A 42,822-nucleotide genomic window follows, 5' to 3' on the forward strand; every position below is an offset into this window, starting at 1 on the left:
TGCCACCCACTATCTGCCGCAAGCCGAGCTCTGGATTGCTGCCGATGCAGACGATGTCGCGCTCGGCTTCATGGGCATGACCGGGGCGCAGATCGATTCCTTGTTTGTGCATGCCGATGCCCATGGCCGTGGCGTCGGCCGCGCGCTGGTTGCGCATGCGGCGGCGCTGCATCCGGTTCTGACCGTCGATGTCAACGAGCAGAATGCTTCGGGTGCAGGGTTCTATGCGCGCCTGGGGTTTGCCACCGTCGGCCGCTCGCCTGTCGATGACGACGGCAGGCCCTATCCTCTGCTGCACCTGCGCCGAACCTGACCCGGACGCAGACTGCCGGCTATTCCGGCGTCAGACGTTCTCTGCGGCATCGATCTCGATGAGGAACAGCGCGCAGTTTTCCGGGGTCTTCAAGGCTGCGGCAAGCGGCCCTGATACCAGCACGGCATCGCCGGCCGAGAGCGCAACGGTCTGGCCCTTGAGATCCAGCGACACGGCGCCGCGATGGCAAAAGATGAGGCTGGTTGCTGCTTCGCTCGCAAGCGAGCTTTCGCCCTCGACGTCCAGTCGGCGCACGCGATGAGCGAGCCTGCCCCGGCGGGTCATGACATTGAGGTCGACGATCGTGCCGTCGATCAGGGTGGCGGAGGTTGCGACGTCGGCGGGGAATGCGAGCGGTGCAGTTGCCTGCGTCAATGGCGCCCGATCTCGGCCTTCTATCGAAAGCGTCATGCCGTTGCCTTCGAGGATCGACAGGGTGCGGTCGATGCCGGGAAAGGCTGAGAACGGGCCGTCGCTGGCAACGGTTGCCATGCTCACCCGCCAGTCGAACTCCGAGAGCGACGCGCCCTCAGGGAAGACTGCAATCTCGATGGTTTCGCCGCCGCCGTTTTTCCAGGGCATGCGCTTGTGGCCGGAGGCGGGCAGGAGCTTCATGGCGTTCCTTCCTGAATGACGTGGCGCATGTGCTCGAAGTCCTCGTTCATCGGCCTGTCGTCGGCATAGTGGGGAACGGCGGTTCGGATGCGTCGGTAGAGCGTCTCGGTGCGCTTTGCCTTGGCCGTTGAGCGCGGCTGCAGGTCGTACGCCTGGGCGGCGGCGAGCAGCTCGATGGCAAGGATGCGCTCGAGATTGTCGACGATCGCCAGCGCCTTGAAGGCTGCGGGGGTCGCGTGCGTCAGGATATCCTCTTGCAGCGCCGAGGTGATGCCGCCGTCGAGGCTTGCGGGGGCCGCCAGCCGGCGGTTTTCCGCGGAAAGGGCGGCGGCCGTATACTGGGCGATCATGTAGCCGGAAGACACGCCGCCGTCGCCGGCGAGAAAGGCGGGCAGGCCGCTGACCAGCGGGTTGACCAGCCGGTCGATGCGACGCTCGGAGATCGCCGCGACTTCGGCGACGGCAACCGCGAGGCTGTCCATGGCAAGGCCGAGCGCGGCGCCGACCGCATGGGCTTGCGAATGCACTTCCGGCGCTTCCGGCGTGCCGGAGACGGCGGGGTTGTCGGTGACGCTTGCGAGCTCCCGGTTCACCACCTCGGCCACATGCTCGAAGGCGTCGCGGGCGGCACCATGCACATGCGGAACGGCGCGCAGGCTCAAGGGATCCTGCGTGCGCGTGCCGGCGCTTGCCTTGAGCATCGGGCTGTCTGCCAGGAAGTCGCGCAAGGTTTTGCCGACCGCCTGCAACCCCGGCGAATGGCGCAACGCTAAGGGCCCGGCGGCAAAGGTATTGGCCTGGCTGCCGAGGTTTTCATAAGTGAGCGCCGCTGCCGCATCCGCCCAGGCGAAGAGGCTTTGCGTGCGCGACAGCGCCAGCGCTGCGAGACCGGTGGCGCAGGGCGTGCCATTGACGAGGCTCAGGCCCTCCTTGGCCTGCAGGGCCAAGGGCTGAAGCCCAAGCCGGCGCAGCGCTTCTGCACCAGGGACGATTTCCCTGCCGTCGTTTACCGTGCCACGGCCGATCAGGACGAGGCCGATGGACGCGGCATGGGTGAGGTAGCCCACGGAGCCGCGCGACGGGATATTGGGGATGAGGCCGGCATTGAGCAGTGCAAGCAGCGCCTCGACCGTCTCGACGCGCACGCCGGAATAACCATGGGCGAAATTGGCGATCTGCGCGGCCATCACCGCCCGTGCTTCCGCCCGCCCCAGCGGTTCGCCGACGCCGCAGGCGTGGCTGAGGACGATGTTGCGCGACAGCGCTTGCTGGTTTTCCCTGTCGATGATGACATCGCAGAGCGCGCCGACACCGGTGTTGATGCCATAGCCGCGAATGCCGCGATCGACCAGCGCCTCGACCACGGCGCGCGCCTTGACGATGCGTTCGCGGGCCGCGTCAGAAAGCGTCAGCCGGGCGCCGTTGGCGGCCGCGGCGATATCAGTCCAGTCTGCCGGTCCATCAAGGGTGATGGTTTCAGTCATGCGCTTCCGGCCTTCCCTGGCGACGTTGGACGAAACGGGCGACGTAGTCGTTGGCGGGATTGTCGAGAATATCGTCCGGTGTCCCCACCTGCACCACCTGACCGTCCTTGAGGATGGCGATTTCCGAGCCGATGCGCAAAGCCTCGTCGAGATCGTGGGTGATGAAGACGATGGTCTTCGACAGGTTCTGCTGCAGCTGCAGCAGCTGGTCCTGCATGTCGGCGCGGATCAATGGATCGAGCGCGGAGAAGGCCTCGTCCATCAGGATGACGTCGGTATCGGCGGCAAGCGCCCGGGCAAGGCCGACGCGCTGCTTCATGCCGCCCGACAGCTGGTGCGGGAACTTGGCATCGTAGCCGGAGAGGCCCACGGTCTCGATCCATTTCATGCCGATGTCGCGGGCGTCGGCTTTGGAGATGCCGCGCACGCGCTGGCCGTAGACGACGTTCTGCAAGACGGTTCGATGCGGCATCAGGGCAAAGCTCTGGAACACCATGCTGACGCGGTGCATGCGGAAGGTGCGCAGCGCCTTGGCATCGAGATCGAGGATGTTGCTGCCATCAAAGGCGACCTCTCCGCTCGTCGGCTCGATCAGCCGGTTGATGTGGCGCACCAGCGTCGACTTGCCCGATCCCGACAAGCCCATGATGACGAAGATCTTGCCGGCGCCGATCGTCAGGCTGACGTCGTTGAGGCCGACGCTGCAGCCGGAGCGGGCGAGAATCTCGGCCTTGTCGAGGCCGTCTTTGGCCATGGCGAGGGCGGCCTTCGCGTCCTGCCCGAAGATCTTGTAGACGTTGCGGATCTCGATATCAGCCATTGCGGGGATCCTCCGTCCGGCTCTTGCCGAAACCTTGCGTGATGCGGTCGAGTACGATTGCCAGGATGACGATGCCGATACCGGCCTCCAGGCCCTTGCCGACGTCGAGTGTCTGGATGCCGTTCAGCACCTGTTCCCCGAGGCCACGCGCACCGATCATCGAGGCGACGACCACCATCGACAGCGCCATCATGATCGTCTGGTTGAGGCCGGCCATGATCGTCGGGGTGGCGAGCGGCAGTTCGACGCCGAAGAGGATCTGGTTGGGGCTGCCGCCGAAGGCGGTTGCCGCCTCGACGACCTCGTGATCGACCTGGCGAATGCCGAGATCGGTGAGACGGATCAGCGGCGGCACCGCATAGATGATCGTCGCCAGGATCGCCGGCACCTTGCCGAGACCGAAGAGCATCAGGGCCGGGATCAGATAGACGAAGCTCGGCATGGTCTGCATCACGTCGAGCACCGGAAGCGTAATGTTGCGCACCAGCCGGCTCTTGGCGACGAGGATGCCCATGGGCACGCCGATCGCCACCGATACCAACGTCGCCATCAACATCAGCGCCAGCGTCTGCATGGTGAGGTCCCAGAGACCAAGCACGCCAACGAAGAACAGGAGCGCCCCGACCGCGACCGTCAGCGTCCAGCGCTTGGAGCTTTGCCAGGCGAGCGCCATGAAGGCGAGGATGACGACCCACCAGGGCAGGCCGCGCAGGATCCACTCGATGAACAGCACGGCTTTCAGGATCACTGCGCTGATTGCCTTGAAGACCCAGCCATAGCTGCTGACCAGCGTCTGGATGAACTCGTTCACCGGCGCGCGGATGGAGAGATTGAGGGTATCCGGAAACATCGGATGTCGTTCCTTGCTCGGGCCAAGGGCGGGCGCAACGCTGCGGCCGATGGCGCTTGCCTCGGGATGTCGAAGGTCGGGCCGCGCGGATCCGATGAGACAGCCCTGTCTCAGACAGGGGCGCACCAGAGCCGCGTCGGCCGACCGAACGGACTTACTTCAGGCTGGCTTCGATCTTGCCGCGGGCCTCGTCGGAGACCCACTTGCCCCAGACATCGCCCTTGGTCTTCAGGAACTCGGCCGCTGCCGCCACTGCATCGACCTTCTGGTCGGTCATGTAGGCAAGGCTGCCGTTGACGTCTTCGAGCGGGAAGGTCGCCTTTTCGAGGATCGCGATGATCTCCGGGGCTTCCTGTGCGAACGTGCTGTTGACGCCGTAGGAGACGTCGACGGACGGGAAGGCGCAGCCTTCGTCGCGCTTGCCGGTGGCGCTCGAAAGCTCCTTCCAGCAGGCTTCGTTGTAGGCCGGCTCTTCCAGCTGCACGAGCTTGAATTTGCCCATGATCGCCGTCGGCGACCAGTAGTAGAACAGGATCGGTTCGCCCTGCAGATAGGCCGAGGTGATGGCGCTATCGAGTGCGGTGCCGGTGCCGGGGCGGAAGTTCACATAGGTCTCGCCGAGCTTGTAGGCATCGAGCTTGGCCGTGCTGACGCCTTCGCAGGTCCAGCCCGACGGGCAATTGAGGAAGCGGCCCTTGGACGGTTCCTCCGGATCGGCGAACAGCTCGACGATCTTGGCGTCGGACAGCTGCGAGACACTCTTCAGATCCGGGGCCTTCGCCTCGATGTTGCGGGAGGCGTCGCCCTTGATGACATATTCCGGAACGAACCAGCCTTCGCTGGCGCCGACGAAAGTCTTGCCGACGGCGACGACCTTCTTTTCCTCGACGGCCTTGTTCCAGATGTCGGAGCGGCCGAGCCATTCCTCGGCGAAGATCTGCACGTCGTTGTTGGCGGTTGCCTGCTCGAGCGTCACGGAGTTGCCGGGGATCGAGTCCACCTGGCAGTCGTAGCCCTTGGCGAGAATGGTCTTCATCACTTCGGTGATGAAGGCGCCGCTTTCCCAGTCGATGCCGGCGAAGGTGACGGTCTTGCCGTCGCCGCAATAGGAGGCGTTGGCGTTGCCGGTGGAGGCGGCGAGCATGAGGCCAGTGGCGGCGAGCGTGAGTTTCAGTTTGTTGATCGACATTAAGCTGTTCCCTGTTTTGATTTTGGCTTTGACGACTACTTCAGTTTCATGAGCACCCGCGCGAAGGCGCGGTCGATGTCTTCCTCCCGGTCGTGGCGTCCATTGCGGATCTTCCACTGTCCGGCGACCATGACGTCGCGGACGGTCTCGCCGCCAAGCGCAAACAGCCAGCGGTCGAGGATCTGATTGCCGCTTGCAGCGGCGATGTACGGATTGGCGCCGTCGAGCACGACGAAATCGGCGCGGGCACCGACGGCGATGCCCGATGTCTTCTGGCCGACGGCCTGGGCGCCGCCCTTGAGGGCCGCATCGAAAATCGTGTGGCCGACGGAGGCGCCGGGGCCCGCAAGGCGGTTGCGGCGGCGATCGCGCAGGCGCTGGCCGTATTCGAGCAGCCGCAATTCTTCGGCGGCGCTGGTTGCCACATGGCTGTCGGTGCCGATGCCGAGGCGCCCGCCTTCCGCCATGTAGTCGACGGCCGGGAAGATGCCGTCGCCAAGATTGGCTTCGGTTGCCGGGCAGAGACCGGCAACCGCGCCGGATCGCGCCAGTCGCTGCCGTTCGTCGTCCGTCAGGTGGGTGGCGTGGATCAGGCACCAGCGCTCATCGACCGGCATCTCGTCGAGCAGCCATTGAACCGGGCGACGGCCGCTCCAGGCAAGGCTGTCGTCCACTTCCTTGGTCTGCTCGGCGACGTGGATGTGGATCGGGCCTGCGACCGGCGCGCGTTCGAGGATCGTGCGCATCTCTTCCGGGGTCGCGGCGCGCAGCGAGTGGATGGCATAGCCGAGCGTCTGGCCGTTGTCGCGGCAGAGTGGCGCCAGTCGTTCGAGCAGCGCCAGGAAGCGATCGGGATCATGCAGGAAGGGGCGCTGGCCGGCATTCGGGGCGACGCCGCCGAAATTGGCGTGGGCGTAGAAGACCGGAAGATGGGTAAGCCCGATGCCGGTCGCTTTCGCAGCATTGAGAATGCGCAGCGACATTTCGGCCGGGTCTGCATGGGGCGTGCCATCGGCGGTGTGGTGCAGGTAGTGGAATTCGGCGACATGGCCAAAGCCGCCCTTCAGCATCTCCATGTAGAGCTTGGCGGCGATCGCCTCGACATCGTCGGGGTTCACGAGGCCGACGGTGCGGTACATTTCTTCCCGCCAGGTCCAGAAGCTGTCATCACCGCTGCCGGCCACTTCGGCAAGGCCCGCCATGGCGCGCTGGAAGGCGTGGGAATGCAGGTTGGCAAGGGCTGGAACCAGCGGTCCGGCAACGCGTTCGTCGCCATCGGCGATGGGCTGATCGGTCTTGATGGAGACGATCTCGCCTGTCTGATCAAGCGCAATGGCGACGTTCTGCGCCCAGCCGGTCGGCAGAAGCGCATGGTCGGCGAAGAGCCGGTTGACGGGAAAAGTTGCCATGTTGCGATTTTCCTGTACGTAGTTGTATATGGAACTATAGATATTTTGCTGTGGCGCGCAAGCGTGAAATGAACGAAAAGAATCATTGCCGGATACGCATGATTTGTTCGTGATCCGGAAAGGGCGGGGAAAATGCCGATAACGGCACTCAGACGAAGGATCGACATGGCGGCATTCGAGGACGGACCGGTGCCACGCTACGAGGCGGTGAAGCAGTTCATCCGCACCCGCATCGACAGCGGCGAATGGCCGGCACATCATCGCATCCCTTCCGAAAACGAGATCGTTGCCGATCTCGGCGTCAGCCGCATGACCGCAAACCGCGCGCTGCGGGAACTCGCAACCGAAGGCGCGATCACCCGCGTCCAAGGGGTCGGCTCGTTCGTCGCGGCCCACAAGGGCAGCACCGCGCTATTGGAAGTGCGCAATATCGCCGATGAAATCCGCGAGCGCGGCCATGCGCATACCTCGCGCATGACGCTGATGCAGGAAGAGGTGGCACCGTCGGAGATCGGTTATGCACTCGGGCTTGCGACCGGTGCGCGGGTTTTCCACTCGATCATGGTGCATTCGGAAAACGGCCTGCCGATCCAGATCGAGGACCGGTTCGTCAACCCGTCGATCTGCCCGAAATACATGGAGCAGGATTTCCGCGACATGACGCCGAACGCCTATCTGACGGCGGTGGCGCCGATCACCCGTACCGAACAGATCGTCGAGGCGGTTTCGCCGCAACCATGGGAATGCAAGCTGCTCGGCATCGACCGCAACGAGCCCTGCCTGATGATCCGGCGTCGTACCTGGTCGGACACCGCCAATGTGACGACGGCGCGCCTGCTCTATCCCGGGACGCGCTATCGCCTTGAAGGTATGTCGCAATAGTCGGGAGACCCGTTCGGTCGATTCGGAAGTCGGCATGGTGCCGGATGTGATGGAGGCGACATATGGTTCAAGACGCGCTGAAGCTTCGCACGGAATTGCCAAGGCCCGATGTCGCGCCTGACGACGCTGCGCGCATCCTCTTGGAACATTTCGGCCTCTCCGGCACCTTGAGCGAACTCGGCAGCCAGCAGGACCGCAACTACCGGATCGACACGGGCGAGGCCCGTTTTGTCCTCAAGATCTGCCGGGCAGCCTATGACCTGCAGGAACTGCAGGCCCAGAACGCCGCCTTGCTGCATCTCGCCCGCCAGGCAGGTTCGGTGCGTGCGCCGCAGGTGGTGCGTGCGCTCGACGGCAACGACATTGTCGAGACGACGGTGCGCGGCGAGGCCTATCGCGTTCGCCTGCTGACCTATCTCGAAGGCGTGCCGTTGACCCGCCGCAAGCATCTGAGCGCGGAAACGGTGGCAGCACTCGGCGATATCGCCGGACGGTTGGCGGTGGCGCTGCGTGATTTCGACCATCCGGGCCTTGACCGCGAGCTGCAATGGGACCTGAGGCATGCCGCCCCTGTCGCGCTTCACCTGCTTGCCGCCATGAACGACGAGGGGCTGAAGAAACGGATTGCCGAGGCCATGGTGGGCGCCATGCGCCGGCTTCAGCCGCTGACCGCCGACTTGCGCGTGCAAGCCATCCACCATGATGTCACCGACGACAATGTTGTCGGGCAACCGGATGCCGCGGGTCGAACGGTGCCGGACAGCGTCATCGATTTCGGCGACATTCTCAAAGGCTGGCTCGTCGCCGAACTGGCGGTCACCTGTGCCTCGCTGCTGCATCATGCCGATGGCGATCCGTTCTTCATCCTGCCGGCCATCAGGGCTTTTCATGCGGTTTGCCCGCTCGAGGAAAGCGAACTGAAGGCATTGTGGCCGCTGGTCGTTGCGCGCGCCGCGGTGCTGGTCGCCAGTTCCGAACAGCAGCTGACCATCGACCCTGACAATGCATACGTTCAGGGCAATGCCGCCCATGAACGTGAGATCTTCGACGTTGCCGTTTCCGTGCCGCCGGCGCTGATGCAGCAGGCGATCCTGCGCGCTGTCGATGCCGCGCCTGAAAAAACGCTGCCGGTGATCGGCGAAGGGTTGCTCGTCGAGATCGAGCCGGCCGGCGTGCGCCAGATCGACCTTTCCATCCTCAGCCCCTTGCTTCCCGAGGAACGGTGGCAGCACCAGGGCCTTCCGGCGTCACTGTTGCAGACGGCTGCGCATGCGATCGGCATGGCGTCCACCCGTTACGGCGAATATCGGCTGACCGAGAGTACGCTTCGCGCGTCGCGACCGACTTCGACCTTTGCGCTGCATGTCGATCTGTGCCTGCCTGTCGGCACTGTCGTCAGAGCGCCCTTTGCCGGCGGAACCGAATGGCATGACGGACGGGTGGTGCTGAACGGTCCTGCAGTCGTTCTCCATCTCACCGGACTGGAGCCGCCCGAGGACGCTGAGGAGACGGTTGCCGCCGGTGCGCCGGTCGGCACGGTGGTCGAGGCCGGCCACGGGCTTGGGCTGATGCGGGTACAGCTCTGCCGCGAACCGGGGTTGATCGCGCCATTGTTTGTCCCGGCCCATCAGGCCGAGGCCTGGCGCGTGCTCTGCCCGTCACCCTCTGGCATTCTCGGTTTCGACTGCGACGCGCCGGCGCCGCATTCGGCAGACCTGCTTGATCGCCGCCAGCAGCATTTCGCCAGGCCGCAGAAGAACTACTACAGCAAGCCGCCGCAGATCGAGCGCGGCTGGAAGGAGCACCTGTTCGACGTCGAGGGCAGGGCCTATCTCGACATGGTCAACAACGTGACGATCCTTGGCCACGGGCACCCAAGGCTGGCGGCAGCGGTCGGTCGGCAATGGTCGCTGCTCAACACCAATTCGCGCTTTCACTATGCGTCAGTTGCCGAGTTTTCCGAAAGGCTTGCAGCGCTTGCGCCTGACGGTCTCGACACGGTGTTCCTGGTCAATAGTGGCTCGGAGGCGAACGACCTTGCCTTGCGTCTCGCCTGGGCATTTTCCGGTGAGCGCAATGTCGTCAGCCTGCTCGAGGCTTATCATGGCTGGACGGTGGCGAGCGACGCGGTCTCGACGTCGATCGCCGACAACCCGCGGGCGCTTGAGACCCGTCCCGACTGGGTGCACGCTGTCGTCGCGCCCAATACCTATCGTGGACAATTCCGCGGCGCCGACACCACCGACACTTACGTGCGGTCGGTGGCGACCAAGCTGCGCGAACTGGAGGACGCAAGGGAAGGGCTTGCCGGCTTCATCTGCGAGCCGGTCTACGGCAACGCCGGCGGCATTCCCTTGCCGAAAGGCTATCTCGATGCCGTCTATGCCATGGTTCGCCAGCGTGGTGGCGTGTGCATCGCCGACGAAGTGCAGGTCGGCTATGGCAGGCTCGGCGACTATTTCTGGGGTTTCGAGGAGCAGGGCGTGGTGCCGGATATCATCACCATCGCCAAGGGCATGGGCAACGGCCACCCGCTCGGTGCCGTCATCACCAGGCGCGAGATTGCCGATGCGCTGGAGAAGGAAGGCTATTTCTTCTCGTCCTCCGGCGGCAGCCCGGTCAGCTCCGTCGTCGGCCAGACGGTGCTCGATCTCATCGAAGAAGAGAAGCTGCAGGAAAACGCCCGTGTCGTCGGCGGCTATCTCAAAACGAGGCTCGAAGCGCTTGCGCAACGGTTTCCGATCGTCGGTGCGGTGCACGGCATGGGGCTTTATCTCGGTGTCGAATTCGTGCGCGATCGCGACACGCTGGAGCCGGCGAGCGAGGAGACGGCCGCCATCTGCGACCGCCTGCTGGAGCTCGGGGTCATCATGCAGCCGACCGGCGATCACCTCAACGTCTTGAAGATCAAGCCGCCGCTCTGCCTCAGCCGCGAGAGCGCCGACTACTTCGCCGACATGCTGACGCGGGTGCTGGACGAGGGCTGGTAGGCAACGCCCCCCGTGCCGATCTTACCAGCCGGCAAAATCGGCAAGCGCAGCGTCCGAAACCCGGCCAGCTCTGACATCGCCGAAGGCGCGGTCGAGAATGTCGAGCGCCTGGTCAATCTCGGTGTCCGATATCGTCAGCGGTGGAGTCATCTCCAGCACGTTGGAGTTCATGCCGACGTAATAGAGGACGAGGCCGAGCTCATAGGCGCGATAGATCAGCTTGGCCGTTTCTCGTGATGCCGGTTCCCGGCTGCCGCTGTCGGCAATCAGTTCCACACCCGTGGCCAGGCCACGTCCGCGCACATCGCCGATCAGGGCGTGGCGTCCGGCAAGTTGCCGCAGACCTTCGCGCAGCCGTTCGCCCTTACGTTCGGCCGCCTGCGCCAGCCCCTCTCGCTCGATGGTTTCGAGGACGGCGAGGCCGGCCGCCGTCGAGACCGGGTTGCCGTGCAGGGTCTGCATCGCGAAGGCTGTGGCGCAGTCCAGGATCTCTGCCGCGCCGATTGCGGCGGACAGTGGCAGGCCGCCGCCCAGCCCCTTGCCGATCGTCAGGATATCGGGAACGAAATCCTCGTGTTCGAAGCAGTGCATCTTGCCGCTGCGGCCAAGCCCGACCTTCACCTCGTCGCAAACGACGAGAATGCCGTGCTGTCGGCACAGATCGGCGAATTTCTGGAAGAATCCTTTTGGCGGCACGATCAGCCCGCCGTCCGACTGGATCGGCTCGATGAAGGCGCAGCCAATCTTCTCCGGCGGTGCCGTGGTTGCGAACTGCTGTTTCAGGAGGTCGAGGATTGCGTCGCCGCTCGCATCGCCCTGGTAGGGTCGATAGGGGTCGGGGAAGGGCAGCAGGATCAGGCCTTCCGCCTTGGTCGCACCCGCCTGGACGCTGTGGCCGGAAAAGGCCATCGAACCCGTGGTGCAGCCGTGATAGGCGCCGACGAAGGAGATGACGCCGGTGCGGCCGGTCGCTTTAGCGATCGCCCGGAAGACCGCCTCGTTGGCATCCGAACCGGAATGGCCGAACCACACCTTGTTGCGTCCCTCGCCGGGGAAGAGGCCGAGCAGTTTTTCGGCAAGAGCGGTTGCCGGCGCATTGGCGGCCGACAGCACACTTGCGCCAGCCGGATTGGCGACGGCGCGCGAGACGGCCTCCACGAGTGCGGGATGGCCATAGCCGAGGCTTGCAGCCCCCCAGGCGCCGGAGAGGTCGATCAGTTCGCGGCCGTCCTCTTCCATGAGGCGTGCCCCATGTCCACCGGCGATGGCGAGCGGAAAGAACCGCAGCTTCTGCAGGTTGGCGATTGCCTGTCCGTCTCTGGCGTAGAGGCCTTCAGTCACTAGCGGCACTCCTCAAGGCTCGCCCGAAGACAACGGGTGAGACGCTCGCCCCAAGCGGCAACGCCTGTGTCGGTGTCGATCAGGTCATGCCGGACCTCGATCAGCACACCCGGCAACTTGCGCGTATCCGCATGCACCGGCACGGTATAATCTTCGTCCGGGTGAATGTTGTAGGGCTCGTTGTCGCCGATCGTCAGTTGCTCTTCGCTGCTCAAGCCACGGATCATCGATTGTGCGAAAGCCTCGGCGTCGCGATAGAGAATACCCGCCTGCCATGGCCGTGGCGTGCCGAAATAAACGGGCGTGAAACTGTGCACGCCGACGACGAACGGCTTCTCGCCCTTCGCTTCGAGCAGGTCGAGGCGTCGGGTTACCGCATCGGCGAAGGGTCTGAACAGCGTGTCCACACGTTGCCTGCGCTCAGCATCCGTGAGATCCCGGTTGGCCGGGATCTCCGTCGTTTCGCTGACTTCCGGGATGAAGGACGGTGCCGAAAGCGGGCGGTTGCAGTCGATCACCAGCCTCGAATAGTTGGTGAAGAACAGCGGCGCGTCGAGGCTGAGGCTTAAGTGCTGGGCGAGCGCCAGCGCGCCGATGTCCCAGGCGATATGGCGGCGGCGCTCGTGTTCGGGCAGGCCCATGTCGCCGAGTGCGCGCGGCATGCGGTTGGACGCATGCTCGCAGAGCAAAAGGAACGGCGACGTGCCGTCCGGGTTGAATACCGCATAGGGCGGCGGCTCGTCGATTGCCAGAAGCGGCTGGCGAGGGTCGTGCCGACCGCGTCGGGCGTCGGGGCTCTTGATGGCCGTTGTCGAAGTCATGGGAGCCTATCCGTATCAGTAGACGGCCGCGTAGCGGGCGCAGAGTTCATCGGGCGAGAGGCCATCGACGATCTCGATTTCCTTGCGCTTCATCGCGACGTAGCAATCGAGGAAGTCCTTGGCGAACCAGCCGGTCACCACCTTGTCTTCGGCAAGCGTTTCGAGTGCTTCCGGCAGGCTGGACGGCAGGCGACGGATGCCGAGCTTCTTCTGGTCCGCGTCGGAAAAATCCGATGGGTCCGAGTTGATCAGCGGCGGTTGTTCGAGCCCGGCGCGGATGCCTTCGAGGCCAGCCTTCAGCAGCACGGCCAACGACAGATGCGGGCTCGCGCAGGCGTCGGCGGCGCGGTATTCCATGTTGAACTGCTTGGCCGGGTTGCTGCCGGGAAGATCCAGCGTCGGGCAAATTCTCAACGTCGCCTCGCGGTTCTTCTCGCCGAGGCAGGTATAGGCCGCGCTCCAGTGATGCGGAACGAGCCGCATGTAGGACAGCACCGACGGGGCGGTGAAAGCAGTCAACGCCGGCAGGTGGCGGATGACGCCGGCGGCAAACGAACCGGCGACCTTCGATAGTCGACCGGGGCGCGACGCGTCGAAGGTGACCGGGTTGCCGTCAAGATCCGTGAAGCTCACATGCAGGTGCACGCCGTTACCGACGCCGTTTGCGCTCGTCTTCGGCGCAAAGCTCGCGTTCCAGCCGAACAGCGCTGCCACTTCCTTGGTGATGGCGCGGATCGTCGCGCCGCGGTCGGCCGCCGTCAGTGCATCCGCAGGCCGGCAGGTGATCTCGAACTGGTCCTTGCCGTATTCCGGCAGGAACATTTCCGGCTCGGCACCCGCCTCTTGCAGCGCCGTCATCAGCAGCGGGCCGAAGGGGTCGGCACGGCGCTCGGCGCGCAGGCCGAAGGATGGCGCGTCGGGCCAATCGACGCCGAGAAGCTGGAATTCCTGCTCGACGGCGGAGATGACCTTTAGCCCCGCCTCGCGCTCGAACTCCTCAAGCGTGCGCTTGAGGAAACTGCGCACGCAGCACTCCCAGGGGTCGCCTTTGAGGTCGGTGATATCGGAATGATAGAAGTGCAGCGGCGTGACGTCGGGCAGGCAGGTGACGCGCGCCTTGCTCGCCGGGTCGGCCATCAATCGGAGGTCGCCGGAAGAACCCCAGGGATTGTTCTCGGCGATCTGGTCGAACGGCGTCAACGCCAGATTGGCCGGGACCCAGCCGACGCCCTTGCGCAGATAGTCGTCGATCTGCGAGGCGGCGAAGCTGCGGCCGCGGGTGATGCCGGCGATATCGGTGGTGACGAAGGTTGCGAGTTCCGTCAGTGCGGAGTGCGCCTTGCCGTTGTTGGTCTCGGTCATGAATTCCCCCTCTTGTCTCAAGATCTTCGGCGATGGCTCAGGCCTGGCGCAGGCCCTGAATGCGGCTGACGACAGTGTCGGTATCGGTGGTCCAGCAGTAGCCGGAATAGGCGCGAAGGGCGCCTTCGTGGCGCTCGGGGCTGTAGGTCGCACAAGCGTCGTTGACGACGGTGACGAGGTAGCCGCGATCGGCCGCATCACGCACTGCCATGTCGACGCACTGGTCGGTGATGACGCCGGCGATGATCAGGTAGCGGGTGTTGAGATTGCGCAGGATGTAATCGATGTTGGTGGAGTTGAAGACGCCAGACGAGGTCTTCGGCAGCACGATCTCGTTGTCGATAGGCGCCAGCTCCGGAATGACCTGACCTTCGGGCGAGCCCTTCGGCACATGCATGTCGGACAGTTTATGGTCGAGCGAGCGGTCGCGACCGTCAAGCGTCAGGCTCTCGATGATGGTGTGCAGCACTTCGCAGCCCGCAGCGCGGGCGGCCTCCAAGATGCGGACCTGGTTGGGGATCACCGTCTGGCGCAGCCGCTTGTGATAATAGCTGTCGGCGTCCTGCGGGTGGGTCGGATCGAGATTGGGTTCGCACCAGATGCGCTGCATGTCGACGAACAGCACTGACGTGCGGCCGCGCTCGTAGTCGCTTTCGCGTCTCAGCATGTCGTCCCCGACCTTCACTGTAACGGCACTCATTCGGATTCTCCTCGGTTGTGGTTCTGGCCTTGCGGCAGGCGTGTCAGCGGCCGTCGTCGACGTTCGGGTTGAGAGCGTCTTCGGTGATGGCGTAGCCGCGGCGCAGCTCCTCCATCTTCTCGATGCGGGCACGGGATTGGGTGGCGAGACGGGCCGTCAGCGCCGCGATCAGCGCTTCCGTCTGGGCGATTGCCGGCACCATCGTGTCATAGGGCGAGACCGTATCGACCGGCGCCGTCAGTGTGACGGTGGCAAAATCGGCGATAGGCGAAAGCCACCGGTCGGTGAAAAGCACGATACGGGCGCCTTGTGCGGCCGCCTGCCGGGCGAAGCGAATGGTGTCGTTCTGGTAGCGGCGGTAATCGTAGACGAACAGCACGTCGCGCTTGCCGAGATCGACGAGCTGATCGACTTGGTCGGCCTGGCTGCCGTTGATCCAGCGGGTTTCGCCCCTGAGCTGCTTCATATGCGACCAGAGCAGGCCGGCGAGAAAGCCGCTGAAACGTCCACCGAGGCAATGCGCTCGCGCGCTCGTGTCGGCGGCTGCGTCGACGGCTGCCTCGAAATCCTCCGACGGCAGCATCTGCATCGAGGCTTCGAGCGCATGGATGCTGGCGCGCAGGAAGTACTGGTAGAAATTCTCCTGCTCCAGCGACGGCCGTCGCTCGTCGAGCATCGACAGCGGCGAGCTCATGCGCTCCTGAACTTCGCTGAGCAATGCCTTCTGAAATTCCGGATAACCCTCGAAGCCGAGCGTGTTGGCAAAGCGCACGACGGTCGGATTGCTGACCCCCGCCGAGGAGGCCAGATAGGCAACGGTATTCAGTCCCGCTGCCGGATAATTCGCCAGCAGCTGTCGCACGATCTTCAGTTCCGATCGTGTGAAGGTGATGGTTCCGTCTGTCAGTCGATCCCGGATTGCCACGATTTCCGCCTCCCAAAAACGATGGCTTGAACCCCGATTTCTAATTTTTGTTACATAATTGCTAGCAGAGAATGTTTTTTGAAACAAGATTGACATTTGATCGAGATGGGATAACTTTCATTTCGGGAACTGGCCCGAGCCAAAAATGAACGGCGGGCCGACAAATCGGGGGAATGCAGATGGTTCGCGTCAGGCGAGAAACCGTCGTCGGTATCCTTTTAACGTCGTTGCCGCTGCTGGTGGCTGCTGCCGTCGCCTCGTCGGTCTTTCCGGGCAGCGGCGAGCGCCTCGTGACGCTGTTCATGATCAACGTGATCGCGGTGCTCGGCATCGGCATGTATGCCGGCAATTCCGGCATCGTTTCCTTCGGCCATGTCGGCTTCATGGCGATCGGTGCCTATGCGTCCGGACTACTGACCATCAACCCGATCGTTCAGAAGACGGCACTGCCGCATCTGCCGGAATGGTTGGCCGGCATCGACATGTCGTTCCTGCCGGCCCTTGCCGTGGCGCTGGTGGTGGTGGCGCTGGTCGCCGTTCTGATCGGCATCCCGGTCGCGCGCCTTGCCGGTTCATCGGCGTCTATCGCGACGCTCGGCTTTCTTGTCATCGTCCATGTGGTGTTGGTCGCCTCGACCGACATCACTCGCGGCAGCCAGACCTTCTTCGGCATTCCGCGCGCGGTCAACCTGTGGGTGGCGCTGCCTTTTGCCATCGCCGCAATTGCTGTTGCGCGTCTCTATCGGGACTCGAGCGCCGGCCTGAAGCTCCGGGCGTCACGCGAGGACGAGATCGCCTCGACGGCTGTCGGGGTCAACGTCAAGCTCCATCGTTTCATCGGCTGGGTGCTTGGCGCCATTCTGGCGGGGGCCGCCGGCGCGCTGCTGGCGCATTTCCTCGGCGCCTTCTCACCCAAGGATTTCTACTTCAACCTGACCTTCGTGCTGCTCGCCATGCTGATCCTCGGCGGCGTCACCACCGTATCGGGTGCCGTCGGCGGCACGGCGGTGATCATGCTGATCGTCGAGCTTCTGCGTAAACTCGAAGGCGGCGTCGACCTCGGCTTCGTCACGCTGCCGACCGTTTTCGGCCTGACCGATATCGGCATCGGCGTCGCGATCCTGGTGGTGATGTACCGGTTGCAGGACGGGCTTTTCGGTGTCCGGGAGCTAGACGAGCGTCTCGGCTGGCTGAAGCGCCTCGCCGCCAAGCCTGCGGTATCGTCTGACGGTGCGCAAAAGATTGCGCCGATCCCGGCAGGTGGAACGCTCAAGGTCGAAAATCTCGGCAAGAAATTCGCAGGCCTCGTTGCGCTGGAAAATGCCAATTTCGAGATCAAGCCTGGCCTCGTCACTGGCCTGATCGGCCCGAACGGCGCCGGCAAGTCGACCCTGATCAATAGCGTTTCCGGCGTCGTGCCGCCCTCGAGTGGACGCGTGCTGATCGACGGCCGGGATATCGCGTCGCTGCCTGTTTACGCCGTTCCCGTCGCCGGCCTTGCGCGCACGTTCCAGAACATTCGTCTGTTCAAGAACCTGACCGTGCTTGAAAACGTCACGGTGGCGGCAAGCGCGCTGAAGGGCAACGGCGAGGACCCGATGGAAAGCGCCCGGCTGGTGCTGGCCGAGGTCGGGCTCGACGGCTTTGCCGATCAGCTCGCCGGCACGCTCTCCTATGGTGCGCAGCGTCGTCTCGAGATTGCCCGCGCGCTGGCGCTGAAGCCGCGTTACCTGCTGCTCGACGAGCCGGCGGCCGGCATGAACCCGGCCGAAACGCAGGAGCTGATGCATGTGCTCGACCGCATCCGCACGAAGTACCGCCTCGGCCTGCTCGTCGTCGAGCACGACCTGAAACTGATCATGCGGCTCTGCGATATCGTCGTGGTCCTCAACAAGGGCCAACAGATCGCCATCGGCACGCCGGCGGAAATCCAGGCCAATCCGGCCGTGATCGAAGCCTATATCGGCCGTCGCCGCTCGGCGGGGCAGGCAAAACGCGAAGCTGTCGAGGCCGGAGGCCTCCAGCCGAGTGCAAGCGGTCTTCAAAATCCAGCTTGATCAGCAAACGAAATCAGAAAGAGGGAGCTTACCGATGAAATCCAGTCTCAGGACATTGTGCCTCACCACCGTTCTTGGCGGCTTCGCGCTGTCGCCGCTGCCGGCATTCGCCGAGGATCTGGTGATCGGCCTTGCCACCGCCCAGACCGGCGGCCTTGCACCCTATGACCAGCCGTCGCTGAAGGGCCTGGAAATGGCGGTCGAGGAAATCAATGCGGCCGGCGGTGCTGCCGGCAAGTTCCCGATCAAGCTCGTTGCCAAGGACACCCGCTCGGATGCTGCACAGACCGCGCTGGTGGCGCAGGAACTGGTCGACCAGGGCGTCAAGATCATGATCACCCCCTGCGACGCCGATCCGTCGATCGCTGCCGGCCAAGTGACGCAGGCTGCCCAGATCCCGGCCTTCTCGTTCTGCGCCACGACCCCGACCATGCCGCTTGCTGTCGGCGACTACATGTTCGGCAACTATCCGGCCGACAACGTCCAGGCCTCGGTGCTTGCCACCTACGCCGTCGAGAAGGGCTACAAGAAGGCCTATATCCTCAAGTCCCCCGACAGCGCCTATACGCTGAAGCTTCCGGAATATTTCGGTGTAGCCTTCAAGGCCAAGGGCGGCGAGCTTCTGGGCGAAGGTACCTTCAGCATGGGCCAGCAGGATTTTGGTGCTGAAGTCACCAAGATCAAGGCTATGAACCCGGCGCCCGACGTGATCATGACGGCTGCCTACGAGCCCGATTTCCCGGCCTTCATCCGTCAGCTGCGTGGCGCCGGCGTCACCATCCCGATCCTCGGCAGTGACGGCATCGATTCGCCGACCACCTTCGGCCTTGGCGCGACCGTCGACGGCGTGGTCTTCACTACGGCCGGCTTTGCCAGCGAGGGCAGCCCGCTCGCCGACTTCAACGTCAAGTACAAGGAGAAGTTCGGCCAGGAGCCGGATACGGTCTACATCGCCAACGGCTACGATCTCGGCAAGGTGATCGACGCAGCGGTGACCGAAGCCAACAGCACTGATCCGGTCGCTATCCGCAATGCCATCGCCTCGCTCGAAAACGTCCAGGGCGTCACCGGCCCGATCAGCTACGCCGGCACGCAGGGCATGCCGCTGCGCTCGGTGTCGCTGGTGCGCATCGGAGGCGGCAACCGCGAGCTGATTAGCCAGGGTGTTCCGGCCGCAGCCGACATCCCGGCTCCCTGAACTGTCGCCGCTTGCGATCTCCGGCGAGGGTGCCGGAGATCGATCGGCCGGAGACGGCCGTCTCGCAATCCATGGCAAGGACTTTGCCCCGATGATGCACAGTGAAATTCCCGCGCAGAAACCGCTGCTCGAAGTCAGTGGCCTCAAGGTCGCCTATGGTGCCGTCGAGGCGCTGAAGGGTGTCGACCTCACCGTCGGCAAGGGCCAGATCGTTACGCTGCTCGGCGCCAATGGCGCCGGCAAGAGCTCGACTTTGAATGCGCTGGTGGGGCTGGCAGCCAAGAGGGCAGGGCGAGTGTCGTTCAATGGCCAGGACATTTCCGGCCTGCCGCCGGAACAGATCGTCCGGCTCGGCATGACGCTGACGCCTGAAGGGCGGCGCATCTTTCCGAGCCTGACGGTGGACGAGCACCTGCTGCTCGGCGGCGCCATGCACAAGGCGCGGGGTGCTATCTCCGAAGTGCGCGAAGACATGCTTTCGCGCTTCCCGATCCTGAAAGAACGTCTCAGCCAGAAGGCCGGTTCGCTGTCCGGTGGCGAGCAGCAGATGCTGGCGATCGCGCGTTCGATGATGTCTTCGCCCGACCTCTTGTTGCTCGACGAGCCTTCGCTTGGGCTCGCGCCGCAGGTTGTCGACCTGATCTTCGACCTGATCGCCGGCCTGCGCCAGAAGGGCCTGACCATCCTGCTGGTCGAACAGAACGTCGCGCTGTCGCTTGAAATCGCTGACGCCGGCTACGTCATGGCGAATGGCCGCATCGTGCTCTCCGGCACTGCCGCCGAGCTTCGCAATTCAACCGAAATCCAGGGCGCCTATCTCGGCGCCTGAGGCCCGGGGGCAAAGAGGTCACGACAATGGACATGTTCCTGCAGCAGTTGGTCAATGCGCTCAGCCTCGGCGGCACCTATGCGCTTCTCGCGCTCGGGCTTGCGGTCGTCTTCTCGATCATGGGGCTGATCAATTTCGCCCATGGCGAGTTGATGACGGCAGCCGGCTACGGCCTGTGCTTCGCGCTGCTGCTCGGCCTGCCGTTCCCGCTCGCCGTCTTCGGCGCGCTGATGATCGCCGTCGTGCTTGCCATGCTGATGGAGCGCGTCGCCTTCCGGCCGGTGCGCGGTGCCAGCGGCACCACGCTGCTTCTGACCAGCTTTGCAGTCAGCGCCATCCTGCGTGTCATCTTCCAGAATTTCATCTCTGCGCGGCCGAAGCCCGTGCCGATGCCGGAGAGCTTTTCCGGCACGATCGAGATCGGCGGCCTACATCTCGGCCTCATCCAGGGTACCTCGATCCTCGTCACCGTCATTATGCTCGTCGGGCTCAATCTGTTCCTGCGCACCACCGTTCTCGGTCGGGCTATGCGCGCGGCATCCGAGGATTTCGCCATCGTCCGGCTGATGGGCATTCGCGCCAATGCCGTGGTTGCAACCGCCTTTGCCATTTCCGGGCTGCTCGCGGGTGTTGCCGGCATTCTCTGGGTGGCGCAGCGCGGCAGCGTCGATCCGTTGATGGGCTTCCTCCCGGTTCTCAAGGCGTTCATCGCCGCGATCATCGGCGGGCTCGGCAGCCTTTCCGGTGCCGTTGCCGGCGGCTTCCTGCTCGGCTTCATCGAGGTGTTCCTGCAGGCCTATCTGCCGGAAAGCCTGCTCAGCTACCGCGATGCCTTCACCATCCTGCTCGTCATCGGTGTGCTTCTCTTCGCGCCGCAGGGCCTGCTTGCACGCAAGACAATCGTCAAGCTCTGAAGGGCTTGCGGCCTACTGGTTGGAAACGCCGGCGGATCACGGACCCCGCTGTTTGAACAAGACCGTCCCACTCCCTCATTCCGGCCTTGTGCCGGAATCCAGTGGCCCGACGTCGGTCGGGCCGAAGGACTTTCCAGCCCAAGGACTTGGGCTGGTCCCGCAGTTCCTATGGAACTGCTAGAGATTTCTGTCACAAGCACAGAAATGAGGGGTCTTGTGGTCCGACTGCTGATTTCCCGATCTTGCCGTGATGAGGGATACTTGTCGATCGTCGCCGCGCGGTCCGGCCCTCCAGCGCCCTTGGAAAGCTGCCGCTGGGACGTTACGCCAAGGCCTTGCTCTGGAAAGACAGAATACTGTCGTCTTTCGCCAAATTCCGGAAACAAAAAACGCCGCGGTGAGGGCCGCGGCGAGTTGGTTGGCTGGTCTGTTGGTTGGCGCAGTTCCGGGGAAAGGCCTTCCCCGGATTTGCTTTGGATCAGCGCGCCGGCGGCGCGTACATCAGGCCGCCCTGGTTCCAGAGCTTGTTGAGGCCGCGGTCGATCTTGAGCGCGCTGTCCTTGCCGAGGTGCTTTTCGAACACTTCGCCGTAGTTGCCGACGGCGGAGATCGCCTGGAAGGCCCAGGTCGGCCCGAGACCCAGAGCCTTGCCGGCTTCGTTGTCGATGCCGAGGAAGCGCTTCTGGCCGACCGTACCGCTCTCCTGCATCTTCGTCGCATTCTCCTTGGTGATCCCAAGCTCTTCGGCTTCGATCATCGCGAACAAGGTCCAGCGCACGACCTTGAACCACTGCTCGTCGCCCTGGCGCACGGCCGGGCCAAGCGGTTCCTTGGAGATGACTTCGGGCAGGACGACGAAGCGGTCCGGGTCGTTCAACGTCAGACGCTGCGCGTAGAGCGCCGAGGCGTCGGTCGAGTAGACGTCGCAGCGTGCCGTGTTGAAAGCCTGGATCGTCTGGTCGGGCTTTTCAAATGCGATGACCTGGTACTGGATGTTGTTGGAGCTGAAGTAGTCGGCCATGTTCTGCTCGGTGGTCGTGCCTGTTTCCGTGCAGACTGAGGCGCCCGAGAGTTCCTTGACACTTTTCACGCCAAGGTCGTTGCGCACCATGAAAGCCTGGCCGTCATAGTAGTTGACGCCGACGAAGCTCATGCCGAGATCGCTGTCGCGCGACAGTGTCCAGGTGGTCTGGCGCGAAAGCAGGTCGACTTCGCCCGACTGCAGCGCGGTGAAACGCTCCTTGGTCGAGAGCGGCACGTACTTCACCTTGTCCGGGTTGCCGAGTGTTGCAGCTGCGACCGCGCGGCAGAAGTCGATGTCGAAGCCGCTCCACTCGCCCTTGTCGTTCGGCGCGGAAAAGCCGAGCACGCCCTGGCTGACGCCGCAGCGAAGTTCGCCGCGTTCCTTGACCACATCGAGTGTGGTGGCGCTGGCAGCCGTTCCGGCGAGAAACGCCGCACTCGCAAGCGCTAGAATTGCTGATTTCATTGTCCTGTTCTCCTCTTGTTATGCTGTTATGAAGGCATGCGTCTTCGCTGCCGGGGCGCGTGTGCATCCCGGCCAACTGGCAGTCTTTTCGGCGGTATCGAGCTCGGCCTTTAGAGCGTTTCCGATTTAGACGGAAACACAGAAACGCTCTATGTCTCTGTTTTTAAGCATTTCCTGACGGAAAACCGCTCCGCACTTTTCCTGGAAATGCTTTAGCCGAGCCTTTTGCTCACATCCGCAAAGGTCTCTTCGAGCACGGCGAGCAGATGATCGGCGTCGCGTTTCGAGAAGATCATCGGCGGGCGCATCTTCAAGACGTTGTCATGCGGTCCTTCGGTTCCCATCAGCACGCCGCGCTGGCGGGCGCCGTTGGAAACCGCCCGGGCAAATTCGGTGGCGGGTGCCTTGGTCTTGCGGTCGGTCACCAGCTCGATGCCGAGGAACAGCCCCATGCCGCGCACGTCGCCGATCACCTCGTAGCGCGCCTGCATCGCCTTGAAGGAGGAGATGAGGTAATTGCCGACGGCAAGGGCGTTGCCGCGCAGGTCCTGGCTTTCGATGACGTCGAGCACCGCGAGGCCGACGGCACAGGAAACCGGGTTTCCCCCGAAGGTGTTGAAGTATTCCATGCCGTTGTTGAAGCTGTCGGTGACCTCGCGGGTGGTGACGACGGCGGCGAGCGGATGACCATCGCCGATCGGCTTGCCCATGGTGACGATGTCGGGAACCACCCCTTGGGTCTCGAACGCCCACCAATGGCTGCCGACGCGGCCGAAGCCGACCTGGACCTCGTCGGCGATGCAGACGCCGCCGGCTTCGCGCACCATCCGGTAGACTTCCTTCAGGTAGCCGTCGGGCAGGAACACCTGGCCGGCGACGCTCGGGATCGATTCCGCGATGAAGAAGCCCGGGCCTTCGCCCTTCGCCTGCATGGCGGCGATCTGCTCTGCGACGCTTTCGGCAAAACGCTTGCCGTGTTCTTCGGCCGGCCAGTCCGCCGGCGCGCGATAGCTGTCGGGAACGGTAGCCACATGGACGTGCGGCTTCGGGCCCTTGCCGCCCTTGCGACGGAACTTGTAGGGGCTGATGTCGATCAGCTCCTGCGTGGTGCCGTGATAGGACCAGTCGAGCGTGATGGCATTTTCGCGGCCGGTATGGGCGCGCATCAGGCGCAGTGCCAGGCTGTTTGCTTCCGAGCCGCTGTTGACGAAACCGGCAACCGTCAATTCCTTGGGCAGCGTCGCTGTCAGCCGTTCGGCATAGGCGACGATGTTGTCGTGCAGGTAGCGGGTGTTGGTGTTCAGGGTCGCTGCCTGCTTCGCCATGGCCTCGACCACGGCCGGATGGGCATGGCCGATGTGGCAGACATTGTTGAAGCAGTCGAGATAGGCGCGGCCGCTGTCGTCGATCAGCCAGACGCCTTCGCCGCGCACGAACTTGATCGGCTTTTCGTAGGAGATCGAGAGGTTCGGCAGCAACAATTCCTTGCGCAGCTTGACGATCTCGTCATGCCCGCGGCCGCTTTTCGCGTAAAATTCCTCGGCGATGCCCGCGAAGGTGCGTGCGTCGGGGAAGAGTTCGGCCCAGACGTCGAGATATTGTGGTTCGCCGACGCCGAGGATTTCGGTGGCGGAGAGGCTGGTATCGACGGAAAGCTGCAGGTGCAAGTGCGGCGCCCAGCCGCCGTTTTCCTTCGGAGCCCCCATTTCGCCGACAAGCGCGCCGGCCTCGAGCCGGTCGCCGGCCTTGATCCGGCCCATGGCCTCATGCGCCATATGGCCCCAGAGCGACACGAAGGGCGGGCAGCCCTCGGGCTCGTGGCGAAGCGCAATCAGGCAGCCATAGCCGAGCGGGTCCTGTTCGATCTCGACGCTGACGACAGTGGCGGCCACTGGCGTGAAGACCTTGGTGCCGGCGGCCATGAACAGGTCGAGGCCGAGATGGTGAGTGCGGCGGGTGTTTTCGATCAGTCGCGAGACAAACATCTCGCCGGCATAGACGGTGCGCGCCTCGCCCCAGGGGCCGATGCCGAGATCGATGCCATGCTCGCGGCAATAATCCTCCCAGATCGCCTGGGCTTCATCCGGCTGTTCGCCTGCGGATTTCACTGTCATCGGATGGTTGGGGTCGCCATAGGGCACGAGCGCTGCCGGATAGGTGGCGGCCGGGCGCTCAAGAAGCGGGGCAAGCGTCTTGCGGTTGTCGGCGATCCAGGCGGCAACGCCGCGCGTTCCGGGCGCTGCCTCAAAACCGCAGGCCTTGCGCAGGATCGCGGTGGCGAAGCGACGGTTCATCCGGTCGAGCTTGCGCAGCAGTGTCCAGGCCGGCTTTTCGCTGATCGCGAGATAGGGATTGTCGGCCGTGTGCGCGCGGCGCGAGGCCGAGATGGTCACTGACGTCACGAGCCGCATAACGATGAGGTCGAAGAGCAGATCGACTTCTTCTTCGAGCAGCGGATATTCTGCATGGAAGCCGCGGGCGATGGCCGCAGTGGCGCCGATCGGATCGGGATGGTCGAGCCCGGCATAGGCGGCTGCGATCGCGACTTCGGCGATGACAGGCGCATAAAGCGCGTCGCCAAAATCGATCAGGCCGGAGATACGGTCATGATCTGATTTGTCGACCAGCACGTTCCAGTCGTTGGCGTCGTTGTGAATGACGGCCGAGCGCAGCGTCGCCAGCTTCGGCTCAACCGATTGCGTGAAGCGGGCGAGGAAACGTTCCAGCAGCGCCCGGTCTTCCGGGGCGGAGATATGGGCGAGCCTGTCCCTCGAACGGCCGGCGTTGCGGATGTCCCAGTCGAGGTCGCGCAGCGCGCCCGGATGCATGAAGCCCTTCAGCGAAGCGTCGAAGCGGCCGAGCATATGGCCGAGCGACTGGAGCGCTGCGGCGCTGCGGCCGGTTTCGGCAAGCGGAACGCCCGATACCCAGCTGACGAGACGCAGCCGGTGGTGCACGCCGTGCTGGCTGGTGGTTTCGGCAAGGCTGGTGCCGGCCAGGGTCTCCCGGATGTGCGGCACCGGCAATTCGCCGGCGAAGGTTGCGACGTGGCTCAGCAGCGCCGTCTGGAAGTCGCTCTCGAGCTCGGGCTCGGCGGCATTGACGATCTTCAGGATATAGGTGGCGCCACCCTCTGCCTCGACCTTGAAGTTCTGGTCCCGTTCGCTCGCGAGCAGCGAGAGCGTGCCGGAAAGGCCATAGTGCTGCCTCAGCAGCGCAGATGCCTGGTCGATGGAAAAGTCTGGTGTCGTCTTCAGCATGTCGTTCATTGGGAGCCCTTTGTCTTGCAGGCAGAGTTGCACGAGCGGCCCAGGCATGCATCCGGCAATATGCCGGTTGCACCGGCATTATGTTTATAATAACCGTCATCTTGTCGGCGCGCTCGGAGGCAGAAATCATGCATGACATCGACGCGATCGACCGGACGATCCTGAGCATCCTGTCACGGGAAGCGCGCATCCCGATGAAGTCGCTGGCAGGCCGGATCGGGCTTTCCAGAAGTGCGACGACGGAGCGGGTCACCCGTCTCGAAAAGGCGGGCATCATCCGCGGCTACCGCGCCGATATCGGCCAGCTGGATGAAGGGCAGATCCAGGCCTTCCTGCTCGTCACCCTGCAGCGCACGCCATCGATCGGCGTGCTCGACCGGCTCGCGGGCTTTTCCTCGGTACGCAAGGTTTCCTCCGTCAGCGGCCAGCTCGATCTGGTGGTCGAGGTCGAGGTCGGATCGATCAATGCGCTGAACGAACTGCGCAATGAGGTGGCGACCATGGATAATGTCGAGGACCTGACGACGTCGATCGTGCTCCGGCGGGATATCGAACGGAGCTGATATTCCCGGGGATATCGAAACGGGGGATATGGAAGGAAGCTGAGACTTTTCGCTTCAGCCTTCGCTCAGTATTTCCGCCCCGCCGGCGAAGCGCTCGACCAGCGTTCGGCGCACGCGGCCGATGTCGCGCATCGGCGGCTCGCCGAAGTGGCGGGCGTATTCGCGGCTGAACTGCGACTGGCTTTCGTAGCCAACCTGATGGCCGGCGTCGCCCGCATCGAGGCTTTCCTCCAGCATCAGGCGCCGTGCCTCCTGCAGTCGCAACTGCTTCTGGTACTGCAGCGGGCTCATGGCCGTGATCGCCTTGAAATGGTGGTGCAGCGACGAGACGCTCATCGAGACGCGGCTTGCCAGGTCGTCGATGCGCAATGGCCGGGAGTAGTGCTCCTTCAGCCAGGCGACGGCGCGGCCGACCTGGTGAGGCTGGCTCTCGGCGGTTGCCATCTGGCGAAGCCGATGGCCGTGTGGGCCGGTGACCAGGCGATAGAGGATCTCCTGCTCGACCAGCGGCAGCAGTGCCGGAATGTCGTCGGGACGGTCGAGCAGGCGCAGGAGCCGGAGGGCTGCGTCCTCGAGGTCAGGCGTGATCTTGCTGACCGTCATACCCCGCGGCGAGGCGGTCGTTGGCAGTGGCCCCTGCGCCAGAAAATCGAGCAATGCCGGGATCTTGGCCGTATCGATCTGGAAGGCGAAGCTGAGATAGGGTTCATCGGCCGAAGCCTTGCAGACCTGCGACAACACCGGCAGGTCGATCGACGTCAGCAGATAATCGGATGCGCCATAGATCAGCGTCTCGTCGCCCAGCACCACGCGCTTGGCGCCCTGAACGATGACCGCAAGGCTCGGCTTGTACGCGGCGCAGTTGACCGGCGCATCGCCGGAATGACGATGAATGCTCAAACCGGGGATTGCAGTCCGGTGATCGCCGTCTTTCCCGGTGATCCGGGCAATGACGTCCATCATGTCCTGTCTGGCAGTCTGTCGCGTGGCTGTCATATTCTTTGGTCTTTCCAGCGGCTTAGCATTGTGTGAGGCTATGCTCAGATAGGGCTTCGGAGCGTACTTGCCATTATGCATTTTTCATTCTTGCAGGATCGGGCAAAAACTTTGCAGGATCGCGATAACGCTTTTGTCGATGGCGAACGCATAGTCCCTGCCTGCGATCTGCCGGTAATGCTCCGGCCTTTCGCATCTCCCAAAATTGAAGGACAGACTGATGGCCATTGCAAGAGGATATGCGGCGACCGACGCGTCGAAACCGCTTACGCCCTTCACCTTCGAACGCCGCGAGCCGCGCGACGACGACGTGGTGATCGACATCAAATATTGCGGCGTCTGCCACTCCGACATTCACCAGGCACGCAACGAATGGGGCAACTCGGTGTTCCCGATGGTTCCCGGCCATGAAATCGTCGGCATCGTCACTGCCGTCGGCTCCAAGGTCACCAAGTTCAAGGTCGGCGACCGCGCCGGCGTCGGCTGTTTCGTCGATTCCTGCACCACCTGTGCGACGCGCGATCTCGATCTCGAACATTACATGCCGGGTCTGGTCGTGACCTATAACGGCCTCGAGGCGGACGGCAAGACCGCGACCCAGGGCGGCTATTCCGATAGCATCGTCGTCAAGGAAGGCTACGTGCTGTCGATCCCGGAAAACCTGCCGCTCGATGCGGCGGCGCCGCTGCTGTGCGCCGGCATTACGCTCTACTCGCCGCTCCGTCACTGGAAGGCTGGTCCCGGCAAGAAGGTCGCGATCGTCGGCATGGGTGGTCTCGGCCATATGGGCGTCAAGCTTGCCCACGCCATGGGCGCTGATGTTACCGTTCTCAGCCAGACGCTTTCCAAGAAGGAAGACGGGCTGAAGCTCGGTGCGGACCACTACTATGCCACCAATGATCCGGAAACCTTCAAGGCGCTGCAGGGCACGTTCGATCTGATTATCTGCACGGTGGCGGCCGAGATCGACTGGAACGCCTATGTCAACCTGCTGAAGGTCGACGGCAATTTCGTGCTGGTCGGCATCCCGGAAAATGCCGTGCCGGTGCATGCCTTCTCGCTGGTGCCCGCGCGCCGCAGCATTTCCGGCTCGATGATCGGTTCGATCAAGGAAACCCAGGAAATGCTCGACTTCTGCGGCGAGCACGACATCGTTTCGGAGATCGAAACGATCAAGATCCAGGAGATCAATGAAGCCTATGAGCGGGTCGTCAAGAGCGACGTGCGCTACCGCTTCGTCATCGACATGGCTTCGCTTAACGCGGCATAAGCTTGTCGGAAATCGTCCCGGGTGCCGATCGGGTCCCGGGACCATTCTTGTTTTGTTCAAACGAGCGGCAGCGGGCCGTCGTTCTTGATCTCTTCCATGACGGCGTAGGTGCGGGTCTCCTTGACCCCCGGCAGCGTCCACAGCACCTGGCCGAGGAAGTTGCGGTAGGCCGCCATATCCTCGAAGCGGGTCTTGACGAGATAGTCGAAGCCGCCGGCGACCATGTGACATTCGAGCACGGCCGGCGCCTGCTTGATGGCGGTCGCGAACTGGTCGAAGACATCGGGCGTCGTCTTGTCGAGCATGACCTCGATGAAGACGAGCAGGCCGAAGCCGAGTTTCTGCGGATCGAGGCGGGCGCCGAAGCCCGAAACATAGCCTTCCTTCAACAGCCGGCGCAGCCGCTCGCTGGTCGCCGTCGGCGACAGGCCGATGCGATCGGCAAGCTCCAGATTGGTGATCCGGCCGTCCGCCTGCAGGATGTTGAGAATTCTACGGTCTATCTTGTCGATCTGATGCATGGTGCCGCCTCCCGCCCGCGCCTCAGGCGGCAAGTCGCGTTTCCGCGAGTTTCACCCAATAGGAGATCCCGTGCGGGATCGCTTCGTCGTTGAAATCATAAGCGGGGTGGTGCAGCCCGGCGGTGTCGCCGTTGCCCATGAAGATGAACGCGCCCGGGCGGGCGAGCAGCATATAGGAGAAGTCTTCTCCGCCCATCATCGGGTCGAGCGACGGCCTGATGTTGCCTTCGCCGGCGATTTCGGCAGCCGCCTTCAGCGCGTAGGCCGTTTCGTCCTCATGATTGACGGTCACGGGATAGTTGCGGCTGTACCAGACGTCGACGGTGGCACCATAGACGTCGGCGATGCCTTCGGCGATCAGCCGGATGCGGGTCTCGCCGATATCGCGCACTTCCGGCTTCAGTGTGCGCACGGTGCCGCCGAGCACAGCTTCCTCCGGGATCACGTTGTGGGCGAAGCCGGCGTTGAACGTGGTGACCGAGACGACGACCGATGCGAGCGGATCGACGGTTCTCGACGCGATCGTCTGTAGCGCGGTGACGATCTGGGTGCCGATGACGATCGGGTCGATCGTCTTGTGCGGCTGGGCCGCATGGCCGCCGCGGCCCTTGATGGTGATGGTGAACTCGTCCGTTGACGCCATGATCGCGCCGACGCGGCTGCCGAAATGACCAATGGGCATGCCCGGCATATTGTGCATGCCGTAGACTTCGGCGATGTCGAACCGCTCCATCATGCCGTCCTTGACCATCTCATGGCCGCCGCCGCCGCCTTCTTCGGCTGGCTGGAAGATCACGGCGACGCTGCCGGCAAAGTTGCGCGTCTCGGCCAGGTACTTGGCCGCGCCAAGCAGCATGGCGGTGTGGCCGTCATGGCCGCAGGCGTGCATCTTGCCGGATGTTTCCGACGCCCAGGGCTTGCCAGTGGTCTCGGTGATCGGCAGCGCATCCATGTCGGCACGAAGGCCGATGGTGCGGCCGGGACCGAGATTGCCCTTGATGAGGCCGACGACGCCCGTCTGGCCAAGGCCAGTCACGATTTCGTCAACGCCAAATTCCTTCAGTTTATTTTCGACGAAGGCTGCCGTATTTTCCACCGCGAACAGGAGCTCGGGGTTCTTGTGCAGATGACGCCGCCATTCGGTGACTTCGTTTTGCAGTTCGGCGGCACGGTTGAGAATCGGCATGAGATACGTCCTGTCGGTCTGTTCGATCACATCTATCTGCGGTGGATTGGCGCAGCAGCCAATGAATGGGCTTTGCCATCTCCTCGCCATATAGGCTAAATAGCCGAACGAGACGAGGCAACAGCGGAATTTCGAGGTCTATGGTAGTGACAGCAGGATTTTTCACGCGTGGCAAGGCAAAGGCAATGGGTGTCGTGGCTGGCACCTGCGCGAGCCTTCTCATGGCTTTGCCGGCATTTGCCAATCCGCGGCTCGTCGTCGACGTCAATTCACTGAAGGTTTACGAGCACCAGGATATCTTCCAGAAATGGTATCCGGCATCGCTGACCAAGCTGATGACGGCCTATACCGCCTTCCGGGCGATCAAATCGGGACAGCTGGCGCTGACGAGCCCGGTCGTGATGACCAAGAACGCCGCCTCCGAGCCGCCGAGCAAGATGTTCTACAAGCCCGGCCAGGCGATGACGCTCGACAGCGCCCTGAAGATGATGCTGGTGAAGTCGGCCAACGACGTGGCGGTGGCGATCGCCGAAACCGTTGGTGGCTCCGAGCCCGCCTTTATCGACCGGATGAATTCCGAGGCGCGCCGCATCGGCATGACGTCGTCGCATTTCGTCAACGCCAACGGCTTGCCGGGGCCGGGCCAGTACACCACAGCGCGCGACCTTGCGGTGCTGGCGATCACGCTGAAGCGCGAGTTTCCCGAATATGCTTCCTATTTCTCGCTGGAAGGATTTACCACCGGCAAGAAGGACTACCCGAACTACAACATGCTGATCGGCCGCTTCGAAGGCGCTGACGGCATGAAGACCGGCTTCATCTGCGCGTCCGGTTTCAACCAGGTCTCCTCAGCGACGCGCGACGGCCGCAGCGTCGTTTCGGTCGTGCTTGGCGAGGACAGCCTCGGCGCCCGTGCCGATGAATCCGCGCGGCTGCTGCAAATGGCGCTGACGACCTCGGGAGCGGCCAAGCCATCGCTGGTGCAGATTGCGCCCTATGGCGAAACACGCGACCTGGTTGCCGACGTCAGCAAGCAGATCTGCTCGCAGGCCGCCGCCAAGGTGCGCAGCGAAGGTCGCGACGAAGCCGGACGGCAGAAGCTGCTTTCGCCGTTCATCCACGAGATCAACCGCCCGCTGAAGCTGGCCTTTGCCGGCCTCATCCCCGGCAGCGGCGACAAGCTGGCCAAGGCCGGCTCTGATCCGGCCGGCCAGGGCGACGTCGCCAATGTGCCGATCCCGGTGCCGCGGCCGAGCCTCTGATCGGAGTTTTCCATGGTTAGCCCACTGCCGGCGGTGCCGGTTTCGATCCTGACCGGTTTTCTCGGTGCGGGCAAAACGACGCTTTTGAACCGTCTGCTGAAGGATCCGGATCTCTCGGACACGGCCGTGATCATCAACGAGTTCGGCGATGTCTCGATCGATCACCTCCTGGTGGAAGCCTCGAGCGACGGCGTCATCGAGCTTTCCGACGGCTGCCTGTGCTGCACGGTGCGCGGCGAACTGGTGGATACGCTTGCCGACCTCATGGACCGGATGCAGACGGGGCGCATCAAGCCGCTGAAGCGCGTCGTCATCGAAACGACCGGGCTTGCCGACCCGGCGCCGGTGCTGCAGTCGGTGATCGGCAATCCGATAATCGCCCAGAGTTTCCGCCTCGACGGTGTGGTGACGGTGGTCGATGCGGTCAATGGCTTGCAGACGCTTGCCAACCACGAGGAAGCGCTGAAGCAGGTCGCGGTCGCTGATCGCATCGTCATCAGCAAGGCTGGCCTCGCCGATGGCAAGCAACTGGACGAGCTGCGGTCGCGCCTGCGCGGGATCAATCCGCGTGCGCCATTCATCGACGGAGACGGTCCCGAGGCGGGCAAGGGCGAACTCTTTGCCTGCGGCCTCTATGACCCGGCCTCGAAGATCGCCGATGTCGGCCGCTGGCTGCAGGACGAGGCGGATCACGACCACGACCACCATGGTCACGACCACCATCACCATGGTGGGGATCACCATCACCATCACCATCACCACGACCATGGCCACCACCACCACCACGATGTGACCCGTCATGGTGCGGACATTCGTTCGTTCAGCATCCTGCATGACAGGCCGATCGAACCGATGGCGCTCGACATGTTCATCGATCTCCTGCGCTCGGCCCATGGCGAAAAACTGCTGCGGATGAAGGCGATCGTCTCCGTTTCCGACAACCCGGAGCGACCGCTGGTGCTTCACGGCGTGCAGAACGTCTTTCATACCCCGGAGCGGCTGACCGCCTGGCCGGATCCGGTCGATCGGCGGACACGCATGGTCTTGATCACCAAGGGGCTGAGCGAAGCTTTCGTGCGCGACCTTTTCGATGCCTTCACCGGAAAGCCGCGAATCGATCGTCCCGATGGCCAGGCGCTTTCGGACAATCCCTTGGTTGTCCCCGGCATGAAGTTCTAGGATTTTAACGCTGCAGTCGGCGGCGTCTTTCTGCCAATGCTGTGCAATAAGGTTAAAATCCGTAGTACTTTCGGGTGATCATTGGCGGCGACGGCAAACATTTTTGGGCTAATATTCTGGCGTTACTTAAAATGTACCGAGATTCTCCAGAAAACGCTGCCTCGCGTTTCCCTCCTCCCGGGTTGCGCCCAGCCGAGTGACCCTTTGGTCGCATAAGCAATTGTAAAGATTGTAATAGTCTGGATTTTACGGGTTCCCGTCTAAAGGGTGCTTGTCTATTTCTTAGATCACAACGCGAATATTTCGGCTGTGTTTCAGACGTACCACCCGTATCTTCGTTCGTGCCGCCGCGGTATCCGTTCACTTTCTAAATTAACTAGAAGTTAAGTGTGTTCTTTTAAACGCGAACCTGATGAACTAGCATGTTCGTTGCGGAGGGAGAGCAACGACCATGTCGATATCAGTTGCATTTGTTGACGACCATCCGATCCTTCTGGAAGGGCTGGTCAGTTTATATTCTGGAAAAAGTGACCTCGAGATCGTCGCGAAGGGCGAAAACGCGGTCGATGCTTTGAAAATAGTTGAAGAATTTTCACCTCAAGTTCTCGTGCTCGATTTGAGCATGCCCGGCGACGCCATTGCGGCTATCGAGCTGGTTGCGCAAAAATACAAAGACACGCGGATCATCGTCTTCACCGCAAATTCAAGCATTGAAACCGCGATACAAGTCCTGAATTACGGAGTCTCTGGCTATGTGCTGAAAGGCAGCAGCGCCAGCGACCTTCACGAGGCCATACGCACCGTCTATGACGGCGAGACGTTCATCACGGCGGGGTTCGCGACCAAGGTCATCATGGCCATGAAAACAGCGGAAATCCGCCGGCGGTCTCAGGCACAACGACGCCTGAGCCTGCGCGAGGAGCAGATCGTTCGCCATCTCATGCGTGGCAGCACGAACCGCGAGATAGCGGCCTGTCTTGATATCAGCGAAAAGACCGTCAAACATTACATGACGGTCTTGATGCAGAAACTCGATGTCAGGAACCGTGTGGAAGTGGTGCTGGCAGCGCAGCGCCTGGATGTCCTGCCCGACGGCTCTGCCGAGCGCGGCGCATCACGGCGCATCAACTAGAGCATCCTGCCTTCGAGTGGTTTCACCGAAGGCGGACAAGATGCTGCCGAAACAATGCACCAGAGCGCCGCATTCCGCGCGAATGCGGCGCTCTGAGCCGTGACGGCGATTGTGCAAGTCGACGAACAATCAACCAAATCTATGGACGATCGAACGAGCCGCCGCTGTGATCGAGCGGCAGAACCGCGGTCACCACCATGCCGTTTGGCCGGCGGATCATGCGCATGCGGCCGCCAAAGGCGCGAATGCGGCGTTTCTGCGTGATGGTACCGAGCCCGGTCCGCGCCGTGCTGCGCGGGGTCACTGATGTCGATGGTGCGTCGCCCACATCGGCCACTGTAATGAACAGACGGTTGTGGCGCGTGCCGTAGCGCAGATGCTGGCCGTTGCCCGGCGCATGCCGTTCGCTGTTCATCAACGCTTCCTGGATGAAGCGATAGACGCAGATGTTCAGGTGTGCATCCACCTTCTGCGATGCGATCAGCCCGACCACATCGACATCGCGGCCTATGAGATCCACATGCCGCCTTACCGCGAGCAGGATCGTATCGTTCAGCGACATGTCGTCGAGTTCCGGCAGCACGAGATCGGAGGAAATGTTCCTCAGATCTTCAAGAACCGTCGTAACCGTGCTGACCAGCCTGTCGATTTCTTGCGGCTTGATGGCCGCTGCGGTTTGGCCGCCGGTCGGCGGCGAGGCCATGTCGCTGAGCTTCAACTTGAGCAAGGTCAGCAGTTGGACGGGGCCGTCGTGCAGATCGGATCCGATCTGGTCGAGGATCATCTCATTGAGCTTGCCGGCCTCGAGCCGGGCCGTTTCTGCCGCTGCGCGCAGCCGACGGTTCTGGTTGGACAGTTCAAGTGCCCGTCCAAGACTGTGGCGGATGGCAGCGTGTTGCCGATCGATGAGCAGGCTGCCGCTACGCACGATCAGGAAGAGCAGCGCCAGCATCGGCACCGAAACGAGGAGCACGATGGTGACCGTCTCGCGCCAGGCGGTTGACAGCTCACCCCTCAGGAAATCCGGGCGCTCGTAGAATTCGCCGACCACCAGCACCTTGCCGGCCTCATCGCGCACGAGGGGCGCGTAGACCTCGATGTACATGCCGCGCTGCTCTTCGCCGGTATATTCATGCTTCTCGATCATGGTGCGAGAGACGACGATTTCTCCCGCCAAGGCACGCTGCAGCTCTTCAAAGACAACCTCTTCGTCGATCTGCTTGCCTGACGTCGAATACATCAGGCCCCCGTCGGGACCCCAGATTTTCAGTTCGTGCACATGCTGACCGAGAGCGCTGGTGCCGAGAAGCTGCTTCAGCTTGTCTTCTACGACGGGCGGAAGGACGCCACTCTTGATGTCTTCCTCGGAGATCAGCGGTGCAACGAACGTCTGAAGATAGGCGGCGCCGAGCGAGCCGACGCTGTTGAACACGGTTCTCTCGAGGCGGCTTGTCGTCCAGACCGCGAGCGCGATCATCAGCGCCACGACGATAAACGAGGCGATGATGATGAACCGAACTTCAAGCCGGAGCCGTTGGAATGTCGACGCCAGCTTTTGCAGAGGGGCTGAACTGCTCAGGTTCAGCGGAAAGATGCGCTTGGCCATTTCGGTGTTGTTCCCGCCGGCATCCATGAGACTTGTCCGATCGCGTTTCTGCGATCTTATATGCTCTATTCCTTAAAAATGCCTCCGCCAATTCCGGCATCGTCCGTCAAAAGAAGCCAAAAGTCGCAATTGAGGCAAGGGAATTCTGTAGTCAATCAAATGGTTACGGTTAACTTTCCAACCTGGAAGGACCTGCGTCACAGGCAGGGCTGCCCGAGGCGAGTGCCAAAGCGTTGCAGACATTCGCGCAAAGCCGGCATGCGAAATCTTGCTCAGACTAAGGTCCGAGAACGGTGGGGACCAAAGTATTCCGGTTGGGCCGTCCTTTAGTCGCGAAAATCACGCGACCTTGTTCTCTACGCCGGCCGAGGCTTCGATGCGTTAATGCCGGCCAGTATCAGTGACGCGACCTCTGTTGGCGGAAAGACATGTGTCCTTCCGGGGGGATCGCTGTGTCTCGACGGAGGGGAAAATGGCCGCGTTCAAGCTCAATCTTCAGGACATGATGTTCATTCTGCGCCAGATCAAGATCGCAGAAGGCAACTCGACCGCGCATTCAGGCGCGAATGCGCAGGACCTTAGGGAGATCTACGTCGACGCGGCCGGCAATGTCGTTCCGGCAGGCACGCCCGGTGCGCAGCTCGCGATCCCCGACCCCCATGTTCCGAACGGCCTTCGCACCGTCGACGGCACCTACAACAACATCGTGCCCGGCCGCGAGACCTGGGGGTCCGCTGACCAGGCGATGCCGCGGCTGCTGGACGCCGAGTATCGCAACGACACCGATGGCGACAGCATCGATGTCAACGGACCAGCGCCCGGCGGCATCCTGACCGGCGGCAACTACGGCGCACCCAACGCCAATGTGGTTGATGCCGATCCGCGCATCATCTCCAATCTCATCGTCGACATGTCGATCAACAATCCGGCAGCCATCATCGCGGCCCTGACCTTTGCCGGTTCGGAAGACCCGCAAGCTGACATGCAGCGTTTGCTTGCCGCCCGGGTTACCCAACAGCAGGCCGATGACGCCCTTGTTGCTGCGCAAGGTGACCTCGATGCCGCGAACGCCGCCCTCGATCTGGCTGTCGCCAACTACACGCCGGGCAACCCCGCCAGCATCGACGCCATTCAGGACGCAGCGAATGCCGTGACGGTTGCCGAGGAAGCGCTGGCATTGGCGGAAGTGGTTGCCGCGGATCCGTCCGCGGCGCTGGAGGCCGTTGCGACGGAGCTGGGGCTGGTCATCGGTGATGAAGGCAACCTGTCCATTCCCAACGTGGCACCGGACGAAGGCCTTTCCGCGCCCTTCAACGCCTGGATGACATTCTTCGGTCAGTTCTTCGACCATGGTCTCGACCTGATCACCAAGGGTGGAGCGACCGTCTACATACCGCTACAGGCTGACGATCCGTTGGTGCTGGGAACGGATGGCGTGGCTGGAACCGCCGACGACCTGCCGGCACACCTGCGCTTCATGGTCCTGACCCGCGCAACGCCGGACGGCGATTCTCATACCAATACCACGACCCCGTTCGTCGATCAGAACCAGACCTATACGTCGCATGCTTCGCATCAGTTCTTCCTGAGGGAGTATGAACCTGCCGGTGGTGTTGTCGGTGCACCGCCACACGCAACTGGTCGCCTGCTTGACGGGTCGGCAAACGGGCTGCCCACCTGGGCCGACATCAAGGCGCAGGCAGCAAACGTGCTCGGCATCCAGCTGACCGATGCCGATATCTTCAACATTCCGCTCATTCGCACTGATGCCTATGGCGAGTTCATTCGCGGACCGAACGGATACCCATTGCTGGTCACCGGTCTCGGCGGCGACGGAATCCCCAATACGTCCGACGACATCGTCATCCAGGGCGATCCCTTAAATCCTGTGAACACTTTTGCGGCAGGCGCGCTGCGTATCGGCCATGCCTTCCTGGACGATATTGCCCACAATGCCGTCCCCGTTTTTGATGCTCAGGGCAATCTGGTCGCCGATGCCGACGGCGAAACCGGCAATGACGTGGCGTTCAATCCCCAGACCGGCCGCAATACCGAGTATGACGACGAACTCCTCAACCGCCACTTCATCACCGGCGACGGCCGCGGCAACGAAAACATCGGTCTGACGACCGTGCACCACATCTTCCATTCCGAGCACAATCGCCAGACGGACATGCAGAAGATGACCATTCTGCAAAGTGGCGATCTCGCCTTCATCAACGAGTGGCTGTCTGTCGATATCACTCAGGCGGACCTTGACGCGTTGCCGGCCACATTCCCGGCCGACCCGCTTGAGCGGGCGGAACTTCTCGATTCCTTCGGCTGGGACGGTGAGCGAATTTTCCAGGCCGCCCGCTTCGCCACGGAAATGCAGTACCAGCACCTGGTGTTCGAAGAGTTCGCACGCAAGATCCAGCCGGCGATCGACCCCTTCGTCTTCAACAGCGTCACCGACATCAACCCGGCGATCTTCTCCGAATTCGCCAACACTGTCTATCGCTTCGGCCATTCGATGCTGACCGACGAAATGCCGCGTCTTGATGCAAATGGCGTTGTCATCAATCCGGAAGTCGGGCTTATCGAAGCCTTCCTCAATCCTGTCGAGTTCGACCTCGACGGCACGATTTCGCACGATGCGGCCGCCGCGGCGGTCGTGCGCGGCATGACTGTCGAGCGCGGCAACGAAATCGACGAATTCATCGTCGGATCGTTGCGCAACAATCTGCTCGGTCTTCCGCTCGACCTGGCGACGATCAACATCGCCCGCGGTCGAGACACCGGCATACCTTCGTTGAACGAAGCCCGCGCCCAGCTTTATGCGGCAACCGGCTCGACCTTCCTCACGCCCTATGACAGCTGGGTGGACTTTGCCGCCAACCTCAAGAACCCGATCTCGGTGGTCAACTTCATCGCGGCATACGGCCTGCATGATCTGGTGGACGATGAAACAACACTTGCCGGCAAGCGTGCCGCTGCAATGGCAATCGTCTTTGGCGAAGAGCAGGTGATTGCGGATGCCAACGCACCGGGCGGAACGCGCACGATCCTCGTGCCCGCCGATCGCCTCGACTTCCTGAACAGCACCGGCGAATGGACCATCGGAAACAGCGGTCTGAACCTGATCGATCTGTGGATCGGCGGTCTGGCCGAAAAGAAGATGCCGTTTGGCGGCATGCTTGGCTCGACCTTCAATGCGATTTTCGAAGCCCAGATGGAAAACCTGCAGGACGGCGACCGGTTCTACTACCTGACCCGCACGCAGGGCCAGAACATGCTGAACCAGCTCGAGCAGAATTCCTTCTCGAAGATGATGATGGCCAACACCGAACTGGCGCAGCCTGGGGCCGACGGCATCCGCGGCACAGCCGACGACATCATCGAACGCCACATCGGCGTCGACTCCTTTGCGAAGTATGATTTCGTGCTCGAGGTCAACCAGGCCAACCAGGCTGGGCCGGACCCGGAAGGCAACGACCCGGCGCTCGAGGCGATCGGGCTCGGCAAGGTCGTGCGTGATGATCCCCGCACGGCGGCAATCGAAACGAACTACCTGCGCTTCACCGGTGGCGAACATATCGTTGTCGGTGGCACCAATGGCGCCGACACCATCATCACGGACTTCGGCGACGATGCGATCTGGGCCGACGACGGCAATGACCGCGTTGAATCCGGCGCCGGCGTCGACCTCGTCAACGGTGGCGGCGGCGACGACATCCTGACCGACAGCGGCGACACCGGCGACTTCATCAAGGGCGAGGAAGGCAACGACGTCATCGCCAACTCCAACGGCATCGATATCCTGATGGGCGGCGACGGCAAGGACGTCGTCTTCGTCGGTGTCGACGACACCGAAGTGTTCGGCGGCGCGGGTGACGACTTCATCCTCGGTGGCGAAGGCGTCGACCTCTTGATGGGCAACGAAGGTGACGACTGGATCGAGGCAGGCGGCGGCTTCGACACCACGGCCGGCGACAACTCCGAACTGTTCTTCAATTCGGCGATCAAGGGCCATGACGTCATGTTCTCCGGCAACGAGGAACACGACTTCGACGGTGAATCCGGCGACGACATCATGGTCCAGGGCGAAAGCGTCATGCGCAACGAAGGCATGTTCGGTTTCGACTGGGCGATCTTCAAGGGCATGGCGCTCGATGGTTACGCCGACATGCGCATCCCGATCTTCACCACCGAGGCGGAAGACATCCTGCGCAACCGCTTCGACAAGACCGAGGCTCTCTCCGGTTGGGACCACAACGACACGCTGCTTGGTGACGACCGCGTTCAAGGAGACATCCTGCCGGGCGACACGGTTGCGACCACGGAAGGCATCTTCTTCAACGACGAGCTGTCTCAGGCGGGCGTCAACCGCATCGAAGGTCTGCGCGCCTTGCTCGGCAACCTCATCACTGCCGCGCCGGTTGGCGCGACGGCAGCCCAACTTGAGGCGCTGACGGCCTTCAACTCCGGCAACATCCTGCTCGGCGGTGGGGGCTCCGACAGTCTGCGCGGCAATGGCGGGGATGATTTCCTCGACGGCGATGCCTGGCTGAACGTGCGTATTCGCATCACTGCGGCTGGTGCCGAGAACACGCCGCTGAACCAGATCGGCACTGTCGACAGCCTCAAGCATGTCTTTACCGGCACGGAAAACCCCGGTGGTTCGCCGGTTCCGGCGGGCTGGATCGGCAAGTCGCTGTTCGACCTGATGATCTCCCGCACGATCGTGCCGACGCAGTTGCACATCGTTCGTGAGATCGTTGAGGACGACGGTATCGGCGATGTCGACACCGCCTTCTTCAACGACACGTTCCTCGACGCCAACGGCAACGCGAACTATACGGTTGTCCGCAATGCCGATGGCTCGACGACGATCTCGCATATCAACGTCAGCAACGTCATCGATCCGCTGACCGAGCGCAATCTCGTCTCGGACGGCATCGACAGACTGCGCAATGTCGAATGGGCGGAGTTCGCCGACGGTACGCGCATCTTTCTCGCCAACGAAGCGCCGACAGACATTCGCTGGAACGCCATCAACCCGAACAACACCGACTTGCCCACGGGAGCGATCGCGAACCTGGCGACGGTTGATGATGACAGCACGGCCTGGACCTATTCCTTGCAGGCCGGAAGCAGTGCTGGCTTCACCGTTTCACCGGCCGGCGTTGTCAGCCGCGTCGGTGCGATGGCGGCCAACACCACCTACACGCTGGTCATCCGCTCGACCGACGACTTCCTCAACACCTATGACGAGACGTTCACCATCAGGACGGGCAGCAACGTCGCCGACAATTTGACAGCCTTTGCGACGGCGGGTGATGACGTTCAGTACGGCGACGACGGCAACGATACGCTCGCCGGCGGCGCAGGCGACGATTCGCTCTTCGGTCAGGACGAGGATGACGTACTCTCAGGTGGGCTGGGCAACGACCTGCTGCACGGGGGGACCGGCGATACGGACACGGCGTCTTATGCCGGGGCCAGTGGTGCGGTCACCGTCAACCTGACGACCGGAACGGCCACCGGTGCCGACGGCAACGATACGCTGATCGACATCGAAAACGTCATCGGCAGCGCCTTTGACGATACGATCACCGGCGGTGCCGGCGCCAATGCGCTGACGGGCGGTGCCGGCAACGACACCTACGTCATCGCGGCCGGCGACACCGTGATTGAAGCAGTCAACGGGGGTACCGACACGGTCAACAGTTCGGTCACCCATACCTTGGCCGCCAATGTCGAGAACCTCACCCTGACCGGCGCCGGCAACATCAACGGTACCGGCAACGCCGCGAACAACATCATCGTCGGCAATACCGGCAACAACACGCTCGACGGCGCCGCTGGTGCCGACACCATGAGCGGCGGTGCCGGCAACGACACCTACGTCGTCGACAATGTCGGTGACGCGGTCGACGAAACCGCTGTCGGTTCCGCCGGAACGGATACGGTCCAGACGACGCTCGCCAACTACACACTCGGTGCCAACGTCGAGAACCTCACCAAGAACGGTGCCGGTGCTATTACCGGCGTCGGCAATGCGCTCGCCAACGCCATGCTCGGCAACAACGGAGCCGATACGCTTTCGGGCGGTGACGGCAACGATACGATCGACGGCGACGATGGCAATGACAAGCTGCGTGGCGGTGCCGGTGACGACACCTTCAACGACAACAACGGCAACGATATCTACGTTTATGACACGATCGATTTCGGCAATGACGTCATCAACGCGTTCGATGCCAACCCTGCCGGGGGCCAGGACCTCATCGATCTGAGCGCTTTGGGCATTACGGCAGCCGACTTTGCGACCCGTGTGCTGGAAACCCGTGTTGTTGTTGTTGGAACGGACGACACGCTGCTGACCATTCGGGATGCCACCGGCACGACCACGATCGGTACGATCCTCGTCGATGCCGTTGATCCCAACGACATCAGCATCGCCGACTTCATCCTCGCCGATACGCCGGCTCCCGCTGCCATCAACGGCACCGCTGCAGGCAATACCCTGACCGGGTCGACCTTTGCCGATCAGATCAACGGCCAGGGCGGCAACGACACCATCAATGCCGGTGCGGGCGATGACACGATCACCGTCGATGTTCTCGAGGGTCGCGACGTCATCAACGGCGAAAGCGAAGATGCCGGCGGCGACACCGTGGTCATCAACGGCGACACTTCCAACGAAACCTTCCGGATCTACACCCGCGCCGAATGGTTTGCCGCCGGTAACGCCGTGGGCACCCTCAACGCGGCGACGGAAATCGTCATTACCCGCAACGGCACGAACAACGCCTCGGTCATTGCCGAACTCAACGACATCGAAGAGATCGTCATCAATACGGGTGTTGGCCCGGACATTGTGCAGACGATCGGCGATTTCTCGCCGACCGGCCTCAGCGTCAACACGATCACGATCAATGGCGATGCAGGCGACGACACCGTAGACTTCAGCGCGCTGCAGTCTTCGCACCGTATCCTGTTCCGCACCAATGGCGGCAACGATACGATCGTCGGCAACCTCAGGCCACAGGACGTGGTGGAACTGGCGCCGGGAAGCAACATTTCCGACTACACGATGACCACCAATGCGAACGGCACGAAGACGTTCTCGAACGGAACGCACTCGATCACGTTTGCCGGTGCGGTGCCGCCGCAATTCCAGAATACACCGCCGACGCCCGGCAATGACGAAGGTGTCTCGGGTCGCTTCGAATACACCGCGAACGACCTTGCCGGCCTCAAGAACCTGGTCAACGGGCTTCCGGCCTTCGACGAAGACGATGACACCAACGACTTCTCCGGCGTGCGGACACTTTCCGGTCACGGCAACAACGAAGACAATCCAACCTGGGGTTCGGCCGACACGCCGTTTATTCGCATCACCGATGCGCACTACGGTGCCTACAACCCGACGACCGGCAACAACAACATCAATCCGATCTTCTCGGGGCTCGACCCGCGCAACATCAGCAACATCCTCGGCAGTCAGGAACTTGATCTGCCGAAGAACGATAAGGACGCCAACATCTTCTTCATGGCGTTCGGCCAGTACTTCGACCACGGGCTCGACTTCCTCGGCAAGGGCGGCAACGGCACGATCCAGATCGGCGCTCCGGGCAACGGCGCACCGGGATCGGGCAACCCGGC

The 42,822-nt window shown here is 62.7% G+C and carries 30 protein-coding genes; 13 read left to right on the forward strand and 17 right to left on the reverse strand.

All coding sequences use genetic code 11. From position 1 onward, the window contains the following. A partial coding sequence (locus AC07UR_RS26225) for an acetyltransferase (protein ID WP_494724409.1) occupies positions 1-313 on the forward strand: 313 nt, incomplete at its 5' end. 30 nt (positions 314-343) lie between these two features. Here AC07UR_RS26225 and AC07UR_RS26230 read toward each other — a convergent pair. The 6 genes from AC07UR_RS26230 to hutF form a co-directional block, all read right to left on the reverse strand. Beyond that, complete coding sequence (locus tag AC07UR_RS26230; RefSeq protein ID WP_209791703.1) at positions 344-928, reverse strand: HutD/Ves family protein; 585 nt, start codon at positions 926-928, stop codon at positions 344-346. Next, the gene (locus AC07UR_RS26235; RefSeq protein WP_209791705.1) at positions 925-2,412 is read right to left on the reverse strand and encodes an HAL/PAL/TAL family ammonia-lyase; all 1,488 of its coding nucleotides are present in this window, start codon (positions 2,410-2,412) and stop codon (positions 925-927) included. Before AC07UR_RS26235 ends, AC07UR_RS26230 begins: the two co-directional genes overlap by 4 nt. After that, the gene (locus AC07UR_RS26240; protein WP_209791712.1) at positions 2,405-3,232 is read right to left on the reverse strand and encodes a quaternary amine ABC transporter ATP-binding protein; all 828 of its coding nucleotides are present in this window, start codon (positions 3,230-3,232) and stop codon (positions 2,405-2,407) included. Before AC07UR_RS26240 ends, AC07UR_RS26235 begins: the two co-directional genes overlap by 8 nt. Then, a complete protein-coding gene (locus tag AC07UR_RS26245; protein ID WP_077502802.1) occupies positions 3,225-4,082 on the reverse strand; it encodes an ABC transporter permease in 858 nt (285 codons plus the stop codon). Before AC07UR_RS26245 ends, AC07UR_RS26240 begins: the two co-directional genes overlap by 8 nt. A gap of 154 nt (positions 4,083-4,236) precedes the next feature. Beyond that, positions 4,237-5,271, reverse strand: a complete 1,035-nt coding sequence (locus AC07UR_RS26250) for an ABC transporter substrate-binding protein (RefSeq protein ID WP_209791714.1) — start codon at positions 5,269-5,271, stop codon at positions 4,237-4,239. Positions 5,272-5,306: 35 nt separating this feature from the next. After that, a complete protein-coding gene (gene hutF / locus AC07UR_RS26255; RefSeq protein WP_209791716.1) occupies positions 5,307-6,680 on the reverse strand; it encodes a formimidoylglutamate deiminase in 1,374 nt (457 codons plus the stop codon). Between the two features lie 138 nt (positions 6,681-6,818). On the opposite strand from hutF, the gene hutC reads away from it, so the two are divergent. Both hutC and AC07UR_RS26265 read left to right on the forward strand, forming a co-directional pair. After that, on the forward strand, positions 6,819-7,562 hold the full coding sequence (hutC, locus tag AC07UR_RS26260) for a histidine utilization transcriptional repressor HutC (RefSeq protein ID WP_173423801.1): 744 nt from the start codon (positions 6,819-6,821) through the stop codon (positions 7,560-7,562). A gap of 62 nt (positions 7,563-7,624) precedes the next feature. Then, the gene (locus AC07UR_RS26265) at positions 7,625-10,552 is read left to right on the forward strand and encodes an aminotransferase (protein WP_209791718.1); all 2,928 of its coding nucleotides are present in this window, start codon (positions 7,625-7,627) and stop codon (positions 10,550-10,552) included. Positions 10,553-10,573: 21 nt separating this feature from the next. On the opposite strand, the gene AC07UR_RS26270 is transcribed toward AC07UR_RS26265, so the two are convergent. The 5 genes from AC07UR_RS26270 to AC07UR_RS26290 are packed head-to-tail and all read right to left on the reverse strand — an operon-like array spanning position 10,574 to position 15,701. Continuing rightward, a complete protein-coding gene (locus tag AC07UR_RS26270; RefSeq protein WP_209791720.1) occupies positions 10,574-11,893 on the reverse strand; it encodes an aspartate aminotransferase family protein in 1,320 nt (439 codons plus the stop codon). Then, the gene (locus AC07UR_RS26275) at positions 11,893-12,714 is read right to left on the reverse strand and encodes an N-formylglutamate amidohydrolase (RefSeq protein WP_209791721.1); all 822 of its coding nucleotides are present in this window, start codon (positions 12,712-12,714) and stop codon (positions 11,893-11,895) included. Before AC07UR_RS26275 ends, AC07UR_RS26270 begins: the two co-directional genes overlap by 1 nt. 15 nt (positions 12,715-12,729) lie before the next feature. After that, positions 12,730-14,076, reverse strand: coding sequence for a glutamine synthetase family protein (locus AC07UR_RS26280; RefSeq protein ID WP_173423547.1), 1,347 nt, complete (start codon positions 14,074-14,076; stop codon positions 12,730-12,732). Between the two features lie 37 nt (positions 14,077-14,113). Next, complete coding sequence (locus AC07UR_RS26285) at positions 14,114-14,776, reverse strand: cysteine hydrolase family protein (protein WP_209791723.1); 663 nt, start codon at positions 14,774-14,776, stop codon at positions 14,114-14,116. Between the two features lie 43 nt (positions 14,777-14,819). Next, positions 14,820-15,701 carry a MurR/RpiR family transcriptional regulator gene (locus AC07UR_RS26290; protein ID WP_209791725.1) on the reverse strand — a complete coding sequence of 294 codons (882 nt, stop codon included), beginning with the start codon at positions 15,699-15,701 and terminating at the stop codon, positions 14,820-14,822. Positions 15,702-15,880: 179 nt separating this feature from the next. On the opposite strand from AC07UR_RS26290, the gene AC07UR_RS26295 reads away from it, so the two are divergent. The 4 genes from AC07UR_RS26295 (at position 15,881) to AC07UR_RS26310 (ending at position 20,699) form a co-directional block, all read left to right on the forward strand. Next, positions 15,881-17,758, forward strand: a complete 1,878-nt coding sequence (locus AC07UR_RS26295) for a branched-chain amino acid ABC transporter ATP-binding protein/permease (protein ID WP_209791727.1) — start codon at positions 15,881-15,883, stop codon at positions 17,756-17,758. 34 nt (positions 17,759-17,792) lie between these two features. Beyond that, positions 17,793-18,956, forward strand: a complete 1,164-nt coding sequence (locus tag AC07UR_RS26300; protein ID WP_209791729.1) for an ABC transporter substrate-binding protein — start codon at positions 17,793-17,795, stop codon at positions 18,954-18,956. Positions 18,957-19,047: 91 nt separating this feature from the next. Beyond that, positions 19,048-19,785: an ABC transporter ATP-binding protein gene (locus AC07UR_RS26305; protein WP_234903143.1), complete on the forward strand. Its 738-nt coding sequence runs from the start codon at positions 19,048-19,050 to the stop codon at positions 19,783-19,785. A gap of 26 nt (positions 19,786-19,811) precedes the next feature. Then, on the forward strand, positions 19,812-20,699 hold the full coding sequence (locus AC07UR_RS26310; protein ID WP_173423542.1) for a branched-chain amino acid ABC transporter permease: 888 nt from the start codon (positions 19,812-19,814) through the stop codon (positions 20,697-20,699). Positions 20,700-21,177: 478 nt separating this feature from the next. Here the strand turns inward: AC07UR_RS26310 and AC07UR_RS26315 are convergent, their stop codons facing one another. Both AC07UR_RS26315 and AC07UR_RS26320 read right to left on the reverse strand, forming a co-directional pair. Then, positions 21,178-22,188, reverse strand: a complete 1,011-nt coding sequence (locus AC07UR_RS26315; RefSeq protein WP_209791731.1) for an amino acid ABC transporter substrate-binding protein — start codon at positions 22,186-22,188, stop codon at positions 21,178-21,180. A gap of 212 nt (positions 22,189-22,400) precedes the next feature. Beyond that, positions 22,401-25,457, reverse strand: a complete 3,057-nt coding sequence (locus tag AC07UR_RS26320) for an aminotransferase class III-fold pyridoxal phosphate-dependent enzyme (protein WP_209791733.1) — start codon at positions 25,455-25,457, stop codon at positions 22,401-22,403. Positions 25,458-25,537: 80 nt separating this feature from the next. Between AC07UR_RS26320 and AC07UR_RS26325 the strand changes: the two genes are divergently transcribed. Then, positions 25,538-26,020 (forward strand): Lrp/AsnC family transcriptional regulator, encoded by a 483-nt coding sequence (locus AC07UR_RS26325; RefSeq protein WP_209791736.1) that lies wholly within the window; start codon positions 25,538-25,540, stop codon positions 26,018-26,020. A 54-nt stretch (positions 26,021-26,074) separates the two neighbouring features. On the opposite strand, the gene AC07UR_RS26330 is transcribed toward AC07UR_RS26325, so the two are convergent. Next, positions 26,075-27,016 (reverse strand): AraC family transcriptional regulator, encoded by a 942-nt coding sequence (locus AC07UR_RS26330; protein WP_173423540.1) that lies wholly within the window; start codon positions 27,014-27,016, stop codon positions 26,075-26,077. A gap of 220 nt (positions 27,017-27,236) precedes the next feature. Here AC07UR_RS26330 and AC07UR_RS26335 point away from each other — a divergent pair, with 220 nt between their 5' ends. Beyond that, entirely contained in the window at positions 27,237-28,286 is a 1,050-nt protein-coding gene (locus AC07UR_RS26335; protein WP_173423539.1) for an NAD(P)-dependent alcohol dehydrogenase, read from the forward strand. A gap of 56 nt (positions 28,287-28,342) precedes the next feature. Here the strand turns inward: AC07UR_RS26335 and AC07UR_RS26340 are convergent, their stop codons facing one another. Then, entirely contained in the window at positions 28,343-28,807 is a 465-nt protein-coding gene (locus AC07UR_RS26340; RefSeq protein ID WP_077502818.1) for an Lrp/AsnC ligand binding domain-containing protein, read from the reverse strand. A gap of 22 nt (positions 28,808-28,829) precedes the next feature. Continuing rightward, on the reverse strand, positions 28,830-29,993 hold the full coding sequence (locus tag AC07UR_RS26345; RefSeq protein ID WP_115421169.1) for a M20 aminoacylase family protein: 1,164 nt from the start codon (positions 29,991-29,993) through the stop codon (positions 28,830-28,832). A 185-nt stretch (positions 29,994-30,178) separates the two neighbouring features. Between AC07UR_RS26345 and AC07UR_RS26350 the strand changes: the two genes are divergently transcribed. From AC07UR_RS26350 to AC07UR_RS26360, 3 genes are all read left to right on the forward strand, one after another. Beyond that, a complete protein-coding gene (locus AC07UR_RS26350; RefSeq protein ID WP_209791738.1) occupies positions 30,179-31,255 on the forward strand; it encodes a D-alanyl-D-alanine carboxypeptidase family protein in 1,077 nt (358 codons plus the stop codon). Between the two features lie 12 nt (positions 31,256-31,267). Beyond that, complete coding sequence (locus AC07UR_RS26355; protein WP_209791740.1) at positions 31,268-32,434, forward strand: CobW family GTP-binding protein; 1,167 nt, start codon at positions 31,268-31,270, stop codon at positions 32,432-32,434. A 451-nt stretch (positions 32,435-32,885) separates the two neighbouring features. Then, positions 32,886-33,566: a response regulator gene (locus AC07UR_RS26360; protein WP_173423536.1), complete on the forward strand. Its 681-nt coding sequence runs from the start codon at positions 32,886-32,888 to the stop codon at positions 33,564-33,566. Between the two features lie 139 nt (positions 33,567-33,705). Here the strand turns inward: AC07UR_RS26360 and AC07UR_RS26365 are convergent, their stop codons facing one another. After that, on the reverse strand, positions 33,706-35,199 hold the full coding sequence (locus AC07UR_RS26365) for a sensor histidine kinase (RefSeq protein WP_234941987.1): 1,494 nt from the start codon (positions 35,197-35,199) through the stop codon (positions 33,706-33,708). Positions 35,200-35,644: 445 nt separating this feature from the next. Between AC07UR_RS26365 and AC07UR_RS26370 the strand changes: the two genes are divergently transcribed. Continuing rightward, on the forward strand, positions 35,645-42,822 hold a 7,178-nt coding region (locus AC07UR_RS26370; protein WP_494724410.1), incomplete at its 3' end, for a peroxidase family protein.

The sequence above is a fragment of the Ensifer sp. GW821-FHT05G01 genome, from assembly GCF_059419585.1.

Excerpts from the sequence above, each read along its gene's own strand:
- AC07UR_RS26350 (WP_209791738.1), top strand. The coding sequence starts at position 30,179 with ATGGGTGTCGTGGCTGGCACCTGCGCGAGCCTTCTCATGGCTTTGCCG.
- AC07UR_RS26360 (WP_173423536.1), top strand. The coding sequence starts at position 32,886 with ATGTCGATATCAGTTGCATTTGTTGACGACCATCCGATCCTTCTGGAA.
- AC07UR_RS26245 (WP_077502802.1), bottom strand. The coding sequence starts at position 4,082 with ATGTTTCCGGATACCCTCAATCTCTCCATCCGCGCGCCGGTGAACGAG.
- AC07UR_RS26275 (WP_209791721.1), bottom strand. The coding sequence starts at position 12,714 with ATGACTTCGACAACGGCCATCAAGAGCCCCGACGCCCGACGCGGTCGG.
- AC07UR_RS26335 (WP_173423539.1), top strand. The coding sequence starts at position 27,237 with ATGGCCATTGCAAGAGGATATGCGGCGACCGACGCGTCGAAACCGCTT.
- AC07UR_RS26280 (WP_173423547.1), bottom strand. The coding sequence starts at position 14,076 with ATGACCGAGACCAACAACGGCAAGGCGCACTCCGCACTGACGGAACTC.
- AC07UR_RS26330 (WP_173423540.1), bottom strand. The coding sequence starts at position 27,016 with ATGACAGCCACGCGACAGACTGCCAGACAGGACATGATGGACGTCATT.
- AC07UR_RS26365 (WP_234941987.1), bottom strand. The coding sequence starts at position 35,199 with ATGGATGCCGGCGGGAACAACACCGAAATGGCCAAGCGCATCTTTCCG.
- AC07UR_RS26310 (WP_173423542.1), top strand. The coding sequence starts at position 19,812 with ATGGACATGTTCCTGCAGCAGTTGGTCAATGCGCTCAGCCTCGGCGGC.
- AC07UR_RS26315 (WP_209791731.1), bottom strand. The coding sequence starts at position 22,188 with ATGAAATCAGCAATTCTAGCGCTTGCGAGTGCGGCGTTTCTCGCCGGA.
- AC07UR_RS26285 (WP_209791723.1), bottom strand. The coding sequence starts at position 14,776 with ATGAGTGCCGTTACAGTGAAGGTCGGGGACGACATGCTGAGACGCGAA.
- hutF (WP_209791716.1), bottom strand. The coding sequence starts at position 6,680 with ATGGCAACTTTTCCCGTCAACCGGCTCTTCGCCGACCATGCGCTTCTG.
- AC07UR_RS26230 (WP_209791703.1), bottom strand. The coding sequence starts at position 928 with ATGAAGCTCCTGCCCGCCTCCGGCCACAAGCGCATGCCCTGGAAAAAC.
- AC07UR_RS26265 (WP_209791718.1), top strand. The coding sequence starts at position 7,625 with ATGGTTCAAGACGCGCTGAAGCTTCGCACGGAATTGCCAAGGCCCGAT.
- AC07UR_RS26250 (WP_209791714.1), bottom strand. The coding sequence starts at position 5,271 with ATGTCGATCAACAAACTGAAACTCACGCTCGCCGCCACTGGCCTCATG.
- AC07UR_RS26355 (WP_209791740.1), top strand. The coding sequence starts at position 31,268 with ATGGTTAGCCCACTGCCGGCGGTGCCGGTTTCGATCCTGACCGGTTTT.
- AC07UR_RS26325 (WP_209791736.1), top strand. The coding sequence starts at position 25,538 with ATGTTTATAATAACCGTCATCTTGTCGGCGCGCTCGGAGGCAGAAATC.
- AC07UR_RS26345 (WP_115421169.1), bottom strand. The coding sequence starts at position 29,993 with ATGCCGATTCTCAACCGTGCCGCCGAACTGCAAAACGAAGTCACCGAA.
- AC07UR_RS26235 (WP_209791705.1), bottom strand. The coding sequence starts at position 2,412 with ATGACTGAAACCATCACCCTTGATGGACCGGCAGACTGGACTGATATC.
- AC07UR_RS26305 (WP_234903143.1), top strand. The coding sequence starts at position 19,048 with ATGATGCACAGTGAAATTCCCGCGCAGAAACCGCTGCTCGAAGTCAGT.
- AC07UR_RS26300 (WP_209791729.1), top strand. The coding sequence starts at position 17,793 with ATGAAATCCAGTCTCAGGACATTGTGCCTCACCACCGTTCTTGGCGGC.
- AC07UR_RS26295 (WP_209791727.1), top strand. The coding sequence starts at position 15,881 with ATGGTTCGCGTCAGGCGAGAAACCGTCGTCGGTATCCTTTTAACGTCG.
- AC07UR_RS26240 (WP_209791712.1), bottom strand. The coding sequence starts at position 3,232 with ATGGCTGATATCGAGATCCGCAACGTCTACAAGATCTTCGGGCAGGAC.
- AC07UR_RS26340 (WP_077502818.1), bottom strand. The coding sequence starts at position 28,807 with ATGCATCAGATCGACAAGATAGACCGTAGAATTCTCAACATCCTGCAG.
- AC07UR_RS26320 (WP_209791733.1), bottom strand. The coding sequence starts at position 25,457 with ATGAACGACATGCTGAAGACGACACCAGACTTTTCCATCGACCAGGCA.